This is a genomic window from Streptomyces sp. NRRL WC-3742 (assembly GCF_000720635.1).
GTDB lineage: Bacteria > Actinomycetota > Actinomycetes > Streptomycetales > Streptomycetaceae > Kitasatospora.
In genome coordinates this window covers 1-57671 of the sequence record NZ_JOCF01000073.1, presented here as the reverse complement: position 1 = coordinate 57671, position 57671 = coordinate 1, and the positions used below count along the sequence as shown (strand labels likewise).

Here is a 57671-nt window from a genome sequence, read left to right as displayed (position 1 = left end):
CGGGCTTCGGCCCGGAGCTGGGGCTCGCCCCCGAGCTGCTCGGCGGCGCCTGCGCCGACCCGGCCGTGCGCGAGCGCGGGCTGACCGCGCTCGCCGCGGTGCACCGTGACGGCGTCTTCGGGGTGCCGTACTTCATCGACGGCTTCGAGAAGTTCTGGGGCGTGGACCGCCTGCCCGGGTTCGTCTCGGCCGTCCGCGAGCGCACGGCCGCCAAGGCGGCGGCCGCCGCCCGCTGAACGACCAGTGTCACCGTCATCTGGAATTGACAGGAATTGAGGAGTCCGGCCATGGCCACCAACCCCTTCGAGGACGACAGCGCCTCCTACTTCGTCCTGGTCAACGAGGAGAACCAGCACTCCCTCTGGCCGGTATTCGCCGAGGTCCCGGCCGGCTGGACGGTCGTGCACGGCCAGGCGGGCCGCCAGGAGTGCCTGGACTACATCAACGAGAACTGGGTCGACATGCGCCCCCGCAGCCTGGTCGTGGCGATGGGGGAATGACCTCCGCAGTACCCGTGCCCGGTCCGCGCCTTTCGCGCGGGCCGGGCACCTTCGTGCACTCTTCCGGGCCCGGGTGGCAGCTTGATGCACCGAGGATTGTGACCCCGATCGACGGGTGCGAGAGTGTTCCGGAGCCGCCTCGAACAGACGTGTCAGCTTCCTGCGATCGCCATTGCAGGGCCGTTTCGGGGCTTGTTATGAATTTCCTCCTGGAATTCATTCTCCGGGATTCCGCGATTGCGGAAGAATCCCGCGCCAAACGACTGCTAGGGGTGGATCGAAAAGCATGTTCGGCGGAGACAGGACAGCGCTGACAGCCGCTCAGGCGGGAATTTGGTTCGCCCAGCAGCTGGACCCCGACAACCCGATCTTCAATGCCGCCGAATACCTGGAGATCCAGGGTGAGGTGGACGCCGGCGTCCTCGAGGAGGCGCTGCGCCGGGTGGTCGCCGAGGCCGAGACCCTGCGGGTGCGGATCGGCCAGGACGGCGACGAGCTGTGGCAGGCCGTCGGCCCCGTCCCCGAGCGGGTCCTCGAGGTCGTCGACCTCACCGGCGAGCCGGCCCCCGAGGCCGCCGCCCTCGACCGGATGCGGCGCACCATGGCGACGCCCGTCGACCCGGGCCGCGACCCGCTGTTCCGCTTCGAACTGCTGAAGGTCGCCCCCGCCCGGTACCTGTGGTTCTACTGCTACCACCACGTGGTCGTCGACGGCTTCACCGTCGCCCTGCTGGCCCGGCGGGCGGCCGAGGTCTACACCGCGCTGACCGAGGGCCTGGAGTGCCCGCCGAACCCCTTCGGCACGCTCGCCGACCTCGTCGCCGCCGACCAGGAGTACCGCGCCTCCGAGCGCTTCACCGAGGACCGCGACCACTGGGCCGCGCGGCTCGCCGACTGCCCCGAGCCCGTGGGCCTGTCCGCCCGCAAGCCCGTCCTCGCCCACGGCCTGGTGCGCCGCACCGCCTTCCTGCCCGCCGAGCACCTCGACGCGCTGCGCGACACCGCCCGCGAGGCCGGCGCCACCTGGCCCGCGATCGTCACCGCCGCCTCCGCGCTCTACCTCCAGCGCGCCACGGGCGCCGCCGAGGTCGTCCTGGGCCTGCCCGTGGCCACCCGGCTCGGCAAGGCGTCGCGCAGCCTGCCCGGCATGGTCTCCAACGTGGTGCCCGTGCGCGTCGCGCTGGACCCGGCCACCACGCTGGCCGAGGCCCTGCGCCAGGTCACCGTCGAACTGCGCGCGGCGCTCAAGCACCAGCGCTACCGCTACGAGGACCTGCGCCGCGACCGCCGGCTGCTCGCCGACGACCAGCGGCTCACCGGGCCCGAGATCAACATCATGATGTTCGACTACGACCTGCACTTCGGTGCCCACCGCGCCGTCGTGCACAACCTGTCGATCGGCCCCTCCGACGACCTGTCGGTCATCGTCTACGACCGCTCCGACGGCCGGGGCCTCCAGGTCGACTTCGACGCCAACCCCGAGCTGTACACCGAGGCCGAACTCGCCGCCCACCAGGACCGCTTCCTCGGCTTCCTCGCCAACCTGGCCGCCACCGGCCCCGAGGAGCCGGTCGGCCGGATCGACCTGCTCGGCGCCGCCGAACGCGAACTCGTCCTGGACACCCTCAACGCGACCGCCCGCGAGCTGCCCGCCGCCACCCTCACCGAGCTGCTGGAGGGCCGCGCCGCCGTCAGCGCCGAGGCCGAGGCGCTCAACTTCGAGGGCCGGAGCCTCAGTTACCGCGAACTGCACGAGCGCGCCGACCGGCTCGCCCACCTGCTCGTCGAGCGCGGCGCCGGCCCCGAGAGGCTCGTCGCCCTGGCCGTGCCCCGCTCCGTCGAACTGGTCGTCGCCCTGCTCGCCGTCCTCAAGTCCGGCGCCGCCTACCTGCCCGTCGACCCGGACTACCCCGCCGAGCGGATCTCCCTGCTGCTGGAGGACGCCCGCCCGGCCCTGCTGCTCACCACGCAGGCCGTCCAGGGCCGGCTGCCCGCCGAACCGGCCGTCCCGCACCTGCTGCTGGACGACCCGGGCCTGAGCGCGCAGCTCGCCGAGCGGCCCGCCACGCCCCCGGCCGTCCGGCTCACCCCGGACCACCCCGCCTACGTCATCTACACCTCCGGCTCCACCGGCCGCCCCAAGGGCGTCCTGGTGCCGCACCGGGGCATCGTCAACCGGCTGCTGTGGATGCAGGACGCGCTCGGGCTGCGCGCCGACGACCGGGTGCTCCAGAAGACACCGTCCGGATTCGACGTCTCCGTCTGGGAGTTCTTCTGGCCGCTCGTCCAGGGCGCCACCCTGGTGCTCGCCCGGCCCGAGGGCCACAAGGACCCGGCCTACCTGGCGGCGCTGATCCGCGAACAGCGCGTCACCACCGCCCACTTCGTGCCGTCCATGCTCCAGGTCTTCCTCCAGGAGGAAGCCGCCGCCGGGTGCTCGGGCCTGCGCCGGGTCGTCACCAGCGGCGAGGCCCTGCCCGAGGAGACCCAGGGCAAGCTGCTGCGGCTGCTGCCCGGCACCGAGCTGCACAACCTGTACGGGCCCACCGAGGCATCCGTGGACGTCACCGCCTGGCGCTGCGTCGACCAGCCGGGGCCCGTGCCGATCGGCCGGCCCGTCTGGAACACCCGCACCTACGTCCTGGACGCCGGGCTGCGGCCCGTCGCCCCCGGAGCGCCCGGCGAACTGTACCTGGCCGGCGTCCAGTTGGCCCGCGGCTACCTCGACCGCCGCGGCCTGACCGCCGAGCGCTTCGTCGCCGACCCGTACGGCCCGCCCGGCGCCCGGATGTACCGCACCGGGGACCTCGCCACCTGGGGAGCGGACGGCGCCCTGCGCTACCTCGGCCGCACCGACGACCAGGTGAAGATCCGCGGCTTCCGCATCGAGCTCGGCGAGATCGAGGCCGCCCTCGCCCAGCACCCGGGCCTGGCCGCCGTCGCCGTCCTCGCCCGCGAGGACCGCCCCGGCGACCGCCGCCTCGTCGCCTACCTGGTGCCCGCGCCCGGTACCACCCCCGACCACGCCGAGGTCCGCGCCCACCTCGCCGGGCGGCTGCCCGAGCACCAGGTGCCCGCCGCCTTCGTCACCCTGGACAAGCTGCCCGTCACCCCCAACGGCAAGCTCGACCGCAAAGCCCTGCCCGCCCCCGACCTCGGCGCCGCCGTCTCCGACCGGGCCCCGCGCACCCCGCGCGAGGAGATCATCTGCGAACTCTTCGCCGAGGTCCTGGGCCTGCCCCGGATCGGCGTCGACGACAACTTCTTCGAACTCGGCGGGCACTCGCTGCTCGCCACCCGCCTCGTCAACCGCGTCCGCGAGACCTTCGGCCTCCAACTCACCATCCGCAGCCTCTTCGAGGCGCCCACCCCGGCCCTGTACGGGGAGCGGCTCGACGACGACAGCCGCAGCGAGGACCCGCTGGACGTCCTGCTGCCGCTGCGCCCGTACGGCGAGCGCCCCGCGCTGTTCTGCGTGCACCCGGCCGGGGGCCTCAGCTGGTGCTACGCCGGGCTGATCAAACACCTCGGCGCCGACCACCCCGTCTACGGCCTCCAGGCCCGCGGGCTCGACGGCACCGGCGAACTGCCCGGCAGCTTCGAGGAGATGGCCGAGGACTACCTCGAGCAGATCCGCAAGGTCCAGCCCACCGGGCCCTACCACCTGCTCGGCTACTCCTCCGGCGGCATCGTCGCCCACGTGCTCGCCTCCCGCCTGGAGCGCGAGGGCGAACAGGTCGGCCTGCTCGCCATCCTGGACACCTACCCCGGCCAGACCCTGGCCGAGCTGGGCGAGCAGGAGATCCTCGCCGACCTGCTGCGCTGGGTCGGCTACGACCGGCGCCGCCTCGGCCGCAAGCCGCTGGACTTCGAGCAGGTCGTCACCCTGCTGCGCAAGCTGGGCAGTTCGCTCGCCAGCCTGGAGCGGCACCACATCGAGGCCATCGGCCGGGTCTACGCCAACAACCGCGAGCTGGTCCACGAGTTCGAGCCCGCCCGCTTCGGCGGGGACGCCGTGGTCATCGTCGCCTCGCTGGACAAGGTCGACATCTCGCCGACCCCGGCCACCTGGAGCCCCTACGTCGCCGGGCGGATCACCCCGCACTACCTGGAGCGCAACCACAACGACCTGATGAAGCCCGGGGCGCTCGCCGAGATCGGGCGCATCCTGGCCGACGAGCTGCGCGCGATCGACGCCGCCGCGGCCGAGAGTGCCGCGCCGGAGCGTCGCACCTCCTGACCGGGCCCCGGGCCCTGTCCGGGCGCCAGGCCGTCCTGACGCAACACCGAATCGTCCGAGGGTGGATAACCATGTCCGAAACCGGGAACGCCCGGATGCCGCTGCCGGCCGCCGACGTCACCGAACTGATCGCGGCCCGCGCGGCGAGCGGCCCGGACGTCGTCGCCGTGCTCAGCGGCGGGCGGCGGCTGACCCACGCCGAGCTCGATGCCCGGTCCAACCGCCTCGCCCGGCTGCTGCTGCGCCACGGCGCCGGCCCCGAGCGCTTCGTCGCCGTCGCCCTGCCCCGCTCGGTGGACCAGCTGACGGCCCTGCTCGCCGTCCTCAAGACCGGCGCCGCCTACGTGCCGCTCGACCCGGACTACCCCGCCGACCGGATCGGTTACATCCTGCACGACGCGGCGCCCGCACTGGTTTTGACGAGCTATCGGATCGATTTTCCCGCAGGTGGGACGCCCGTCCTGGACATCGAGGAGGCGCTCGACGCCTCGGCGGAGCTGTCCGGGGAGGCGCTGGCCGACTCCGAGCGCACCCGCCCGCTGCTGCCCGCCGCCCCCGCGTACGCCATCTACACCTCCGGCTCCACCGGCCGGCCCAAGGGCGTGGTGATCCCGCGCTCGGGCCTGCTCAACTTCCTGCTGGGGATGGCCGACCTCTTCCCGATGACGGCCGCCGACCGGCTGCTCGCCGTCACCACCATCGCCTTCGACATCGCCGGGCTGGAGCTGTACCTGCCGCTGCTCGCCGGAGCGGGCGTGGTCATCGCCGAGCGCGAGAGCGTCCTCGACCCGGCCCGCCTCGCCGCCCTGATCGCGGACAGCGGCGCCACCCACCTCCAGGCCACCCCCTCGCTCTGGCAGGCGCTCACCGCCGAACAGACCGAAGCCGTACGGGGGTTGCGGATGCTCGTCGGCGGGGAGGCGCTGCCGCCGGCCCTGGCGGAGACGATGGCGGGCCTCGGCGAGCAGGTCGTCAACCTGTACGGCCCGACCGAGACCACCATCTGGTCCACCGCCTCCGAGGTCACCGCCTCCGAGCTCGCGGCCGGTGCCCGGCCCACCATCGGACGGCCCGTGCGCAACACCTGGGTGCGGGTGCTGGACGCCGCGCTGCGGCCGGTGGCCGACGGGGAGACCGGCGAGCTGTACATCGCCGGAGACGGCCTGGCCCGCGGCTACCTCGGCCGGCCCGGCCTGAGCGCCGAGCGCTTCCTCGCCGACCCGTACGGCCCGGCCGGCACCCGGATGTACCGCACCGGGGACCTGGTGCGCGAACTGCCCACCGGGGAACTGGAGTACCTCGGCCGGGTCGACGACCAGGTGAAGATCCGCGGCTTCCGCATCGAGCTCGGCGAGATCGAGGCCGCGCTCGCACTCCGGGAGGACGTCGCCCAGGCGGCCGTCGTCGCCCGCGAGGACCACCTCGGCGGCAAGCAGCTCGTCGCCTACCTCATCGCCGCGCCCGGCGCAGAGCTGCCCGAAGCGGCCGAACTGCGCGCCCACGTGGGCGAGTCGCTGCCCGAGTACATGGTGCCCGCCGCCTTCGTCACGCTGGACGCCTTCCCGCTCACCCCCAACGGCAAGCTGGACCGCAAGGCGCTGCCCGCCCCCGACTTCACCACCGCAGGGACGGGCCGGCGGCCCCACACCCCGCACGAGGAACTGCTCTGCGCGCTGTACGCGGAACTGCTCGGGGTGCCCGGCATCGGCATCGACGACGACTTCTTCCACTTCGGCGGGCACTCGCTGCTCGCCACCCGGCTCGTCGGGCGGGTGCGGGCGGCGCTGGGCGTCGAACTGGCCGTCCGTACGGTCTTCGAGGCGCCGACGGTGGCCATGCTCGCCCTGCGGCTCGCCGACGCGGGCGAGGCCCGGCCCGCCGTGCTGCCGGCCGTACGGCCGGAGCGGGTGCCGCTGTCGTACGCGCAGCGGCGGCTCTGGTTCCTGCACCGGCTGGAGGGGCCGAGCGCCACCTACAACCTGCCGTACGCGCTGCGGCTGTCCGGCGCCCTGGACCGGGGTGCGCTGGCGGCGGCGCTGGCGGACGTGGTGGCGCGGCACGAGAGCCTGCGGACGGTCTTCCCCGAGGACGGGGGAGTGCCGTACCAGCGGGTGCTGGAGGGGGCGGCGCCGGAGCTGGTGGTCGAGGAGGTCTCTGCGGAGGCGCTGGAGGAGGCGCTGTCGCAGGCCGCTTCGGTCGGCTTCGCGCTGGAGACCGAGATCCCGCTGCGGGCGCGGCTGTTCGCACTCGGCGGCGAGGGCGGTGACATTGAGAAGCATGTCCTGCTGCTGACCGTGCACCACATCGCCTCGGACGGCTGGTCGCTGGTCCCGCTGGGCGCGGACCTCGCGGCGGCGTACGGCGCCCGGGCGCAGGGCGCCGCCCCGCAGTGGGCGCCGCTGCCCGTCCAGTACGCCGACTACACGCTCTGGCAGCGCGAGCTGCTCGGCGAGGAGAGCGACCCGCAGAGCGTCATCTCCCGGCAGCTGGAGTTCTGGAAGGCCGAACTGGCAGGTGCCCCCGACCAGTTGGAGCTGCCGACCGACCGGCCCCGCCCGGCGGTGGCCGGCTACCGGGGTGGCAGCCTGCCGTTCACCGTCCCCGCCGAGGTCCACCGGGGCCTGCTGTCGCTGGCGCGGGAGACCCGCTCGACCCTGTTCATGGTGGTGCAGGCGGGCCTGGCGGCCCTGCTGACCCGGCTGGGCGCGGGGGAGGACCTGCCGATCGGCGGCGCCGTCGCGGGCCGCTCGGACGAGGCGCTGGACGAGCTGGTCGGCTTCTTCGTCAATACGGTGGTGCTGCGCACGGACGCCTCGGGTGACCCGACCTTCCGCGAACTGCTGGGCCGGGTAAGGGAGTCGGACCTCGCGGCCTTCGCCCACCAGGACGTCCCGTTCGAGCGCCTGGTCGACGCGGTGAGCCCGGAGCGCTCGCTGGCCCGGCACCCGCTGTTCCAGGTGATGCTGGTCCTGCAGAACACCGAGGAGGCCCGCTTCGCCCTGCCCGGCCTCAGCGGCGAGGTGCGCCGGGTGGACGCCGGGGTCGCCAAGTTCGACCTGGCCTTCGAGCTCACCGAGCTGACGGGCGGCGGCATCGGGGGCCTGCTGGAGTACGCCTGCGACCTGTACGACCGGGAGACCGTCACCCGGATCGTCGAGCGGTTCGTCCGGGTGCTGGCCGCCGTGGCCGCCGAGCCGGACCGGCCGATCGGGCGGATCGAGGTGCTGGACGCCGAGGAGCGCCGGCAGGTCATCGGCGGCGGGTGGAACCGCGCCGAGCGGCCCGTCTCCGAGCTCACCGTCCCGCGGCTGTTCGCCGCTCGCGTCGCCGCGGCCCCGGACGTGCCCGCGCTCGTCACCGAGCACGGCACGCTGTCGGCCGCCGAACTGGACGCCCGTGCCAACCGGCTGGCCCGCCACCTGATGGAGCTGGGCGTCGGCCCGGAGACCTTCGTCGGGCTGGCCCTGCCCCGCTCGGAGGACCTGGTCGTGGCCGCCCTGGCGGTCTGGAAGGCGGGCGGCGCCTACCTGCCGCTCGACCCGGCCTACCCCGCCGACCGGATCGCCTACATGCTGGAGGACGCGCGCCCGCTGCTCGTCCTCACCCGCAGCGACGTGGCCGACCGGCTGCCCGAGGGCCACGCCGCCGTCGTCCTGGACGACCCGGCCGTGCGCGGAGCCGTCGCCGGGCACTCGCCCGTCGACCCCGCCCGGCCGGTGGTGCTCGCGAACCCCGCCTACCTGATCTACACCTCCTTCGACGCGGCGTTCTGGGAGCTGTGCATGGGCCTGCTCTCGGGCGCGGCCCTGGTGGTCGTCCCCGCCGAGCGGCTCGCCGCGGGCGAGGAACTCGCGCGTACGCTCAAGGAGTTCGGCGTCACCCACGCGACCCTGCCGCCCGTCGTCCTGGCCGCGATGGACGCGGAGGCCGACGGCGGGGTCCTGGCGGGCGGCACCCTGGTCTCGGCCGGTGAGGCCCTGTCCGGCGAGGTCATGGCCCGCTGGTCCCAGGGCCGCAGGCTGATGAACGCCTACGGCCCCACCGAGATCACCGTCTGCGCGACCATCAGCGGCCCGCTGGCCGGAGCCGGATCGCCGCCGATCGGCACGCCCGTGCTCAACTCCCGGCTGTACGTGCTGGATCCGTCCCTGCGCCCGGTCGCCCCCGGGGTGGTCGGCGAGCTGTACATCGCCGGCCCCGGCGTCGCCCGCGGCTACCTGAACCGGCCCGACCTGTCCGCCCAGCGCTTCCTGGCCGACCCGTACGGCGCGCCCGGAGCCCGGATGTACCGCAGCGGCGACCTCGTCCGCTGGACGGCCGACGGCCAACTGGCCTACCTCGGGCGGGCGGACGAGCAGGTCAAGCTGCGCGGCTTCCGCATCGAGCTGGGAGAGGTCGAGGCTTCGCTCGCCGCCCAGCGGGGCGTCGGCCAGGCCACCGTGCTCGTCCGCGAGGACCAGCCCGGCAAGAAGCAGCTCGTCGGATACGTCGTCCCCGCCGAGGGCGCCGAGCTGAACCCCGCCGAACTGCGCGCGGGCGTCGGTGAGTTGCTCCCCGACTACATGGTCCCGGCCGCCGTCGTCGTCCTCGGCGCCTTCCCGCAGACGCCCAACGGCAAGCTGGACCGCCGACAGCATCGTCTCCATCCAGCTCGTCAGCCGCGCCCGCAAGGCGGGGCTGGTGATCACCCCGCGCCAGGTCTTCGAGCACAAGACCGTCGCCGCCCTGGCCGCCGTCGCCGAGGAACTGGCGCCCGACGCGGCCCCGGCGGCCGCCGACGAGGGCCTCGGCCGCATCCCGGCCACCCCGGTGATGCGCTGGCTGCTGGAGCGCGGCGGCCCGATCGGCCGGTTCAACCAGTCGATGCTGGTCAACACCCCGGCTTCCCTGACCGAGGAGCACCTGACCGGGGCCGTCCAGGCCGTCCTGGACCACCACGCCGCCCTGCGCGCCCGGCTCGTCCACGACGAGGACGAGGACGCCCCGGCCCTGGACGCACCGGCGCCCGGATCCGCCCGCGCCGCCGACCTGGTCCGCCGGATCGAGCTCAGCGAGGGCGCCGACCTGCGGGAACTGGTGGCCCGGGAGAGCGAGGCGGCCGCCGGCCGGCTCGACCCGGAGCACGGGACCATGCTCCAGGCCGTCTGGTTCGACGCGGGCCCCGGCGCCCAGGGGCGGCTGCTGCTGGTCGTCCACCACCTGGTGGTCGACGGAGTCTCCTGGCGCATCCTGCTGCCCGATCTCGCGGCCGCCTGGGAGGCCCTCGCCGCCGGGCGCACGCCCGAGCCGGAGCCGGTCGCCACCTCCTTCCGCACCTGGTCGGAGGGCCTGGCCGAGGCCGCCGAGCGCCGGGGAGCCGAACTGCCCCTGTGGACCAGGCAGTTCGACGGCATCGACCCGCTGCTCGGCGAGCACCCCTTCGACCTGGCCCGGGACACCGCCGCCACCGAGCGCACCCTGACCCGCACCCTGGAGACCGGGCTCACCGCCGAGCTGCTCACCAGCGTCCCGGCCGCCTACCACGCGGGCGTCAACGACGTGCTGCTCACCGCCTTCGCCCTCGCCGTCGCCGACCACCGGCGCCGCACCGGGCGCGCCGGGGACGGCTCCGTCCTCGTCGACCTGGAGGGCCACGGCCGCGAGGACGTGCTGCCCGGCGCCGACGTCTCCCGGACGGTCGGCTGGTTCACCAGCCTCCACCCCGTCCGCCTCGACCCCGCCGTACGCGACTGGGCCGGGCTCTGGGCCGGCGGCGCCCCCGTCGGCCAGGCGCTCAAGCTCGTCAAGGAGCAGCTGCGCGCCCTGCCCGACCACGGCCTCGGCTTCGGCCTGCTGCGCCACCTCAACCCGGCCACCGGGCGCAGACTCGCCGGCCTCGGCGAACCGCAGCTGGGCTTCAACTACCTGGGCCGCTTCCCCACCGCCGGAGGCGAGCCCTGGACGGCCGCCGCCGAGGCGGAGGCCCTCGGCGGCTCGGTGGACCCGGCGATGCCGCTGACCCACACCCTGGAGCTCAACGTCCTCACCGAGGACCACCCCACCGGCCCGAGGCTGGTGGCCACCTGGTCCTGGCCCGACCGGGCCGTGTCCGAGGCGACCGTCGCCGACCTGGCCGACCTGTGGTTCCGGGCGCTGGCCGTCATGGCCGAGCACGCCCGCACCGCCGACACCGGCGGCCACACCCCCTCGGACCTCACTCTCGTGTCCTTGTCCCAGGCCGAGATCGACCTGCTGGAAGCTGACTGGAGGATCTCAAAGTGACGAAGCCCGGCCTGGCGGACGTACTCCCGCTCTCCCCGTTGCAGGACGGCCTGCTGTTCCACTCGCTCTACGACGAGCAGGCCGCCGACGTGTACACCGTGCAGCTGGTCTTTGACCTCGAGGGCCCGCTCGACGCGCCCGCGCTGCGCGCCGCCGCCGAGGGCCTGCTGCGCCGGCACCCCAACCTGCGTGCCGCGTTCCGGCACGAAGGGCTGGCCCGGCCCGTGCAGCTCATCCCGCACGAGGTCGAGCTGCCCTGGACGGAGACCGACCTCTCGCACCACACGGACCCGGCCGCGCAGGAGGCCGAGCTGACCGCCCTGCTCCGCGCCGACCGCGCCCGCCGCTTCGACCTGTCCCGCCCGCCGCTGCTGCGCTTCGCCCTGTACCGGCTCGCCGGGCAGCGCCACCGCCTGGTGCTGACCAAGCACCACATCCTGGTCGACGGCTGGTCCATGCCCGTCCTGGTCCGCGAGCTGTTCGAGCTGTACGGGCGAGGCGGCGACGAGACGACCCTGCCCGCCGTCACCCCGTACCGCAGCTACCTCGCCTGGCTGGGCGGCCAGGACGCCGACGCCGCCCGCGACGCCTGGCGCGAGGCGCTGGCCGGCCTCGACGAGCCGACCCTGCTGGCCGGGGCCGACGCCGAGCAGGCCCGCACCCCCGAGCAGGCACAGCGCACCCCGGAGCACCGGATCGTCGAGCTGTCCGAGGAGCTGACCGGCGCCTTGCGCACCCAGGCGCGGCGCCACGGGCTGACGCTCAACAGCGTGCTCCAGGGCGCCTGGGCGCTGCTGCTCTCCAAGCTGACCGGCCGCGAGGACGTGGTCTTCGGCGCGACCGTCTCCGGCCGCCCGCCGGAGATCCCGGGCGTGGAGACGATGGTCGGCCTGTTCATCAACACCCTGCCGGTGCGGGCCCAACTGCCCGCCGCCGAGCGGCTGGTGGACGCCCTGACCCGGATGCAGGACCAGCAGGCCGGGCTGATGGCCCACCAGCACCTCGGCCTGACCGAGGTGCAGCGCCTGGCCGGGCACAGCCGGCTCTTCGACACCATCGCCGTCTTCGAGAACTACCCGCTGGACCCGGAGGCCCTCCAGCCCGCCGACAGCACCCTGCGCCTCGCGGACCTCCAGGCGATCGACGCCACCCACTACCCGCTGGGCGTCATCGCCACCGTCGTCGAGGGCCGGCTGCAGCTGCGGCTCGACCACCGCCCGGAGCTGTTCGACGCCGAGGCCGTGACGCTGATCGGCGAGCGGCTGGTGCGCCTGTTCGAGGCCATCGCCGCCGACCCCACCCAGCCCGTGGGCCGCATCGACCTGCTCGGCCCCGAGGAACTGCACCGCGTCCTCGTCGAGTGGAACGGGGACGGTGCGGAGGTCGCCCCCGCGACCATCCCCGAGCTGTTCGCCGCCCAGACCGCGCGCACCCCGCAGGCCGTCGCCGTCCACGCCGAGGGCACCGAGCTGACGTACTGGCAGCTGGACGCCCGCGCCAACCGGCTCGCCCACCTGCTCGTCGAGCGCGGCGTCGGCCCCGAGGACTTCGTCGCCCTCGCCCTGCCCCGCTCCGCCGATCTGGTCGTCGCCGTCCTCGCCGTCCTCAAGGCGGGCGCCGCCTACGTGCCGCTCGACCCCGAGTACCCGGCCGACCGGCTCGCCTACACCCTCCAGGACGCGAAGCCCGCCCTGCTGCTCACCAGCGCCGCCACCGACCTGCCGGTGGGCGGCGACACCCCGAGGCTCGTCCTCGACGACCCGGCCACCGCCGCCGAGCTGGCCGCCCGCCCGGTCTCCGCGCCCGTGGTGGCGCTGCGCCCCGAGCACCCCGCGTACGTCATCTACACCTCCGGCTCCACCGGCCGCCCCAAGGGCGTGGTGATCCCCCACCAGAACGTGGTGCGGCTCTTCGGCGCCACCGAGCACCTCTTCCACTTCGGCGCCGAGGACGTCTGGACGCTCTTCCACTCCTACGCCTTCGACTTCTCCGTCTGGGAGCTGTGGGGCCCGCTGCTGCACGGCGGCCGCCTCGTCGTGGTGCCGTACGCCGTCAGCCGCGCGCCCGAGGAGTTCCTGCGGCTGCTCGCCGAGCAGAAGGTCACGGTGCTCAACCAGACGCCGTCCGCCTTCTACCAGCTGATGCAGGCCGACCGGGAGAACCCCGAGGTGGGGCGCGAACTCGCCCTGAGGTACGTAGTGTTCGGCGGCGAGGCGCTGGACCTGTGGCGCCTGGCCGACTGGTACGAGCGCCACGACGACGCGGCGCCCGTGCTGGTCAACATGTACGGCATCACCGAGACCACCGTGCACGTCAGCCACCTCGCGCTGGACGCCCCCAGCGCCGCCGCCGGGCCCGGCAGCATGATCGGCGGGGCCATCCCGGACCTGCGCGTCCACGTCCTGGACGGCGGCCTGCGGCCCGTCGCCCCCGGCGTCGCCGGGGAGATCTACGTCGGCGGCGCGGGCCTGGCCCGCGGCTACCTCGGCCGCCCCGACCTCACCGCCGGACGCTTCGTCGCGGACCCCTTCGGCCCGGCCGGCTCCCGGCTCTACCGCACCGGCGACGTCGCCCGCTGGACGGCGGACGGCGAGCTGGAGTTCGCCGGCCGCGCCGACGACCAGGTGAAGATCCGCGGCTTCCGCATCGAACTCGGCGAGATCGAGGCCGTCCTGGCCGCCCACCCGGCCGTCGCCCAGTCCGCCGTCCTGGTCCGCGAGGACCGGCCCGGGGACCTGCGCCTCGCCGCCTACCTGGTGCCCGCCGCCGGGGAGAGCCTCGACCTGGGCGCGCTGCGCGCCCACGCCGGGCGCGCCCTGCCCGAGTACATGGTCCCCGCCGCGTTCGTGACGCTCGACGCCTTCCCGCTCACCCCCAACGGCAAGCTGGACCGCAAGGCGCTGCCCGCCCCCGAGTTCGCCGCCGGCGGCGCCGGGCGCGGCCCGCGCACCCCGCAGGAGGAGATCCTCGCCGGGATCTTCGGGGAGGTGCTGGGCGCGCCGGTGGTCGGCGTGGACGACGACTTCTTCGCCCTCGGCGGGCACTCGCTGCTCGCCACCCGGCTCGTCGGCCGGGTGCGCACGGCGCTGGGCGTCGAGCTGCCGATCCGCACCCTCTTCGAGGCGCCCACCGTCGCGGGCCTGGCCCTGCGGCTGGCCGAGGAGAGCGGGCAGGCCCGCCCGGCGCTGCTGCCGGCGGTTCGGCCCGAGCGGGTGCCGCTGTCGTATGCGCAGCGGCGGCTCTGGTTCCTGCACCGGCTGGAGGGGCCGAGCGCCACCTACAACGTGCCGCTGGCGCTGCGCCTTTCGGGCGCGCTGGACCGCGAGGCCCTGGCGGCGGCGCTGGCGGACGTGGTGGCGCGGCACGAGAGCCTGCGGACGGTCTTCCCCGAGGACGGGGGAGTGCCCTACCAGCACGTGCTGGAGGGGGCGGCGCCGGAGCTGGGCTTCACGGAGATCGCCGAGGAGGAGCTGTCCGAGGCGCTGTCCGAGGCGGCTTCGGTCGGCTTCGCGCTGGAGACCGAGATCCCGCTGCGGGCGCGGCTGTTCGCACTCGGCGGCGAGGACCACGTGCTGCTGCTGACCGTGCACCACATCGCCTCGGACGGCTGGTCGCTCGTGCCTCTGGGCGCGGACCTCGCGGCGGCGTACGGCGCCCGGGCGCAGGGCGCCGCCCCGCAGTGGGCGCCGCTGCCCGTCCAGTACGCCGACTTCACCCTGTGGCAGCGCGAGCTGCTCGGCGAGGAGGCGGACGCCGACAGTGTCATCGCCCGCCAGCTGGAGTTCTGGAAGTCCGAACTCGTCGGCGCGCCTGACCAGTTGGAGCTGCCGACCGACCGGCCCCGCCCGGCCGTCGCCACCCACCGGGGCGGGCTGCACACCTTCGAGCTCGACGGTGCCCTCCACGAGGGGCTGCTCGCGCTGGCCCGCGAGTCCCGGTCCACCCTGTTCATGGTGGTCCAGGCCGGTCTGGCCACCCTGCTGACCCGCCTGGGCGCGGGGGAGGACCTGCCGATCGGCGGCGCCGTCGCGGGCCGCTCGGACGAGGCGCTGGACGAGCTGGTCGGCTTCTTCGTCAACACCCTGGTCCTGCGCACCGACACCTCGGGCGACCCGACCTTCCGCGAACTGCTGGGCCGTGTAAGGGAGTCGGACCTCGCCGCCTTCGCCCACCAGGACGTCCCGTTCGAGCGCCTGGTCGACGCGGTGAGCCCGGACCGCTCGCTGGCCCGGCACCCGCTGTTCCAGGTGATGCTGGTCCTGCAGAACACCGCCACCGCCGAGCTGGGCCTGCCGGGCCTGGCGGCGCGACAGGAGACGGTCGGCGTCGGCGCCGCCAAGTTCGACCTCTCCTTTGAGCTGGCCGAGCGTCCCGGCGGCGGCATCGAGGGCCTGGTCGAGTACGCGACCGACCTGTTCGACCACGGCACGGTCGAGCGGATCGTCGAGCGCTTCACGCGGGTGCTGGCGGCCGTGGTCGCCGAACCCGGGCTGCGGATCGGGCAGATCGAGGTGCTGGACGCCGCCGAGCGGGAGCAGGTCGTCGGCGGGGGCTGGAACCGCGAGGAGCGGCCCGTCCCCGAGCTCACCGTCCCGCAGCTGTTCGCCGCCCGCGTGGCCGCGGCCCCGGACGCGCCGGCGCTGCTCACCGAGAGCGGCGAGCTGTCGGCCGCCGAACTGGACGCCCGCGCCAACCGGCTGGCCCGCCATCTCGTCGAACTCGGCGTCGGGCCGGAGCAGTTCGTCGCCCTCGCCCTGCCGCGCTCCACGGAGCTGGTGGTGGCCGCCCTGGCGGTGTGGAAGGCGGGCGGCGCCTACCTGCCCGTCGACCCGGCCTACCCGGCCGAGCGGATCTCGTACATGCTGGAGGACGCCCAGCCGCTGCTGGTCCTGACCCGCAGCGATGTCGCCGACTCCGTCCCCGAGGGCGACCGCCCGGTGGTCGTCCTGGACGCGCCGGAGACCCTCGCCGTCACGGCCTCCCACTTCCCGGACGAGTTCTCCAGCCCGGCAAACCTGTTGAGCCCCGCCTACCTGATCTACACCTCGGGCTCCACCTTCGACGCGGCGTTCTGGGAGCTGTGCATGGGCCTGCTCTCGGGCGCGGCCCTGGTGGTCGTCCCCGCCGAGCGGCTCGCCGCGGGCGAGGAACTCGCCCGTACGCTCACCGAGTTCGGGGTCACCCACGCGACGATCCCGCCCGTGGTCCTCGCCGCGATGGAGCCCGAGGCGGGCCTGCTGCCCGGCGGCACGCTGGTCTCGGCCGGCGAGGCGCTCTCCGGGGAGGTCGTCGGCCGTTGGTCGCCCGGCCGCCGCCTGGTGAACGCCTACGGCCCGACCGAGTCCACCGTCTGCGCCTCGATGAGCGGCGCCCTCGGCGAAGCCGTCGCCCCGCCGATCGGCACCCCGGTGTTCAACACCCGCCTGTACGTGCTGGATCCGGCCCTGCGCCCGGTGGCGCCCGGCGTGGTCGGCGAGCTGTTCATCGCCGGGCCGAGCCTGGCGCGCGGCTACCTGAACCGGGCCGACCTGTCCGCCCAGCGCTTCGTCGCCGACCCGTACGGCCCGGCCGGAAGCCGGATGTACCGCACCGGCGACCTCGCCCGCTGGAACACGGACGGCCAACTCGTCTACGTCGGCAGGGCGGACGAGCAGGTCAAGCTGCGCGGCTTCCGCATCGAGCTGGGCGAGGTGGAGGCTTCGCTCGCCGCCCAGCAGGGCGTCGGCCAGGTGGCGGTGCTGGTCCGCGAGGACCAGCCGGGCAAGAAGCAGCTCGTCGGATACGTCGTCCCCACCGAGGGCGCCTCGCCGGACCCGGCCGAACTGCGGGCCGGTGTCGGCGAGTTGCTCCCCGACTACATGGTCCCGGCCGCCGTCGTCCTCCTGGACGCGCTGCCGCAGACGCCCAACGGCAAGCTGGACCGCAAAGCCTTGCCCGCCCCGGACCTGACCGCCGCCACCACCGGCGCGACAGCATCGTCTCCATCCAGCTCGTCAGCCGCGCCCGCAAGGCGGGGCTGGTGATCACCCCGCGCCAGGTCTTCGAGCACAAGACCGTCGCCGCCCTCGCGGCCGTCGCCGGCAGCCTCGACCAGGTCGTCAGCGAGGGCCCGGACGACGGCCTCGGCGAGGTGCCGCTCACCCCGACCGTCCACTGGCTGCGCGAACGCGGCGGCCCCATCGGCCGGTTCAACCAGTCCACCCTGGTGCACGCCCCGGCCGGGCTCACCGAGGAGCACCTCACCGCCGCCGTCCGGGCCGTCCTGGACCACCACGACGCCCTGCGGCTGCGGCTGACCCGCGACACCGGCCAGTGGCGCCTGACCGTCCCCGAGCGCGGCAGCGCCGACGCGGCCGCCGCCGTGCTGCGCGTCGACACCGCGGGCCTCGGCGCCGACGCCCTGCGCGCCCTCACCTCCGAGCAGAGCGAGGCCGCCTGGGCCCGGATCTCCCCGGACGAGGGCGCCATGCTCCAGGTCGTCTGGTTCGACGCGGGCCCCGGCGCCCAGGGCCGGCTGCTGATCGTCGCCCACCACCTGGTGGTCGACAACGTCTCCTGGCAGGTCCTCGTCCCCGACCTGGCCGCCGCCTGCGAGGCGCTGGCCGCCGGGCGCGAGATCGAGCTCCAGCCCACCGGCACCTCGCTGCGCCGCTGGGCCGAGCACCTGGTCGCGCTGGCCCACAAGCCCGAGCGGGCGGCCGAACTCGCCCTCTGGGAGGAGATGCTGGACATCCCGGACGCCCTGCTCGGCGACCGGCCGCTCGACCCGGGCCAGGACGTGCTGGGCACCATGCGCTTCCTCACCCGCACCGAGCCCGCCGAGCACGTCGCCCCGCTGCTCACCACCCTGCCCGCCGCCTACCACGCGGGCGTCAACGACGTGCTGCTCACCGCCCTCGCCCTGGCCGTCGCCGACTGGCGGGCCGCGCGCGGCGAGGAGGAGGAGACGGCCGTCCTGGTCGACCTGGAGGGCCACGGCCGCGAGGACGTCGTCGAGGGCGTCGACCTCTCCCGCACGGTCGGCTGGTTCACCAGCCTCCACCCCGTCCGGCTCGACGTGGAGGGCGTGGACCGCACCGAGGTCGAGGGCGGCGGCGCGGGCGTCGGCCAGGCGCTCAAGCTGGTCAAGGAGCAGCTGCGCGCCGCCCCCGACAACGGCCTCGGCTACGGGCTGCTGCGCCACCTCAACCACGACACCCGGGCGGTGCTGGCCGAACTCCCGGGCCCGCAGGTCAGCTTCAACTACCTCGGCCGCACCCAGGCCGGCGGCGCCGCCGCCGCCGAGCCGTGGACCCCGGTGGTCGACGACCACATGGTCGGCGGCGCCGACCTGGCCGGCGGGCGCCCCGAGCCCGAGACGCCGATGACCCACGCGCTGGCCGTCAACGCACTCACCGAGGACCACCCGGACGGGCCACGCCTGCTGCTCGTCTGGTCCTGGCCGCAGCGGCTCCTGCGCGAGCAGGACGTCGAAGCCCTGGCCGACTGCTTCAGCAGCGCCGTCCAGGCCCTGGCCGCACACGCCGAACGCCCCGACAGCGGTGGCTTCACCCCGTCCGACCTGAACCTGGTCACCCTGAGCCAGGACGAACTGGACGGTTTCGCAGCGGAGTTGGACGAGGAATTCGCCGACGAGCTGGACGAGGACGACTTCGAGGACGAATGGGAGACCGCAAAGTGAGCACCGAGTCCGGCGTGAAGAACCCCGGCACCGCCACCAGGAGCGCCGGGGCGAAGAAGTCCGCCGTCGAGGACATCCTCCCGCTCTCGCCCCTCCAGGAGGGCATGCTCTTCCAGGCCCTCTACGACCAGGACGGCCCCGACCTCTACGTCCACCAGCTGCTGCTGGACCTCGAGGGCCCGCTCGACACCCGCGCCCTGCGCCTGGCCGCCCGCACCCTGCTGGAGCGCCACGCCAACCTGCGCGTCGGCTTCCGCAGCGACAGGGTGAGCAAGCCCGTCCAGCTGGTGCACCGCAAGGTCAACGTGCCCTGGGAGCAGATCGACCTCAGCTCCCTGGACGCCGAGCGCCAGGAGGCCGAACTGGCCCGCCTCGCCGACGAGGACCAGGCCCGCCCCTTCGACCTCACCCGCCCGCCGCTGATGCGCTTCACCGTCTTCCGGCTCGCGCCCGAGCGCTTCCGGCTGATGCTGACCAAGCACCACATCCTGATGGACGGCTGGTCGGTGCCCGTCCTGATCCGCGAGCTGTTCGAGCTGTACGGCAGCCGCGGCGACGCCTCCGTGCTGCGCCCGGTCACCCCGTACCGCGACTACCTCACCTGGCTGGCCGGCCAGGACGCCGACGCCGCCGAGCAGGCGTGGCGCCAGGCGCTGGCCGGCATCGACGAGCCCACCCAGGTCGCCCCCGCCCACCGGGGCCGGGCCATGGTGCGCCCCGGCTGGCTGCGCCAGGAGGTGCCCACCGAGGTCACCGCGGCCCTGCAGTCCCTGGCCCGCAGCCACGGGCTCACCGTCAACACCGTCGTCCAGGGCGTCTGGGGCCTGCTGCTGAGCGCCCTCACCGGCCGCGAGGACGTGGTGTTCGGCGCGATCGTCTCCGGCCGCCCGCCGGAGATCCCCGAGGTCGACACCATGGTCGGCCTGTTCATCAACACCCTGCCCGTGCGGGTGCGGCTACGGGCCGGGGACTCCCTGCTGGGCGCGCTGACCCGGCTGCAGGCCGAGCAGAGCGAACTGCTGGCCCACCAGCACGTCAGCCTCACCGACGTGCAGCAACTCGCGGGCCACAACGAGCTGTTCGACACCACGCTGGTCTACCAGAACTACCCCGTCGACCCGACCACCGAGCACCTGGAGGTCAACGGCGTCCGCTTCTCCGGCGTCGACGGCCGCGACGGCGCGCACTACCCGCTCAACCTCGCCGCCGGCCTGATGGGCGAGGACCTGCACCTGCGGCTCTGCTACGCCCCCGACCTCTTCGACGAGGACGCGGCCCGGGCCGTCGTCGACCGACTGCTACGGCTGCTCACCGCCGTCGCCGCCGACCCGCACCAGCTCATCGCCCGCCTGGACGTGCTCTCCGCCGAGGAGCGCCGCAGCCTGCTCACCGACTGGAACGCCAGCGAGCGCGAGACGGCCCCGGCGACCCTGCCCGAGCTGTTCCAGGCCCGCGTCGCCGCCGACCCGCAGGCGCCCGCGCTGCTCTTCCAGGACGAGGTGGTCTCCTACGGCGAGCTCAACGAGCGCGCCAACCGGCTGGCCCACCACCTGATCGCCGCGGGCGTCGGCCCCGAGCAGTTCGTCGCCGTCTCGGTGCCCCGCTCGGTGGAGCTGATCGTCGCCCTGTGGGCCGTGGCCAAGGCGGGAGCCGCCTACCTGCCGCTGGACCCGCAGTACCCGGCCGACCGGCTCTCGTTCATGATCGCCGACGCCCGGCCGGTGCTGAGCCTGGCCACGGCCGCCACCGCCGGACTCCTGGACGCCGCGGGCGCGGACGTGCCCCGCGTCGTCCTGGACGACCCGGCCGTGCTCGCCGCCCTGGCCGAGCGCCCGGCGAGCGACCCGACCGACGCCGAGCGCACCGCCCCGCTGCACCTGGACAACCCGGTGTACATCATCTACACCTCCGGCTCCACCGGCCGCCCCAAGGGCGTCCTCGTGCCGCACCGGGGCCTGGCCAGCCTGGTCGCCACCCAGTCGGAGGCCGTCCAGGCCGGGCCCGGCAGCCGGGTGCTCCAGTTCGCCTCCGTCAGCTTCGACGCCGGGTTCTGGGACATCGCCATGGGCCTGTTCTCCGGCGCCGCCCTCGTCCTCGGCACCGCCGACGACGTGCTCCCGGGCGAGCCGCTGACCGAACTGGTCCGCCGCCACGGCGTCACCCACGCCACCCTGCCGCCCGTCGCCCTGGCCGCCATGCCCGCCGGGGACGAGGTCCTCGCCGGCGCCACCCTGGTCTCCACCGGCGACGCCTGCACCCCCGAACTGGTCGCCCGCTGGTCGCCCGGGCGCCGCCTGCTCAACGGCTACGGCCCCACCGAGACCACCGTCGGCGCCACCATGAGCGGCACCCTCGACAGCGACGTCCTGGAGGGCGGCACCACCCCGCCCATCGGCCGACCCTTCGCCAACTCCCGGGTGTACGTGCTGGACAAGGCGCTACGCCCGGTGCCGCCCGGCGTGGCCGGGGAGATGTACATCTCCGGCGAGGGCCTGGCCCGCGGATACCTCAAGCGCCCCGGCCTGACCGCCGAGCGCTTCGTCGCCAACCCGTACGGCGCGCCCGGCTCCCGGCTCTACCGCTCCGGCGACCTCGGCCGCTGGCGCGCCGACGGCCAGCTGGAGTTCGCCGGCCGCGCCGACGACCAGGTCAAGGTGCGCGGCTTCCGCATCGAGCTGGGCGAGATCGAGTCCGTCCTCGGCCTGCACCCGGGCGTCGGCCACGCCGCCGTGATCGTCCGCGAGGACGAGCCCGGCGACAAGCGCGTGGTCGCCTACCTGGTCGCCGCCAAGGAACGCACCCTCCCCGCCGACGAGCTGCGCGAGTACCTGGGCGCCAAGCTGCCCGAGTTCATGGTCCCCTCCGCCTTCGTGGTGCTCGACGCGTTCCCGCTGATGCCCAACGGCAAGCTGGACCGCAAGGCCCTGCCCGCCCCCGAGCAGTCCGGCGCGCCCGGCGGCCGCGAGCCGCAGGGCCCCGAAGAGGAGGCGCTGTGCGCGCTCTTCTCCGAGGTGCTCGGCCTGGAGTCGGTCGGCGTCGACAAGAGCTTCTTCGAGCTCGGCGGCCACTCGCTGCTCGCCACCCGGCTCGTCAGCCGCGTCCGCTCCGACCTCGGCGTCGAACTGCCCATCCGCGCGCTGTTCGAGGCGCCCACCGTCGAGCAGCTCGCCGAGCGCGTCGCCGCCGCCGGCGGCGCCCGGGCCGCCCTGCGCGCCGGCACCCGGCCCGAGACCGTCCCGCTGTCCTTCGCGCAGCGCCGCCTCTGGTTCCTCAACCGGATGCAGGGCGGCCAGGACGCCACCTACAACATCCCGATGGCCGTACGCCTGCACGGCGCCCTGGACCGGGCCGCCCTCGAGACGGCCCTGGCCGACCTCGTCGAGCGGCACGAGAGCCTGCGCACCGTCTTCCCCGACCGCGACGGCGAGCCGCGTCAGCACGTCCTCGCCGCCGCCGACGCCCGGCCCGCGCTGCCCGTCACCGAGGCCACCGAGGCGGGCCTGGAGGCGGCGATCGAGCGCTCCGCCACCCGCGGCTTCGACCTCGCCGTGGACCGGCCGCTGCGCGCCGAGCTGTTCGCCCTCGGCCCGGACGGCAGTGACACCGAACAGCACGTCCTCCTGCTGACCCTGCACCACATCGCCACCGACGGCTGGTCCATCGCGCCGCTCGCCCGCGACCTGTCCACCGCCTACGCGGCCCGCTGCCGCGGCGAGGCGCCCGCCTACCGGCCGCTGCCCGTCCAGTACGCCGACTACGCGCTCTGGCAGCGCCGCGCCCTCGGCAGCGAGGACGACCCGAGGAGCCAGGCGTCCCGGCAGCTGGACCACTGGCGCCAGGCCCTGGCCGGCCTGCCCGACCAGCTCTCCCTGCCCGCCGACCGGCCCCGCCCGGCCGTCTCCGCCCACCGCGGCGACGGCGTCGCCTTCACCCTCGACGCCCAGTTGCACGCCCGCCTCGCCGGGCTCGCCCGCGACGGCCGGGCCAGCATGTTCATGGTGCTCCAGGCCGGGCTGGCCGCCCTGCTCGGGGCCCTCGGCGCCGGGACGGACGTCCCGATCGGCACCCCGATCGCCGGCCGCACCGACGAGGCCCTGGACGACCTGATCGGCTTCTTCGTCAACACCCTCGTCCTGCGCACCGACGTCTCCGGCGAGCCGACCTTCCGGCAGCTCGTCGACCGCGTCCGCGAGACCGACCTCGCCGCCTACGCCCACCAGGACCTGCCCTTCGAGCGGCTCGTCGAGGTGCTCAACCCCCGGCGCTCGCTCTCCCGGCACCCGCTCTTCCAGGTGCTGCTGACCGTCCACAACAACGCCGAGGCGTCCATCGAACTGCCCGGCCTGACCGCCGAGCCGTACGCCCACACCGAGAAGGTCGCCAAGTTCGACCTCGCCGCCCACCTCGGCGAGCGGTTCTCCGCCGCCGGAGCCCCGGCCGGGATCGACGGCATCCTCCAGTACGACACCGAGCTGTTCGACCGCTCCACCGCCGAGAAGCTCACCGAGCGCCTGATCCGGCTGCTCACCGCCGCCGCCGAGGCCCCGGACCAGCCGCTGGGCCGGATCGACCTGCTGGAGGAGGCCGAGCGCCGGCAACTGCTCACCGAGTGGAGCGGCGAGCGCCGCGAGGTGCCCGTGGTGCCCGTCCCGGAGCTGTTCCAGGCCCAGGCGGCCCGCACCCCGGAGGCCACGGCCCTGGTCGCGGGCGCGGAGACGCTCAGCTACGCCGAGCTGAACGCCCGCGCCAACCGGCTCGCCCGGGTGCTCGTCGCCCGCGGCGCGGGCCCCGACACCCTGGTGGCGCTCGCCCTGCCCCGTACGGCCGAGCTGGTCGTCGCCCTGCTCGCGGTGCTCAAGTCCGGCGCCGCCTACCTGCCGCTCGACCCGGAGCACCCGGCCGAGCGCACCCGCCACGTGCTCGCCGACGCCGCCCCCGCGCTCCTGCTCACCGACGGCGCGCACCGCGAGGGCCTGGCCCTGCCCGAGGACACCGAGGCGTTCCTGCTGGACCGCCCCGGCATCGGCGAACTGCTGGCCCGCCAGCTGCCCACCGACCTCACCGACGCGGACCGCACCGCGCCGCTGACCGCCGGGCACGCCGCGTACGTCATCTACACCTCCGGCTCCACGGGCCGGCCCAAGGGCGTCGTCGTCGAGCACCGCTCGGTCGCCGACTACCTCGGCTGGACCACGGCCGCCTACCCGGCCGCGAGCGGCGCGGCCCTGCTGCACTCCCCGGTCACCTTCGACCTGACCGTCACCGCGCTCTACACCCCGCTCGTCTCCGGCGGCGCCGTCCACCTGGCCGCGCTCGCCGAGGACGCGGCCACCGAGGCGGCCCTCGCCGAGCGGCCGGTGACCTTCCTCAAGGCCACCCCCAGCCACCTGCCGCTGCTCGCCGAACTGCCCGACGCCTTCTCGCCCACCGGCGAACTGCTCATCGGCGGCGAGGCGCTCACCGGCGAGGCCGTCCGGGCCTGGCGCGAGCGCCACCCGCGGGCCACGGTCGTCAACGTCTACGGACCGACCGAGGCCACCGTCAACTGCACCGAGTACCGCGTTCCCGCCGGGCAGGCGCTGCCCTCCGGGCCCGTCCCGATCGGCCGGCCCTTCCCCAACACCCGCGCCTACGTGCTGGATTCGGCGCTGCGGCCCGTCCCGGCCGGACAGAGCGGCGAGCTGTACATCGCCGGCGCGAGCCTGGCCCGCGGGTACCTCAGGCGCCCCGGCCTGACCGCCGAGCGCTTCACCGCCGACCCGTACGGCCCGGCCGGAAGCCGGATGTACCGCACCGGCGACCTCGCCCGCTGGAACACGGACGGCCAACTCGTCTACCTCGGCCGCGCCGACGACCAGGTCAAGCTGCGCGGCCACCGCATCGAGCCCGGCGAGGTCGAGGCCGCGCTCACCGCCCACGGGAGCATCGCCCGGGCCGCCGTGGTCCTGCGCGAGGACGTCCCCGGCGACCAGCGGCTCGTCGCCTACGCGGTGCCCGCCCCCGGCGCGGAGCCGGACCCGGCCGCCCTGCGCGGCCACCTCGCGGGCCTGCTGCCCGAGTACATGGTCCCGGCGGCCGTCGTCCTCCTGGACACCCTGCCGCTCAGCGCCCACGGCAAGCTCGACCGCACCGCGCTGCCCGCACCGGAGTTCGGCCCCGCCGGGCCCGGCCGCGCACCCCGCAACCCGCGCGAGGAGCAACTGCTCGCCCTGTTCGCCGAGGTCCTCGGCATCACCGGCCCCGCCCTCACCGACCTCGGCATCGACGACGACTTCTTCGACCTCGGAGGCCACTCCCTGCTGATCACCCGCCTCGCCGGGCGCATCCGCGAGACCCTGGACGCCGACCTCACCATCCGCGCGCTCTTCGAGGCGCCCACCGTCGCCCGGCTCGCCGAACGCCTCGGCACCACCGGGAACGGCTTCGACGACTCCCTGGACGTGCTGCTCCCGCTGCGCGCCGAGGGCAGCCGCGCCCCGCTCTTCTGCGTCCACCCGGGCCTGGGCATCGGCTGGGTCTACTCGGGCCTCGCCCGCGCCCTCAAGGACCGCCCGCTGTACGCCCTCCAGGCCCGGGGCCTGCGCGGCGGCGGCGAGGGCGGCGAGGGTGAACTGCCGGGCAGCGTCGAGGAGATGGCGCGGGACTACGCCGCCCACCTGCGGGCCGTACAGCCCCAGGGGCCGTACCACCTGCTCGGCTGGTCCTTCGGCGGCGTCGTCGCCCAGGCCGTCGCCGCGCAGTTGGAGGCCGACGGCCAGCGGGTCGCGCTGCTCACCCTGCTGGACGCCTACCCGCACGGACGCGCCCACACCGAGCAGGACGGCGCCGCCCTCCGCCGCGAACTCGTCGCCCTGGCCGGTTCCCACGAGGCGGGGGAGCCGACACCCGAGGAGGCCGCCGCCGTACTCGGCGCGAACCTGCTGCCCGGCATCGAGGCCCGGCACGTGGAGGCCATCGAGAAGGTCGCCGCCAACAACGGCCGCCTGGCCGACCAGGTGCGCCCCGCCGTCACCCGCGCCGACGTCCTGTACTTCTTCGCCACCGAGGGCCGGGACGAGTCCGCGCCGCAGGTGGAGTCCTGGCGGCCGTACCTGGCCGGAGCCTTCGAGGTCGTCGAGGTCGCCTGCGCCCACGACGCGATGACGGCCCCCGCCCCGATCGCCGAGATCGGCCGGGCGCTGGCCGAGCGGCTCGACGCCGCCGCCAACTGACCGGCCACGCGCGGAACTTTCCGACCAACGACTGGAGTTGAGACTCATGGAGACAGCGATCAGGGCCGCGGGCCTGCGCAAGCGGTACGGCGACCACCAGGCGCTGAACGGGGTCGACCTGACCGTCCCCAAGGGCACCGTCCTCGGCGTGCTCGGCCCCAACGGGGCGGGCAAGACCACCACCGTCCGCATCCTCGCCACCCTCCTGGACGCCGACGAGGGCACCGCCGAGGTGGCCGGCTACGACGTGCGCACCCAGCGCCGCGACGTCCAGCGCAGCATCGGCCTCACCGGCCAGTACGCCGCCGTGGACGAGCAGTTGAGCGGCCGGGAGAACCTGCGCATGGTCGGCATGCTGCAGCGGCTCACCCGCCGCGCCGCCAACCGGCGGGCCACCGAACTGCTGGAGCGCTTCGAACTGGCCGAGGCCGGCGACCGGCGCTCCGGCACCTACTCCGGCGGCATGCGCCGCCGGCTCGACCTGGCCGCCAGCCTGGTCGCCGACCCGGCCGTGCTCTTCCTGGACGAGCCCACCACGGGCCTCGACCCGGCCAGCCGGCTCGCCCTGTGGGCGATGATCCGCGAGCAGGTCGCCGCCGGCGTCACCATCCTGCTCACCACCCAGTACCTCGAGGAGGCCGACCAACTCGCCGACCGCATCGTGGTGGTGGACTCCGGCCGGGTGATCGCCGAGGGCACCTCCGACGAGCTCAAGCGCAAGGTCGGCGGCGAACGCCTCGAGGTCCGCCCGGCCGACCCGGCGCAGCTGCCCGCCGCCATGGCGGTGCTGACCGCCCTGCACGGGGAGGATCCCGCGCTCTCCGAGGACGGGCGCTGCGCCTCCGTCCGGCTCTCCGCCGGGACGGCCGATCTGGCCGCCGCCGCAGCGGAGTTGGGACGGCGCGGGATCGAGGTCGTGGACTTCGCACTGCGCCGCCCGTCGCTGGACGAGGTGTTCCTCAACCTCACCGGCCAGAACCCCACCGGCCAGAACCCCACCGGCCAGGGCGCGGCCGCGAAGCCCGGGCCCGTCGCGGACGACACCCCCCAACCGCTCCTCGCCGCGCGCGAGGACCTCAAGGAACGGAGCCTGGCATGAGCGGCGCACTGGTCGACGGCACGGTCTGCGTCGAGCGGCACCTGCGGCACCTGGTCCGGATGCCCGGCAAGCTCGTCAGCGCGATCCTGCTGCCGATGGTCTTCGTGCTGCTGTTCGGCGTGCTGTTCGGCAGCGTGATCAACGTCCCCGGGGGCGGCTACCACGAGTTCATCATGGCCGGGATCTTCACCCAGGGTGTGATGACGGCGGTGCCCAACACGGCCGTCGGCGCCGTCGAGGACCTGCGCAACGGCCTGACCGACCGCTTCCGTTCGCTGCCGATGTCCGGCGGGGCCGTGCTCTTCGGCCGGACGGTGGGGGACACCGTGCTGCGCGGGCTCAGCTGCGCGGCGATGGCCGTGGTGGGCCTGCTGATCGGCTGGCGCACCCACACCGGGGTGCTGTCGGTGCTGGCCGGCTTCGGCCTGCTGCTGCTCTTCGGCTTCGTGATGGCCTGGATCGGCGCCCTGATCGGCCTGATGACCGGCAACGCCGAGACGGCCTCCTCGGTGCCCTCCGTGCTGCTGATGCCCGTGATGTTCCTGTCCAACGCCTACATCCCGCTGACGGGCCTGCCGCACTGGCTGGCCGTCGCGGCCGAGTGGAACCCGCTGAGCGCCGTGGTCGGCGCCTGCCGCGACCTGTGGGGCAACCCGCAGGCCGCCGCGAGCGACTCGTTCCCCGTCCAGCACCCGGTGGTGCTGAGCCTGGTCTGGATGGCCGCGCTGTTCGCCCTGGTGGCGCCGCTGGCCGTCCGCAGGTACCGCACCGCCGTCGCCCGTTGATCGACAACCCGAGAACTTCGAGGGGATGACCGATGACCGAACTGATGACCGAGATGATGACCGAGCCGATGCCCGACCTGGCGAGCGGCGCCACGGCCGGATCGGAGACCCCGCTCAACTACGGCAGCTACCTGGAGGTCCCGGCCCTGCTGGAGCTCCAGCACCCGCGCAGCGATGCGCACGACGAACTGCTCTTCATCGTCACGCACCAGGCGTTCGAGCTCTGGTTCGCCTGCGCGCTGCACGAGTTGGAGCAGGTGCGGGCCCTGATGGACGAGGGCCGCACGGGCCAGGCCCGATGGTGCCTGCGCCGGGTGCGCGAGATGGTCCGCCTCTGGGTCGCCCAGATGGACGTGCTGGGCACCATGACCCCCGAGGGCTTCAACGAGTTCCGCGGCGCGCTGGGGGAGTCCAGCGGCTTCCAGTCGGTGCAGTTCCGCGAGCTGGAGATGATCTCCGGCCTGCGCGAGCGCCGCTACCTGCTGCTGCCGGGCTCCACCACCGAGGAGCGCGAGCGCCTCGCCCGCCGCTTCGAGGAGCCCTCGCTGCGGGACGCCTTCACCGCACTGCTGGCCCGCAACGGGCTCAGCGCCGAGGAGCTGTTCGTCCCCGGCCTGGCCCCCGACGAGCTGCGCATGCTGGCCGAGGACCTGCTGGAGTACGACGCCGCCTTCCACCAGTGGCGCTACCGGCACTGGCTGCTGGTGGTGCGCGCGCTCAGCTCCCGCCCGGGCACCGGCGGCAGCGAGGGCGCGGACTTCCTGCGCAGGACGCTGGAGAAGTGGTTCTTCCCGGAGCTGCACGAGGCCCGCACCGGGGTGCACGACGTCCTGGTCGACAGCGCCGCCCCGGCCGGCACCTGCCCGCTCGGCTACGGCGCGGCCGCCTCCTAGCCGTTCGCAACGACAGAACAGGAGCGGGACCGTGGAGTTGGACCGACTGCTGCCGGTATGGGACCAGCGTGAGCGTCACCGGGTGGCCGTCGGCGAGGCGCCGGCGCCGGAGGTGATCGCGGCCGTCGAGGCCGTCCGCTGGCGCGACGTCCCGGTGTTCCACACGATCATGCTGTTCGGCACGCTGGGCGCCAAACGGGCCGAGTCCGGGCGCCCGTTCCTGGAGGCCATGGTCTCCGGCGGCTTCAGCGTGCTGCACCGCTCCCCGGACGAGCTGGTCATCGGCGCCGCCGCCCGCTCCTCCGGCGGCAGCGGAGTCGCCGAGCTCGGCGCCGAACCGGGCGCCGCCTTCCGGGACTTCGACGGGAGCGGCCACTACAAGGTGGCCTTCAACTTCCACTATGCGGACGGCGAACTCTCCACCGAGACCAGGGTGCTGAGCACCGACGCGGCCACCCGGCGCCGCTTCCAGCGGTACTGGCTGATGATCCGGGTCCCCAGCGGCCTGATCCGCCAGGAGTGGCTGCGCGCCGCCCGCCGCCGACTGGAGCGCGAGCGCGCGCAGCACCCGGACAGCCCCTCACTTCGGAAAGACGTGACATGACAGTCCTCAGCAGTACCGACCTCGCCCCCGACCCCACCTCCGTCGACCTGACGTCCGTCGACCTGTCCTCCGTCGACCTGACCGACCCGCGGACCTTCGTCGGCACCGACCTGTTCGCCCTCTGGCAGCGCTTCCGCACCGAGAGCCCCGTCCACCACCACGCCGCCACCGCGCAGCTGCCCGCCTTCTGGGCACTGACCAGGTACCGGGACGTGATGGCCGTCTACAAGGACAACCAGCGCTTCACCTCCGAGCGCGGCAACGTGCTCTCCACCCTCCTCCAGGGCGGCGACTCGGCCGGCGGCAAGATGCTCGCCGTCACCGACGGCGCCCGCCACCGGGCCATCCGCAACCTGATGCTGCGCTCCTTCTCGCCGCGCGCCCTCAAGCACGTGGTCGAGCAGGTCCGGCTGCGCACCACCGACCTGCTGACCCGGGCGATCGCCAAGGGCACCTTCGACTACGCCGCCGAGGTCGCCGAGCACATCCCGATGGGGACGATCTGCGACCTGATGGCCGTGCCCCCGCAGGACCGCCAGCGGCTGCTGGACTGGAACAAGCAGGTCCTCAGCGCCGACAGCGCGGACGGCACCGCCGAGGAGGCGTGGCTGGCCCGCAACGAGATCCTGCTCTACTTCTCCGACCTCGCCCGCGCCCGCCGCCGCAACCCCGGCGACGACGTGATCAGTGCCCTCGCCACCGGGGACGTCGACGGCGTCCCGCTGAGCGAGGAGGAGATCATCTTCAACTGCTACAGCCTCATCCTGGGCGGCGACGAGTCCAGCCGGATGGCCTCCATCGGCGCGGTCCTCGCCTTCGTCCAGCACCCGGACCAGTGGCGGGCGTTCAAGGAGGGCCGGGTCGGCCTGGAGACCACCGCGGAGGAGATCCTGCGCTGGACGACCCCGGCCATGCACTTCGGCCGGCGCGCCCTGGTGGACCAGGAGATCGACGGCCGGCGCATCGCCGCGGGGGACATCGTCACCCTCTGGAACACCTCCGCCAACTTCGACGGGACGGTCTTCGAGAACCCGCAGGTCTTCGACCTCGCCCGCACCCCCAACAAGCACGTCACCTTCGGCTACGGCCCGCACTTCTGCCTGGGCGCCTTCCTCGGCCGCGAGGAGCTGAAGGCCGTCCTGGACGGGCTGCGCGAGCAGGTCGCCTCGATCGAGCAGGCCGGCCCCGCCGAGCGCGTCTACTCCAACTTCCTCTTCGGCTACAGCACCGCGCCGGTGACCTTCCACCCGCAGGGCTGAGCCGCACGCAGGACCGAACCACCCGCACGCAACGGCGGCCGGGCCCTCGGGGAGAGGGCACCGGCCGCCGTCCACACACACGTCAACGAGCAGGAACACCAAACGGGGAGGACCACCGAGATGAGCGCCGCCGAGATGAACTCCACAGCCGAGGAGCAGGAGTTCTCCGAGGAGGACCAGCAGGCCATCATGGCCGCCTGGCAGCGGACCATCACCGGCCTGATCGAGCTCGCCTCCGCCGACGCGGCCCCGGACGACCCGCGCACGATCGCGGTGTTCGCCGACCACTACGCCTGGATGGCGACGTACTGGCCGGTCAGCCACGACGACTACGTCGAACTGGGCCGCTTCTACGCCGCCTACCCGGACTCGCGGGCCCGCTTCGAGGCCCACCGCCCGGGCCTGGCGGCGTTCGTCACCGAGGCCGTGGAGTGCTACGCCCGCGCGCGCAGCCCCCGGTAGTACTGGAAGAGCATCAGCGCGAAGAGCACGCCGCCGAGCAGGAAGAACCCCTCGACGATGCGGATCGACCAGACCGTGTAGTCCGAGGGGTTCGCCACGCCGTACACCTTCTCGTTGGTCTGCCCGGTGACGCTCGGCGGCAGGGTGCCGAGCACCCCGCGCACGAGCAGCAGCACGGCGCCGATCCAGGCGCTGACCGTCAGGGTCCACAGCGGCGCGGCCTCCCTCCAGCCCGGCACCACCCGCACGGCCGCGCCGACGCGGCCGACCGTGACGAGGGTGCGCTCGCGCCACACCGGGCGGACCAACGCCAGGGAGACGACCGCGCCCCAGGCGCACATCCCGACCACCACCAGGTCGTAGACCAGGAACCCGACGTTGTTGAACGACAGGTCGATGTTGTCGCCGTCGCCGAGGCCGACGTGCCCGCCCAGCGCCCAGTAGAGGTGGAAGACGCCGAACACGAGGGCCCACAGGGCGGTGGCGTGGGCGGCCCAGGTGGACGGGCGGCCGGCTTCGGCGGTCTGGTCGACTGTGGTCATCGGTACTCCAGGAATCAGACGGGGAAGGGGGGTTGTAGTAACTGACGGTCCGTCAGCGCTGGGCCCGGAAGATGGCGAACACCACCCGGAGCACCATCACGCTGCTGACCAGCAGCAGGTTGTAGCCGAGCACCTGGAACAGCTGGAGCGACTGCCCCAGCATCGGCCCGCCCGAGGTGCGCAGCAGCAGCACCCCGATCAGGCCGAGCGTCCCGCCGAGGAAGGTGAGCAGCACCTCGTGCACGAGGGTGCGGATGAAGCGGCGGTCGCGCTCGTCGGCCAGGAACCGCACCTGGACGCCGAGCCGGCCGTGTTCCAGCGAGTTGGTGATCCGCTCCAGCCGCCGCGGCATCCGGCGCAGCATCGGCGCCAGGGCGAGGGCCTCCTCGACGACGGTCTCGCCGAGGGACTTCGGGGTGAGCTTGCGCTGGAGCTGGGTCTTGGCGAAGCCCTTGGCCTGGGTGATGATGTCGAACCCGGGCACCAGGAGCTCCATCGAGCCCTCGAGGGTGGCCAGGGCGCGGAAGGCGGCGGCGATCTCGGGCGGGCAGCTGAGGCCGTGCCGGGCGACCAGGAGGAAGAGGTCGGCGAACATCTCGCGGTCGGGCTTGACGCCGGGGGTGAGGTGGCGGGCCATGAACCGGCCGAGGGCCCGTTCCAGTTTGGCCTCGTCGATCTCCTCGGCGCGGTCGACGAGTTCGAGCAGCGCGTCGCACAGGGCGACCGGGTCGCTGCGGTGGATGGCGAGCAGCAGGTTGCGCAGCGAGGCGCGAAGCATCCGGTCGACGCGGCCGACCGAGCCGAAGTCGAGCAGGCCCAGCGAGCCGTCGTCGAGCAGCATGATGTTGCCGGGGTGCGGGTCGGCGTGGAACACCCCGCCGAGCATGATCTGTTCGAGCATGCACTCCAGCAACTGCTGGGCCAGCGCGTCCCGTTCGGTGGCGTCGCTGGGCAGGGCGCTCCCGGCGGAGCCGAGGGTGACCCCGTCCATCCAGGCGAGGACCAGCACCCGCTGGGAGGAGTACTCCTCGTGCACCTCGGACAGCCGCACGTGGGCGGTGGCGGTCGAACTCTCGGCCCCGGCGCGGACGGCGGCCGTGTTGCGGGCCTCGACGCGGAAGTCCAGCTCCTCGTGCAGGGAGCGGGCGAAGCCCTCGGCGAGTTCCATGGCGCCGACGGTGCGGCCCCACTCGGTGTGCTCGTCGAGTTTGCGGCAGATCCGGAAGAGGATGTCGAGGTCGCGCTCGACGGTGGCCTTGGCGCCCGGCCGCTGCACCTTGACCACCACCCGTTCGCCGGAGTGGAGTTCGGCGCCGTGCACCTGGGCGATGGAGCCGGCGGCCAGGGGTTCCCGGTCGAAGGCGGCGAACACCTCGGAGGGCGCGCGGCCCAGTTCATCGGTGAGCACCTGCTCGATCTCGGCCCAGGGCTCGGGGGCGACCTGGTGCTGCAGCCGGGTCAGTTCCTCGACGAACTCGGGCGGCAGCAGGTCGTAGCGGGTGGAGAGCAGCTGGCCCATCTTGACGAAGGTCGCCCCGGCCTCCTCCAGCGCCAGGCGCAGCGAGAGCGCCAACTGCGCCCGCTCGGCCGAAGCCTGGGGCCCGGCGGCCCGGCTGCGCCCGCGCAGCCAGCGGCCGAGCCCGTGGCGCACCGCGATGCGGCTGAGCTCGGTGTAGCGGTGGGTGCGGGCGAGGCGGCGGCGGATGGCCTGCGGCCAGCGCACCACGCCGGAGATCTTGCCGCTGGGCAGCACGACCTCGGCGAGGGCGAGGAAGGCCATGGAGACGAACACGGCGCAGCTGATCTGGACGGTGAACAGGGCGCTCTTGCGGGCGTCGCCCATGGCCTGGCCGATCAGCGCCGCCGCGCCGAGTCCGGCCAGTCCGGCCAGCAGCGCGCGGGTGCGGCCTATCCGGAGGCCGAGCAGGCGGCGGGCGCCGGCGGAGAGGACGGCGATGGTGGCGAGGAGGATGACGAAGGACACGACCAGGAACAGGGCGAGTTGCATGAGTGGCGGGCGGCCCGCTCCCGGTGTGGTGGCGGGTGGGGGCCGCGCCTCCTTTCGTGCGTCGGGCGGGCTCTGGGCAGGGGAGTGGACACCCCACGTGGTGCCGCCCCCGATGCCCCATCATTCACCGGACGGGCCATCGGGGGTCGGTCTTCGGACCGTCAGCCGACGGTCTCGTACCGGGGTTGCGCCACGGGCGGCTGCTCCGGGGTGGCGCCGCGCCCGGGCCACCAGGCGCGGCGGCCGAGCAGGGCGGTGACGGCGGGCACCAGGAACAGGGCCATCACGAAGGCGGTCAGCAGGATGCCGAAGGCGACGGCGAAGCCCATCTGCTGGAGCATGGAGTTCCCGGCGAGCATCAGCACGCCGAAGGTCCCGGCGAGGATGACGGCGGCGGAGGCCATGGTCGGCGCGGACTGGGCGACGGCCAGGCGGACGGCCTCACGGGGGTCGCGGCCGTGGCCGACCTCCTCGCGCAGCCGGGCGACCATCAGGATGTTGTAGTCGGTGCCGATCGCCACCACGAACAGGTAGACGATGACCGGCAGGGTGAACAGCAGGCCGTGTTCGCCCTTGACGCTCTGGAACAGCCAGACGGTGGCGCCGAGGGTGGCGGTGAAGCCGAGGCCCACGGAGAGCATCAGGTACCAGGGGGCGACGGCGCTGCGCAGCAGCAGCCCGAGGATGAGCATGATGGCGATGCCGGCCACGGGGAAGACCACCGTGTAGTCGTGGTCGACGGCGTCGCGCACATCGGCCAGGACGGCGGTGGTGCCGCCGACCAGCGCCTGGGTGCCCTGCGGGGCCCCGCGGTGGGCGGTGTCGCGCAGTGTGCCGTCGACGAGGTCGATGGCCTGCTCGGTGACGGGGTTGTACTTGAGGATCACGCTGAACTGGGCGACGGTGCCGTCCGGGTTGGGCACGGCGGTGGAGACCTGGTCGACGCCCTCGACGCCGGTGAGCGTGCGGCGGAAGCCGTCCAGGGCGCCCGGGTCGAGCTTGCCGCCGGTGGTGCTGCGCAGGTAGACGGTGCTGGGATCCGTCTGCCCGGCGGAGAAGCCGTTCTGGAGGTCCTTCATGGCCTGGACGGACTCGAGGTTCTTGGGCAGCGAACTGCCGGTGTCGAACTCGGCCTTGAAGCCGAGCGCGCCGAGCGCCAGTACCACCAGCAGCCCGCCGGAGACGCCGGCCACCAGGGCGGGGCGGCGGGCGGTGAGCGCGCCGACCTTGCCCGCCAGCGCGTTCTTCGGCTCACGGCGCCACGCCTTGGACGGCCAGAAGGCGGCCCGGCCGAGCAGCGCGAACACGGCGGGCACCAGGGTGAGCGCGGCGAGCAGGCTGACACCGACGGAGATCGCCAGCGCCGGGCCCATGGCGCGCAGCATGCCCATGGTGGAGAGGGTGAGCGCGAGGAAGGCGACGATGACGGCGCCCGCGGCGGAGGTGATGGTCTCGCCGACGCGTGCGACGGCCTGGGCCATCGCCTCGCGCGGCTCCTGCCCGGCCCGCAGGAACTCCCGGTAGCGGAACAGCAGGAAGAGCAGGTAGTCGGTGCCGACGCCGAACAGCACCACGATCATGATGGTGGAGACGGAGTTGTCGGCCTGGAGCCCGGCCACCTCGGCGAGGGTGGAGATCAGTCCGGAGGCGACCATGAAGACCACCATGATCATCACGACCGGCAGCACGGCGATCAGCGGGCTGCGGAAGATGGCGCCGAGCAGGACGACGATCAGCAGCAGCGTGGCCATCATGATCATCGCGTCGGTGTCGCCCGAGGACTCCTTGGAGTCCAGGGCGGAGGCCGCCTGGCCCGTCACCCCGAACTTCAGCGACGTCCCGGCGACCAGCGACTTCGCGTCCGCGCGCAGCGACTTGACGTTCTCGCTCAGCTTCTCGTCGTACGCGTCCTTGGTGGTGGCGACGATGTCGGCCAGTGCGATCCGGCCGTCCGGCGAGACGGCCTCGGGGGAAGCCTCCACCTTCCTGACCTTCTCGTAGCCCTTGCCCTGCAGGGCGGCCGCGACCTTCGCCACGTCCTCCTTGTCGCCCGCGCCCAGTGGGGCGCCGTCGGTGCGCTGGAAGACGATGACGGCGGCCGGCTGCTCGTGCTGGGGGAACGACTGCTGCTCGATCTTCGAGACCTGGACCGACTCGTAGTGCGAGGGCAGGAACTCCGCCTGGTCACTGGTCGACTTGAGGGCCGGGGCCGCCACCGCCAGGGCTATCGCGGCGATCAGCCACACGGCGATCACGAGCCAGGGGCGACCAACGGCTAACCGTCCGATCCGCGCGAACAATTGACACTCCATCCTTTTCGGTCGGCGATCCGTCGATCGCCGAGAACCGTCATTCGCCGCCGTTTCGAGCGCGTTGTTCGAGGGGGTCGGACGAACTGTTGAACGCGGGACGACAATTGGCAGGCGAACTCCGTCCGGGTCTGCCAGCATCGCACCTCGCAGGGGGTGCGGACGGTGACGGCCGGGCGACGGAGCGAATGCTGTCCGGTAGCTGACACGGCAAAGATCGGGGGCGGCCGGGCCCCCTCGCGCCATTGTCGGCGTGGCACCATCGGGACACACCCGCAGCGGATTCCTCGCGGTGGCGGCCGACACGTTCCTAGAGTCGGCCGCTGAGCCCCCGCCGGGGGCGCCAAGCCGGAGGGAGTGATTCCCGTGCCGATCCCAGCGTCCACCATGCAGGACCGGATCACCGAGCTGCGGAGCCTCAAGGACGACGTCCTCAGCGGCCAGGAGCGGGCCACCGCAGCACAGCACAGCAAGGGCAAGCTGACCGTCCGCGAGCGGCTCGACCTGCTCTTCGACGAGGGCAGCTTCACCGAGATCGAGGGCCTGCGCCGCCACCGCGCCACCGGCTTCGGCCTCGAGGCCAGGAAGCCGCACACCGACGGTGTCGTGACGGGCTGGGGCACCGTGCACGGGCGTCGGGTCTTCGCCTACGCCCACGACTTCCGGATCTTCGGCGGCGCACTCGGCGAGGCCCACGCCCAGAAGATCCACAAGCTGATGGACCTGGCCATCGCGGCCGGAGCACCCCTGGTCAGCCTCAACGACGGTGCGGGCGCCCGCATCCAGGAGGGCGTCTCGGCGCTCGCCGGCTACGGCGGCATCTTCCAGCGCAACACCCGCGCCTCCGGTGTCATCCCGCAGATCTCCGTGATGCTCGGCCCCTGCGCCGGCGGCGCGGCCTACTCCCCGGCGCTGACGGACTTCGTCTTCATGGTCCGCGAGACCTCCCAGATGTTCATCACCGGCCCCGACGTCGTCCAGGCCGTGACCGGGGAGAAGGTCACCCAGAACGGCCTCGGCGGAGCCGACGTGCACGCCGAGCTCTCCGGCGTCGCCCACTTCGCCTACGACGACGAGCGCACCTGCCTGGAGGAGGTCCGCTACCTGCTCTCCCTGCTGCCCGCCAACAACCGCGAGGCACCCCCCGCCGCCCCCGGCGGCGACCCGGCCGACCGCCGCTGCGAAGCCCTGCTCGACCTGGTGCCCGTCGACGGCAACCGCCCGTACGACATGCGCAAGGTCATCGAGGAGATCGCCGACAACGGCGAGTACCTGGAGGTCCACGAGCGCTGGGCGACCAGCGTGATCTGCGCCCTCACCCGGCTCGACGGACGGCTCGCGGGCGTCGTCGCCAACCAGCCGCAGTCCTTCGCCGGAGTCCTGGACATCCACTCCTCCGAGAAGGCCGCGCGCTTCGTCCAGATGTGCGACGCCTTCAACATCCCGATCGTCACCCTCGTCGACGTGCCCGGCTTCCTGCCCGGCGTCGACCAGGAGCACCACGGCATCATCCGCCACGGCGCCAAACTGCTCTACGCCTACTGCAACGCCACCGTCCCCCGCGTCCAGGTCATCCTGCGCAAGGCGTACGGCGGCGCCTACATCGTCATGGACTCCCGCTCCATCGGCGCCGACCTCTCCTACGCCTGGCCCACCAACGAGATCGCCGTCATGGGCGCCGAGGGCGCCGCCAACGTCGTCTTCCGCCGCGAGATCGCCGCCTCCGACACCCCCGAGGCCACCCGCGCGCAGCTCGTCAAGGAGTACACCGCCGAACTGATGCACCCCTACTACGCCGCCGAACGCGGCCTCGTGGACGACGTCATCGACCCGGCCGACACCCGCCGCGTGCTGATCGACGCCCTCGACATGCTCGCCGCCAAACACGCCCTGCTGCCCGCCCGCAAGCACGGCAACCCGCCGCTGTGAGCGCCGACCCCGTGAGCGCGGCCCCTGTGAGCGCCGACCCTCTGAGCGCCGACCCCGTGGGTGCCGACCCGGCCGCGCCCGGTGCCCTGCTGCGGGTGCTGCGCGGAGCCCCCTCGCCCGAGGAACTCGCCGCGCTCACCGCCGTCCTGACGGCCCTGGCCGCCCGGGCGGGGCAGGCCGGGAGCCCGGCCCGCGACCGTACGGCCGGCTGGCAGCGGGTGCGCCCCGGCGACATCCGCCCGGGGTCGTGGATGTCCCCTAGCTGACCCGCCGCCATCAGGCAAGGCGAAGCGGCCGATTGACGTGGCAGGTTCCTGAAGCGTCGCTTGTGAGCCGCGACAGGATTCTGTTACCAACGACCATATCGACGGCCGGAAGGAGGCAGCTGGTGCTTCAGGTGGTGTTCCGGATCCTGGGGCCCCTGGACGTCCAGGCGGACGGCAGCCCCGTACCCGTGGCGGGCGCCCGCCAGCGGACCATCCTCTCCATGCTGCTCCTCTCCGCCAACCGCGTCGTCTCCGTCGACGCGCTGGCCGACGCGGTCTGGCACGGCAACCCGCCCAACACCTTCGTCAACCAGGTCGCCATCTGCGTCTCGGGCCTGCGCAAGACCTTCAAGACCGCCGTCGGCGTCGACGACCTCATCGTCACCATGCACCCCGGCTACATGCTCTTCGTCGGCGAACATCGCATCGACGCCGTCGAGTTCGAGGAGGTCACCGCCCAGGCCCGGGAGGCCGCCCGCGGCGGCAACACCCCCGAGGCCGTCGAACTCCTCGACGAGGCCCTCGCGATGTGGCGCGGCCCCGCCCTCGAGGGCATCGCCGGAGAACGCGTCGAGGCCGAGGCCGCACGGCTCACCGAGATGCGCCTCGACGTGTACGAGGAGTTCACCGCACTGCGCCTCGACCTCGGCATGCACCGCGAACTCGTCGGCGAACTCTCGTCGTTCATCCGCGAGAACGGCCTGCGCGAACAGGCCCGCGGCCACCTGATGCTCGCCCAGTACCGCTCCGGGCGGCGCGCCGAGGCGCTGGAGACCTTCCGCGAGGGCCGCCGCCTGCTCATCGACGAACTCGGCATCGAACCCGGCCCGGCCCTCAAGGAACTGCACGACGCCGTCCTCGCCGACTCCCCCCGGCTCACCCTGCCAGCCGAGGCCGTCGCCGCCGCGCCCATCGTCGCCGCCAACCCCGCCCAACTGCCCTCCGACGTCGCCTCCTTCACCGGACGCGACGAGGAACTCTCCTTCCTCGACCGGCTCCTGGACGGGCGCGGCGAGACCGGAGCCCTGCCCGTCGGCTCGATCACCGGCATCGGCGGCGTCGGCAAGACGGCGCTGGCCGTGCACTGGGCCCACCAGGTCGCCGCCCGCTTCCCCGACGGCCAGCTCTTCGCCGACCTGCGCGGCTACGACGAGCACGACGAACCCACCACCCCCAGCGCCGTCCTGGACCGCTTCCTGCGCGCCCTCGGCGTGCCCGCCGAGCGGATACCCGTCGAACTCGTCGAACGCACCGCCCTGTTCCGCAGCGTCCTCGACAGCCGCCGGGTCCTCATCGTCCTCGACAACGCCCGCTCCTTCACCCAGATCCGCCCCCTGCTGCCCGGCAGCGGCCGCTGCTGCGTCCTGGTCACCAGCCGCGACCCCATGCAGAACCTCGCCGGGGACTACGGCTTCGTCCACCTCTCCCTCAACACCCTCGAACAGGACGAGGCCACCGAACTGCTCGCCCGCGTCGTCGGCGACGACCGCCTCGCCGCCGACCCCGCCGGCACCGCCCGCCTCAGCGCCCTGTGCGACCGGCTCCCGCTCGCCCTGCGCATCGCCGCCGCCCGCCTCGCCGCCAAACCCCACTGGTCGGTGCGCACCCTCGTCTCCCGCCTCGAGGACCAGCACCGCCGCCTCGACGAACTCAGCCAGGGCGAACGCGGCGTCCGCGCCGGCTTCCGCCTCAGCTACCGCGACCTCAACGAGCGCGCCGCCCGGATGTACCGCCTCCTCGGCCTGCTCAACGTCCCCGACTTCTCCGCCTGGGTCGGCGCCGCGCTGCTCGACATCTCCCCCTACGACGCCGAGGACCTCATCGAGGAACTCGTCGACGCCCAACTCCTCGAAGTCCTCTCCGACGCCGCCACCGGCCGCGTCCGCTACCGCTTCCAGGACCTGCTGCGCCTGTTCGCCTACGAGTGCGCCAAGGAACAGGAGGGCGAACCCGAACGCCACTCGGCCCTCCAACGCGCCCACGGCGGCTGGCTGTTCCTCGCCCAGGAGGCCCACCGGCGCATCTACGGCGGCGACTACACCGTCATCCACGGCCCCGGCCACCGCCACGAACTGCCCGAACACCTGGTCGCCGAACTGCTCGACGAGCCCATGGCCTGGTTCGAGGTCGAGCGCGCCGCGATCGTCGGCGTCGTCGACCAGGCGTCCCAGGCGGACCAGTCCGCCGTCGCCTGGGACCTCACCATGACCAGCGCCACCCTCTTCCAGAACCGCAACTACCCCGAGGAGTGGCGGCTCTGCGGCGAACGCGCCCTCGCCGCCGCCCGCCGCACCGGCGACGACATCGGCGAAGCCGCCATGCTGCACAGCCTCGGCACCCTGGAGATCGTCCAGTGGCGCTACGAGGAGGCGGCGGAGCGCCTCGACCACGCCCTGAGACTGTTCGACCAGCACGGCGAACAGCGCGGGCGCGCCCTCGTCCTGCGCAACCTCGCCCTCTACCAGCGCTACAACGGCGACCTCGACGCCTCCCGCGCCAGCGCCCACCTCGCCCTCGAGGGCTTCCGCACCGCCGGCGACCACTACGCCGAAGCCCACCTGCTCGGCATGCTCGCCCAGATCGAACTCGAGCGCGGCGAACCCCAGGCCAGCCTGCTGCTCTCCACCGAGGCCATCGCCCGCAGCCGCGAGGTCGGCTCCGCCCGCGGCGAGGCCCAGAGCACCGTCCGCCTCGCGGAGGCCCTGATCCGCGAGGGCGATGGCGCCCGCGCCGAGGAAGCCTGCCGCCGCGCCCTGGACCTGGTCCGCGGCACCGGCGACCGCCGCGGCGAGGCCCACGCCCTCCACGGCCTCGGCGAGGCCCAGTGGCGCCAGGCCCGCCTGAGCGAGGCCGTCGAAACCCTCGGCGAAGCCCTGGAGATCACCCGCAAGCTCCCCGACCGCTTCCTGGAAGCCCGCGCGGGCCTGGTCCTCGCCTGCGTCACCGCCATCGGCGGCGACCGCGTCGCCGCCGCCGGCTGCCTCACCGAAGCCGGCCGCCTCTTCGACGAGGTCGGCGCCCCGGTCTGGTCGGCGCGCGTACGGCGCCTGGACGAGCTGCTCCGCGGCGCGGGTGCGGTGAGCACCGAGATCCTGTGGGAGCTGCTCGAGTCCTGAGCCGGAGGAGAGAACCGGTAGCGCGGAGTCGTCACGCGTGACGGCCGGTCCTCATCGACGTTCGTGTTGTCTGTGCTGACTGCGGTGACCGGTCACCGGGGGCGGGTTCCATCGCGCCGGGGCCCGTTCGGCGGGCGCACCGGCCCACTCGGGCGCTGGGCCGGACGGCCCGTCACCACGCCGGGCGGCCGGGGGTCTCGGGGCGGGGGTGGCCCATTTCGGTGCCGAGCACCGCCGCCCGGACCAGGGACCACACCTCGCGCACCAGCTGCTCGCGCGGCGGCGGGACCGGGCGGCTGAGGGCGTGGGCGGTGACGGCGCGCATGGCGGCGACGGCGCCGATGGCCCGGGTGGTGGGGTCGGTGCCGCGCCAGCCGAGGGCGGCGGGGCGGTGTTCGGCGATCCGGTCGGCCATGGCGGTGGTTTCGCGCAGCTGTGCCTCCCGTTCCTCGGCGCGGACGGTCGGGTCGGTGGCGGTGCCCTGGAGCAGCAGCGGGGCGAGCGGCTCGCCGTGCACGTGGCGCACCCACGCGGAGACGATCTGCCGCTCGCGGCCCTCCCAGCCGCCGGAGGCCAGGCCCGGGTCGGCGAGCGCGGTGGCGGCGCTGAGGCGCCGGTGGAAGTCCTCGGCCTCGGCGAGGCCCGGCCCGAGCGCGGCGTAGGAGCGGACGGCCGTCAGCGTTTCGGTGCTCATCGTGTCTCCCTGGATCGAGTGGTTGGGGGGTGGGGCGGGTCACGCCTTCGCGGAGGTCCACGGGTCGTCGGCCGGCGCGTTGGCCTTGGTGGTGGGGACCGGCGCGATGATCGTCCACGGGTCGTCGGCGACGACGGCGGTCGCGGCGGGCGCCACCGCGCCGGCGACGACGACTGCGGCTCCGGCGCCGAGGACGGCCGCGGCGGCGAGGCGGGCGAAGCGGTTGCGGGCGTTGGTCAGGATGGCGTTCACGGTGTCCTCCACAGGGTGGGTCCGGCTCTTCGCCGGTCGGCCGGGGCTTCGTTCCTCGACCTGGGAAGGACACTACGGAGAGGTCGTTTTGGGCCTCTTTCAAATCCATTTCACCGCCGGGCCCCCGGGACCCCGCACGACGAAATCCGCCCGACATCCCCGAAAAAGACCTGGTCAGTAGCGTCGCCACCGTTATCGGGGCACACGGACCAGGTGCCGCGGACACCCTTCGGGGGCCGCGCACGGGGGATGGGGCGGGGCGATATGGAGTTCCGGATTCTGGGCCCGGTGGACGTCGTGGACGACGGCCGGGAGGTACCGCTGGACGGTGCCAAGCAGCGCACGGTGCTCGCTGCCCTGCTGCTCGCCGGCGGCCGCCTGATGCCCGACGACCGCCTCAGCTCCCTCCTGTGGGGCTGGGAGCCGCCGGCCACCTGGAACGCCCAGCTGTACACCTACGTGTCCCGGCTGCGGGGGCGCCTCGGCCCGCAGGTCACCCTGACGCGCAAGGCCCCCGGCTACCGGCTGGACCTCGGCGCGAACACCCCCGGCGCGAACACCCGCGGCGCGGACACCCCCGGCGCGAACACCGCCGACCTGCACGCCCTCGACCTGCACGCCTTCGAGCGCGCCGCCGAACAGGGCCGCGCCGAGCTGACGGCGGGCCGCCACGAGTCCGCCGCCGCCCTGCTGCGCGGCGCCCTCGCCCACTGGCGCGGCGCCCCGCTGACCGGCACCACCGAGCACCTGACGGACCGGGAGCGCCCCCGCCTGGAGGAACTGCGCCTGGCCGCCCTGGAGCACCGCCTCGACGCCGACCTCGAACTCGGCCGCCACGACGAGCTGGTGGCCGAGCTGACCAGCCTGGTCGCCGAGCACCCGGTGCGCGAGCGCCTGCGCGGCCAGCTGATGACGGCCCTGCACCGCTGCGGCCGCCAGGCCGACGCCCTCGGCGTCTACGAGCACGGGCGGCAGCTGCTCGCCGAGGAGCTGGGCGTCGACCCGGGCCCGGGCCTGCAGGGCCTGCACGGCGCGATCCTGCGCGAGGACCTGCCCGGCCCGGCCGCCACCCTCACCGCGACCGTGCACGCCCCGGCGACCCTCTGGACGGCGCTGCGCCCGGCGATGCTGCCCGCCGACACCCCGGACTTCACCGGCCGTACCGGCCAACTAGCTTTCCTGGCAGCCCGGTTGGGCCCCTCACCGGAGGCCCCGGTCACCGTGGTCACCGGCCCGGCCGGCAGCGGCAAGTCCGCCCTCGCCGTCCGCGCCGCCCAGCTCGCCCGGGAGGACTTCCCCGACGGCCAGCTCCACGCCGACCTGCACGGCCGCGAGGCCCGCCCCAAGAGCCCCGCCGAGGTGCTGGGCTGGTTCCTGCACGCCCTCGGCGCCGGGCCCCGGGAGATCCCCGACGGCCTGGACGAGCGCGCGCAGCTGTTCCGCAGCCGGCTCGCCGGGCGCCGGATGCTGCTGCTGCTGGACGACGCGGCCGACGACCGCCAGGTCCGCCCACTGCTGCCCGGCACCGGGCACTGCCGCACCCTCGTCACCAGTCGCGACCAGCTCGCCGCCCTCGAGGCCGCCCGCCCGCTGCTGCTCGGCCCGCTGGACTTCCCCGACGCCTACCAGCTGCTCTCCGCCGTCGCCGGCCCCGACCGGGTGGCCGCCGACCCGGCCTCGGCCGCCCGGATCGTCGAACTGTGCGACCGGCTGCCGCTGGCCCTGCGCATCGCCGCCGCCCGTCTGGCCGCCCACCCGCACTGGTCGCCCGCCGCCCTCGCCGACCGGCTCACCCCGGAGGAGCGAAGGCTGGACGAACTGCGCCTCGGCGCCCTGGACGTCCGCCGGAGCCTGCACCCCAGCCACCACGCGCTGGACCCGGCGGCCCGGGAGGCCCTGCACCGCCTCGCCCTGGCCGGCCCCACCGCGTTCACGGCCCGGGAGGCGTCCGAGGTGCTGCTGGTCGGGGTGCGGGAAGCCGAAGCGGTGCTGGAATCCCTGGCCGAAGCGCGGCTCATGACGGTGGGGGAGGAGCCTTTTCCGAGGTTCCGCCTGTCCCCGCTCGTCCGTCTCTTCGTCAACGAATCGACTGGCGTTCTCGAGGCTTCTTCGATCTGATTCTTTCTTCGTTCAATCCCCCCCTGAGGGGACCGGCCCACCGCCGGTCCCCTCGGGGGCTTTTCGTCATCCGCAGCCGCCGGCGTGCCCGAGGTCCAGGCTGCGCACCGCCGCCGTCTCGTCGATCCCGTGCTGCTCCAGCCACTCCTGGAACTCCTGCTCCAGGCTGTCGAGGATGGTGTTCTGGTCCATTGCGGCCTCCCGGCTCCGATTCGCGGCGGCTTCTCCGTCGCACATTCAGATTCGGGTCGGCGGCTATGAATTCCTTATATTCCGGAGGGCGTTCCGGAGGCCCCTCTGTATAGGTCCTCTATAGATCCCGCTCGCACGCTGGAGCCGACGAGGAATCGACGGTGGAAGGGGAGCGGAGATGGATGCCCGAATCACGAGCGTGGTGGTGCTGGGGGGCGGCCCGGCCGGCTGGATGAGCGCCGCCTACCTGCGCAAGGCGCTCCAGGGAACCGTCGAGGTGACGGTCCTGGAGGAGCCGGAGACCGCCGCCGACGCCGGGATCGAGGCCGCCCTGCCGACCCTCCAGCGCTCCTTCTTCGCCGCCCTCGGGATCTCCGAGGACGCCTGGATGCGCGAGTCCGGCGCGACCTTCGGCACGGCCCTGCGCTTCGTCAACTGGCGTACGGGCGGCGCGGGCGAGACCCGGCCCCGCGAGCTGCCGCAGGGCGGGCCCGACGCCTCCTACCACGCGTTCGGCCTGCTGCCCGAGTACGAGCAGGTCCCGCTCTCCCACTACTGGCACCACCGCCGCCACCACGGCGGCACGGTGGAGCCCTTCGACTACGCCTGCTTCCGCGAGCCCCCGCTGCTGGACGCCCGGCGCTCCCCGCGCTGGATGGACGGCCGCCCGGCCACCCGCTACGGCTGGCACCTGGACCGGGCCCGCTTCACCGACTTCCTGCGCCGCCACGCCACCGGCCGCCTCGGCGTGCGCCGGGTGCCCGGCACCCTGGCCCGCGTCGAGCTGGACGCCAACGGCTACATCGAGGCGCTGCACACCACCGCCGGAGAGGCGCTCGACGGGGACCTGTTCATCGACTGCTCCGGCCCCCGCGCCCGCCTGCTGCGCCAGGTGATGGCCGAGCCGTACCTCGACCTCGGCGACCAGCTGCTCTGCGACCGCGCGGTGACGGTACGCCTGCCGCACGACGACTTCGCGCACGGCCTGGAGCCGTACCGCACGGCCGTCGCGATGCCGGCCGGCTGGGCCGGGAAGACCCCGCTGCTCGGGGAGTTCGAGTCCAGCTACGTCTACGCGAGCGCCTTCGCCGACGCCGGCACGGCCACCGAGGACCTGTGCCGCCTCTGGGGCCTGGACCCGGAGAAGGCCGAGGTCGCCGAGACGGCCTTCCGGGCCGGGCGCACCCGCAGCGCCTGGGTGCGCAACTGCGTCGGCATCGGCTCCAGCGCGGGCCTGCTGGAGCCGCTGGAGCCCACCGCGCTGCACTTCGTCACCAGCGCGCTCCAGCAGCTGGTGCGCCACTTCCCGGCGGACGCCTTCACCCCGGCCCTGCTGGACGGCTTCAACCGCGAGGTCGCCACCGAGTTCGACGAGTCCCGGGACTTCGTCCAGGCGCACTTCGCCTGCACCCGCCGCACCGACACGCCGTTCTGGCGCGCCCACGGCCGGATCGCCCTGCCGGAGAGCCTGCGGGCCAAGACCCTCGCCTACTTCGCGGGCCTGCCGCTGGGCGCCCCCGCGACGGAGGAGCGGGCCTACTACGGCGGCGCCACCCCCGAGCCGGGCCGGATCTGGTCGAACGCGAGCTACTACGCCGTCCTCGCCGGGCTCGGCGTGGAGCCGGACGCCCCGCTGCCCGCCCTCGCCCACCGCCCGGAGTCGGTGCGCGGCGCCGAGCCGCTGTTCGAGCGGATCAAGCGCCAGCAGCGCAACCTGGTCGACACCCTCCCCGACGCCCACGACTACCTGCGCCACCTGCACGGCCGGTCGGTCGCCGACCGCTCCGGGGTGCGCCCCGGCTCCTGAGGGCCCCGGTCACTCCTCCCGCAGCTCCTCCCGCAGCTCCAGGACGGTGATCAGCCCGGCGTCGCCCACCCGCCCGGTCAGCCGGGCGGCGAGCAGCCGCGGCACGTCGGACTCCTGCGCGTACCCGGGCAGCAGCTCCACCCGGGCGTGCCGCACCCCGGCCTCGCCGCGCACCGCGTACGTCACCAGGTACGTGGTGCGCTCCGGCGGCGGAGCGGTGGGCGGTGGTACGGGCATCGGCGGATCGGTCTCCTTCGCGGTCGCTACGCGGTCGCTACGCGCTCCCCTTCGCGGCCTCCTCCTCGAAGTGTGGCCGAACCGGGCACATCGGGGCACAGTGGGAGCCATGCAGACCACCTGGAAGGGGACGATCAGCTTCGGGCTGGTCAGCATCCCCGTCCACCTGTACTCCGCGACCCAGGAGCACGACGTCCCGCTGCACCAGGTGCACGCCAAGGACGGCGGCCGGGTGCGGATGAAGCGGTACTGCGAACAGGAGGAGAAGGAGGTCCCGTACGCGGAGATCGCCAAGGGCTACGAGTCGCCGGACGGGCGCACCGTCACCCTCACCGACGAGGACCTCGCGGACCTGCCGCTGCCCAGCAAGAAGATCATCGACGTGCTGGCCTTCGTGGACGCGGGCGACATCGACCCGCTGATGTTCTCCAAGGCGTACTACGTCGGCGTCGCCGACCAGGCCGCCGCCAAGCCGTACGCCCTGCTGCGCGACGCCCTGCTGGAGTCCGGGCAGATCGCCGTCACCAAGATCGCCCTGCGCACCCGGGAGTCGCCCGCGGTGCTGCGGGTGCACGAGGGCACGCTCGTGCTGCAGACCTGCATCTGGCCCGACGAGGTCCGCCCGGCGGCGGGCATCGCCCCCGAGGGCGACGTCACCGTGCGGCCGCAGGAGCTCAAGATGGCGCGCTCGCTGATGGACACCCTCTCCGAGGACTTCGACCTCTCCCAGCTGCACGACGACTACCAGCAGGCGCTCCAGCAGGTCATCACCGCGCGGCTGGAGGGCGTCGAGCTGCCGCACGAGGAGGAGACCGGCGAGGCGCCGGACAACGTGATCGACCTGATGGAGGCGCTGCGCAGCAGCCTGCGCCAGGCCAAGGGCGGGCACCAGGCCGAGGCGCCCGCCGACGAGCGCGCCCCCGCCAAGAAGACGGCGGCGAAGAAGACCACCGCTGCCGCCGCCACGAAGAGCGCCGCCACGAAGACCGGTGCCACGAAGTCCGCCGCCAAGAAGACCGCGGTGAAGAAGACCACCACCCGGAAGTCGGCCCCACGCCGGGCCTCCTGACCCCACCCGACCTCCCCACCCCCGGAGGCGATCCCCATGGACCTGCTGACCTACAAGGAACTGGACACCGGCCCCCAGGCCGAACAGAACCCCGGCCTCGGCCACCGCCTCCGCAGCTGGCTGCTCACCCTCAGCCCGACCGTGGTGACCTTCATGGTCGCCCTCTCGGTGGGCCTGGGCATGGTCGCCACCCAGGTGAGCCTGACCCCGATGCTCGTGCTGATGGCGATCTTCTGGGGCCTGACGGTGATCGCCATGATCGGCGTCCTCGCCCGCTGGATGACGCCCGGCCGGGGCAGGCACCGCATGGCGTCCTGACAGCTGTCCCGAGGCATGTCCTGACACCTCTCGCGAAGCCCGCACCGGCCCCGGCCGGGGCCGGTGCGGGCGCTCAGCCGATCCACACCGTGGTGACGTTGCAGAACTCCCTGATGCCGTGCCCGGACAGCTCCCGCCCGAACCCGGAGCGCTTGACGCCGCCGAAGGGCAGCGCCGGGTGGGAGGCCGTCATCCCGTTGAAGAACACCCCGCCGGCCTGGACGTCGCGTACGAAGCGCTCCTGCTCGCCCTCGTCCCGGGTCCAGACGTTGGAGCTCAGCCCGAACGGCGTGTCGTCGGCGAGCGCCACCGCCTCGTCCAGGTCGGCGACCCGGTAGACGGTCGCGACCGGCCCGAAGGTCTCCTCCCGGTGGATGCGCATCGCCGGGGTGACGCCGGTCAGCACGGTCGGCTCGTAGAACCAGCCGGTGTCCCAGCCCATCGGCCGCCCGCCGCCGCACTCGATCCGGGCTCCGTGCGCCCGCGCGTCCTCGACCAGCTCCTCCAGGTCGTCGCGCCCCTGGCGGCTGGCCAGCGGGCCGACGTCCGTCGCCTCGTCCGTCGGGTCACCGACCTTCAGCGCTCCCATCGCCTCCGTGAACCCGGCCAGGAAGCGGTCGTAGACGTCGGTGTGCACGATGAACCGCTTGGCCGCGATGCAGGACTGGCCGTTGTTCTGCACCCGGGCCCGGACGGCGGTGCGCACCGCCGCCTCGAGGTCGGCGCTCGGCAGGACGACGTACGGGTCGCTGCCGCCCAGCTCCAGCACCGCCTTCTTGACCTCGTCCGCCGCCGTGGCCGCGACCGCCCGCCCGGCCGGCTCGCTGCCGGTGAGGGTGACGGCGGCGACCCGTACGTCCCGGATCACGCCCTCGACGGCGCCCGAGCCGACCAGCAGCGTCTGGAAGCAGCCCTCGGGGAAGCCCGCCCGGCGGAACAGGTCCTCGATCGCCAGCGCGGTGCGCGGCACGTTGGAGGCGTGCTTGAGCAGGCCCACGTTGCCCGCCATCAGCGCGGGCGCGGCGAATCGGATCACCTGCCAGAAGGGGAAGTTCCACGGCATCACGGCCAGCACCGCCCCGAGCGGCCGGTAGCGGACGTACGCGCGCGAGGCCCCGGCGTCGGCCACGTCGGCCGGGTCCGGGTGCTCGTTGGCGAGCAGCGCCTCTGCGTGGTCGGCGTACCAGCGCATCGCCTTCGCGCACTTGGCGGCCTCCGCGCGGGCCTGGACCAGCGGCTTGCCCATCTCCTCGGTCATGGTGCGGGAGAGGGCCTCCTGGTCCTGGTCGAGCAGGTCGGCGGCGCGGTGCATCAGGTCGGCGCGGGCGGCGAAGGGCGTGGAGCGCCAGCCGTGGAAGGCGGCCTCGGCGCGGGCCAGGCGCTGCTCGATGCCGGAGGCGTCGAGGGCGTCGAAGGTCTGGAGGGTCTCGCCGGTCGCGGGGTTGACGCTGGCGATGGGCATGCGGGGCTCCTGCGGGCTGGGGGCTGGGGGCTGGGGGCTGGGGTGCTGGTGCCGGGGTGCGGGCTGTTCTCACCCTCCCCGACACCCGGCCCCTGGGCACGCGCATGCGGCCCGGCGTGTCCCTGTGCCCCGCCGGATGTGCCCCGCCGGATGGTGCCCCGCCGGACCGCCACCGGGCGGCGTCACTCCGGCAGCGACTCGGCGCGCGCCGCCGCCTCCCGCGCCCTGGCCCCGGCCCGGGTGCGTCCGGCCGTCACCAGGCGGTTGGGGAAGCGGTGCAGGTACTCGGCCTCCAGCTGTCCCATGCGCAGGGTGTGCCGCTTGAGCGCCTCCTCGGAGCCGTACAGGAAGGTCTCGTGGCGGGTGCGGTGCATCTGCTCCAGTTCGTGCAGCAGGGTGTCGTTGCCCAGCGCGTGCGGGGAGACGCCCTCGGGCCGGGTGTGCGGGTCGTCGACGTGCCGCATGTCTCGCTACCTCCTCGGCGGAAGCCCCCTCCTCCAGGGTGCGCGCCCCGGCTCCGCCCGTACAGCCGGGCGGGGTTCCACAAGAGACGTTGTAAAAGAACTGTCGTACAAGAGTTCTTGTATATATCCTCCCGACATGGACGAGACCACACGCCGGCCGCAGGACACCCGGGCGATCTCCGACGCCCGGGTCCTCGCCGCCCTCACCCACCCGCTGCGCCGCCGCCTGATGGACCTGCTCAAGGTGGACGGCCCCGGCACCGTCGGGCAGCTCGCCGAGCGCACCGGCCAGGCGGTGGGCAACGTCAGCCACCACCTCAAGGTGCTCGCCGAGAGCGGGCTGATCGAGGAGGCCCCCGAGCTCGCCCGCGACCGCCGCGAGCGGTGGTGGCGCCTGGCGGACCGGCAACTCACCTGGGCCCGGGCCGACTTCGACGGCGACCCGGTCTCCGAGGCCGTCGCCGACGCGGCCGGCTCGATCATGGCGGAGCGCCAGATCGAGCTGGTCCGCGAGTGGGCGCTGCGCCGCAGCGGCTACCCGGCCGACTGGCAGGACGGCTGCGCGATCGCCACCCAGGGCTGGCTGCGGCTCACCCCCGAGGAGGCCCGGGAGCTGGCCGCCGACCTGCACGAGGTGATCCAGAAGTGGGTGAACCGGCCCGTGCCCGAGGACGGCCGCGAGCGCGAGACCGTCCTGGCCTTCGCCCACAGCGTCCCGGCGCGACCGTGAGCGCCACCCTGGAGGCGCCCGAACTCGCCTCCCGCTGGGGCCTGTTCACCCACCGGGACTTCCGGCTGCTGTGGGCGGGCCAGACGGTCAGCAGGCTCGGCAGCAGCATCACCTCGATCGCCCTGCCCCTGGTCGCCGTGCTGGCCCTGGACGCCGGGCCGCAGGCCGTCGGTCTGCTGACCGCCGCGGCCTGGCTGCCCTGGCTCTTCTTCGGCCTGCCCGCCGGGGTGTGGGTCGGCCGGGTGCCCCGGCGCAGCGTGATGATCGTCTGCAACCTGGGCTCGGCGGCGCTGTTCGCGAGCGTCCCGCTGGCCTCCGGGCTCGGCGTGCTCACCCTCACCCAACTGCTGGCCGTCGCCTTCCTCACCGGCACGGCGGCGGTCTTCTTCGACGCCGCCTTCCACGCCTACCTGCCCGAGCTGGTGCCCGCCGAGGACCTGATCGAGGCGAACGCCAAGCTGGAGGGCAGCGCCTCGGCCGCCAATGTCGCCGGGCGGGGCCTGGCGGGCCTGACCGTCCAACTCCTCGGCGCGGCGGCCGGGTTGCTCGCCGACGCCGTCAGCTTCCTGATAGCCGCCGCCACCCTGCGGGCGATCCGGGCCCGGCCCGCAGCAACGCCTGCAGCGGCGCTCGGAACAGCGGCCGGAGCAGCGCCCGTCGCAGCGCTCGAAGCCCCCGCCCGGGAGGGCCTGCTGCGCGAGGTCCGCGAGGGGCTCGCCTTCCTGTGGCGGGACCCGTACCTGCGCGCCTTCACCCTCTACGGCGCGGCCGCGAACTTCGCCCTCGCCGGCGGCTACCAGTCCGTCGCGGCGCTCTTCCTGGTCCGGGACGCGGGGATCGCGCCGGGCTGGGTCGGCGCCCTCGCCTCGGCGGGCGCGGTCGGCGGCATCCTCGGCGCGCTGGTGGCCCGGCCGCTGTGCCGGCGGCTGGGCACCGCGCGCGGGCTGCGGATCGTGCTGCTCACCGTTTCGCCGGTGGGCCTGCTGATGCCGCTGGCCGGCCCGGGCGCCCGGGCGGCGTTCTACGTGGTCGGGCTCTTCGGGGTGGTCGCCGCCGTCACCCTGGTCAACGTGGTGCTCTCCAGCTTCCGGCAGTCCTACACCCCGCCCGCCCTGCTCACCCGGGTCACGGCCGGCGCGATGGTCGCGGGCTACACCCTCATCCCGCTGGGCGCCCTGGCGGCCGGCGCGCTGGGCGACGCCGTCGGGACGCGTGCCACGATGTGGGTGATGACCACGCTGCTGGCCCTGTGCGGGGCGCTGCCCCTGGCGTCCCCGCTGCGGACCCTGCGCGACCTGCCCGGGCGGCCGGGCCCGACCGGCAGCAGCAGCTCCTAGGATGAATCCATCTAAACCTTAAGAATCCGCCCCCGACAGCACGGATCGATCGCATATGCCGCTTCCCAAGGCCGAACTCCACCTGCACATCGAAGGCACCCTGGAGCCCGAGCTCGCCTTCGCGCTCGCCGACCGCAACGGCGTCCGGCTGCCCTACGCCGACACCGAGGCCCTGCGCGAGGCGTACTCCTTCAGCGACCTGCAGTCCTTCCTGGACCTCTACTACGCGCTGATGGCCGTGCTGCGCACCGAGCAGGACTTCGCCGACCTCGCCGACGCCTACCTCGCCCGGGCCGCCGAGCAGGGCGTGCGGCACGCGGAGATCTTCTTCGACCCGCAGGCCCACACCGCCCGCGGGGTGCCGCTGGAGACCGTCGTCAACGGCCTCACCGCCGCCCTGGAGAAGAGCGAGGAGCGCCACGGCATCAGCACCCGGCTGATCATGTGCTTCCTGCGCGACGAGTCCGCCGAGTCCGCGCTGGAGACCTTCGAGGCCGCCCGCCCGTACTTCGACCGGATCACCGGCATCGGCCTGGACTCCGCCGAGGTCGGCCACCCGCCGGTCAAGTTCCGCGAGGTCTACCGCCGCGCCGCCGAGGCCGGGCTGCGCCGCGTCGCCCACGCCGGGGAGGAGGGCCCCGCCTCGTACATCACCGAGGCGCTGGACGTCCTCGGCGTCGAGCGGATCGACCACGGACTGCGCTGCCTGGAGGACGGCGAACTCGTCGCCCGCCTGGTCCGCGAGCAGATCCCGCTGACCCTGTGCCCGCTCTCCAACGTGCGCCTGCGCTGCATCGACACCCTCGCCGACCACCCGCTTCGCGAGATGCTGGACGCGGGCCTGCTGGTCACCGTCAACTCCGACGATCCGGCCTACTTCGGCGGCTACGTCGAGGACAACTTCCGCGCCGTTCGCGAAGCCCTGGCGCTGGAGCAGGAGACCCTGCGCCGCCTGGCCGCCAACTCCTTCCGCGCCTCCTTCATCGACGAAGACCGCCGGGCCGAACTCCTCGCCGAGGTCGAGGCGTTCGTCTTCGAGCCGTCCGAGCTCTGACCCCGGGAACGCGAGCGGCCGTCCCCCTTCCGTGAGCGGGAGGGGGACGGCCGGGCGGGGCCTCAGGCCGTGTCTTTCGGCTCAGAGCAGGGTCGACCAGTAGTACCAGAACCGGTTCAGCACCAGCAGCGCCACGACGGCGTACCAGAGCGCCGGAACCGCCCAGTGGTAGCGGGCCAACTCCCGCACCACCGGCCGAAGTCGGCGGCCGACCGGAATGACGCCGCTGCGCAGGTTGTGCAGCGTGGTGTACCAGAACAGCGGGATCATCGCCGCCCACACCACCATGCAGTACGGGCACAGCGCGTTGATCCGGTAGAGCGCCTGGTACATCAGCCAGCTCACGAAGCCGATCCCGAAGACCGTCCCGGCCTGCAGGCCCAGCCAGAACCAGCGCCGGTACGAGGCGCCCGCCAGGAGCCCGGCGCCGATGGCGATCACCACCGCGAAACCGGCCAGGCCCAGCAGCGAGTTGGGGAAGCCGAACGCCTCGGCCTGGTCGCTGCGCATGATCGAGCCGCAGCTGATGATCGGGTTGATGTTGCAGCTGGGGACGTAGGACGGGTCCTTGAGCAGCCGCAGCTTGTCCAGGGTGAGGACGGCCGAGGCGAACAGCCCGAGCGCGCCCCCGACCAGCAGCAGCCAGGCGAACGGGCGGCTCGCGCCGTACGTCCGGGCCGACGGCCGGCCCGGCAGCTGGGCCGGGGCGGCGGGGGCCGTCATCCGCCCACCTGCTGCTTGACCATCGCGGTGAACTGCTCGGGCGAGACGGCGTTGCCGCCGGTGAGGACGTCCAGCTTCTTGCCGTCCAGCTTGACGGTCGGCGTGCCGGTGACGTCGCTCTTGTTGAACTCCTCGTTCACCTTGGCCGCCCACGGCTTGTAGGTGCCGTCCTGGACGGCCTTCACGAAGGCGTCCGTCTTCAGGCCCGGCACCTGGCCGGCGAGGTCGAGGATGTGGTTGACGTCGCCGAAGGCGTCGCTGCTCTCCTGCGGCTGGTTGGCGTACAGCACGTCGTGGAACGCCTTGAACTTGTCCACGCCCTCGTTGAGCGCCGCCCCGGCCGCCGCCAGCGCGGTGCGCGAGCCGCTGCCGCCGAGGTTGTCGTCCAGGAACGTCGCCAGGTGGTACTCGATCTTGTACGTGCCGGCGTCCGCGCCCTGCTGGAGCGCCTTGCCGGTGGTGGTCTCGAGCTTCTCGCAGAACGGGCAGCGGAAGTCCTCGTACACCGACAGGGTGTGCGGGGCGTCGGCCTTGCCGTAGGTGACCACGGTGCCGTTGGTGCCGGTGGCGTTGGCGGGGACCACCAGCGGGCCGTTGGCGGAGGCGCCCGAGCCGGAGCCGGAGGAGCCGCCGACGGCGAAGGCCACCCCGGCCGCGAGGGCCAGCACGGCGGCGGAGGAGACGCCGACCACGACCCGGCGGCGGATGCGCTCGGAGCGCTCGGCCTGCTCGCGGGCGACGCGCATGCGCTCGGTGGCGGAGGTCTTCTTCTCGGTCTTACGGGAGTTGCTCATGGGGTGTCGTCCAGTGCTCTCGGGCGTGCAAGGGGTTGCGAGAGGACCGACCGCCGGGAGAGTGCTCTCAGGCGGCCGGGACGAACACCGGGGGACCGCGCCGCACGGCCGGGCGCACGAACGCGTCCTCGGCGGGAACGGCGGGGCGGCTGGCCTCGGGCAGCGGCACCCGCACCACCGGACGGGCCGGGACCGGCGCGGCGAGCAGCCGCAGCAGCCGGGCGAGGGCCGGCACGTGCCGGTGCGCGAACTCGCCGACCATGCGCACCGTCCGGGCCAGGCAGGTCATCGCGGCGTCCGCCCGGCGCAGCCCGTACGCGCCGATCAGCGCGATCGCCGTGTGCAGCAGCAGGAGCAGCAGCACACCGGCCTGCTGGGAGACGCCGTGGCCGAGCAGGAACCCGCCCAGCGAGCCGCCGCCGCACAGCAGCGGCTGGAAGCCGTGCGCGGCCTCGGGCGGCAGCGAGGGACAGGTGGACTGGGCGACGTCGAACAGTGCCCCGGCGCCCAGCTCCAGCGGCAGGAACACCGCCGCGACCGCCGCGTAGCCGCGCTCACGCCCGGCCAGGGCGAAGGCCGTCGCGAAGACGGCCAGGCCAGCCAGGCCCATCGTGGCGAGCGGCAGCGCCCGGCCGGTGACCAGCACCTGGCCGAGCCCGGCGAGCAGCACGACGAGCGCGGCGAAGACCGCCGCGCGCAGCGTCCTGGTGACCGGGCCGATGTCCATGGCATCCGAGTCTGCCACAGGTTGAAACCGGAACGGTCGGCGCCGAGGGCTGCTGTGAAGAGCCTCACCACCCGCGCTGAGCTGGGCTTATCCCCTCCTTACGGCGTGCGGGCGCCGCCCGGTGGGGGCAGACTGGGCCGCATGCCGGAGCTGCCCGAGGTCGAGGCGCTGAGCGCCTTCCTCTCCGAACACCTGACCGGGCGCGTGATCGCTAAGGTCCAGCCGGTGGCGATCAGCGCCCTCAAGACCTACGACCCCCCGGTGACGGCCCTGGAGGGGGCGAGCGTCACCTCCGTCACCCGGCGCGGCAAGTTCCTGGACATCGAGGCCGGGGGCCTGCACCTGGTCGTCCACCTCGCCCGGGCCGGCTGGCTGCGCTGGAAGGAGACCCTGCCCGCCGAGCCGCCCCACCCGAGCCCGAGGAACCCGCTGGCGCTGCGGCTGCGCCTGGAGGGCGGGGCGGGCTTCGACCTCACGGAGGCGGGGACGAAGAAGGGCCTCGCCGTGTACGTGGTGCGCGACCCCGCCGAGGTGCCAGGCGTCGCCCGGCTCGGCCCGGACCCGCTGGAGGTCACCGAGGAGGCGTTCGCCGCGCTGCTGCGCGGGGAGCGGCGCCGGATCAAGGGCGTGCTGCGCGACCAGAGCGTGCTGGCGGGCGTGGGCAACGCCTACTCGGACGAGGTGCTGCACGCGGCGCGGATGTCCCCGTACAAGCTGGCGGCCGACCTGGACGAGGAGGAGACGGCCCGGCTGTACGAGGCGCTGGGCAGCACCCTGCGCGAGGCGGTGGAGCGCTCGCGGGGTCTGGCGGCGGGGGAGCTCAAGGCGGAGAAGAAGATGGGCCTGCGGGTGCACGGCCGCACCGGGCTGCCCTGCCCGGTCTGCGGGGACACGGTGCGCGAGGTGTCCTTCGCGGACTCCTCGCTCCAGTACTGCCCGACCTGCCAGACGGGCGGCAAGCCGCTGGCGGACCGGCGGCTTTCCCGGCTGTTGAAGTAGCCGCGGGCCGAGGTGTGCGGCCCGGGGCCCCGTCCGGCGGACGAACTACGGCCGTAGTGCCACTGCTCCAGTAGTGCCACTACGGCCGTAGTGCCACTACTGGAGTAGTGGGACGCCCGGACGGGCCTCAGCGCTTCACCGCCACGCCGCCCCAGTAGTACGCGGCCTTCGGGTCCGCCGGCGGCTCGCCGTCCGGGCGCCAGGCGAGGACGGGGGCCAGGCCCGGCTCGACGAGGTCCCAGCCGTCGAAGAAGCGGAGCACGTCGTCGTGGGAGCGCGGCACCAGGGTCATCCCGCCGGCGCGGGCGGACTCGGCGACCTTGCCGACGGCCACCGGGTCGAAGTCCTGGGTCGGGGTGGTGAGCGCCAGGCAGCTGCCGGAGGGCAGGGCGTCGCGCAGGGCGGCGACGCGGCCCCACGGGTCGTCCTCGTCGGCGATCAGCATCAGCACGGCGATCATCAGCAGGCCGACGGGCTGGGTGAGGTCCAGCGTCGAGGTGAGCGCCGGGTCGGCGAACAGCTCCTCGGGCTTGCGCAGGTCGGCGTGGATGTAGGTGGTCCGGCTGGCCGGGCTGGAGACCATCAGCGCGCGGGCGTGGGCGAGGACGATCGGGTCGTTGTCCACGTACACCACGCGGGTGCCGTCGCTGACGGACGCGGCGATCTCGTGGGTGTTGGGCGAGGTGGGGATGCCGGTGCCGAGGTCGAGGAACTGGCGGATGCCGTGCTCCTGGGCGAGGTGGCGCACGGCGCGGCCCTGGAAGGCGCGGTTGGCCTTGGCCATCTGCTTGATGCTGGGCACGGCCTCCTCGATGGCCTGGCCCATGGCGCGGTCCGGCGGGAAGTTGGTCTTGCCGCCCAGCCAGTAGTCGTAGACGCGGGCCGAGTGCGGGGTGGCGGTGTCGACGCCGAAGCGTTCCCACTCGCTGAGCTCGACCTTGTCCGCGTCCTGCGCGCCCGGCTGGGGGAAGTCCTGACTTGTCGTCATGGCCACGTCCTCTGATGGCAGATCATCACACTGGGAGAGCACAGCGTAGCGACCCTCACGGGAACCCGGGCGTCCGGCCGGGGAAGCGCGGGGGAAGTCCAGGGAACACCGGGTGCGCCGGGTGCGCGGGGTGTCGGCCCGGGCCTGTTCTAGCCCGTCGGAGTGGTGATCGGGGGCGCCCGGGGTCAGTGGCCGTGACCGGCGGGGGAAGTATCAGAAATGCTGTCTGATCGTCAGATTACTTCGCGAAGATTGCTGCTGGTCGCGGCCGGCATGTCCCTGCTCGGAGCCGCCGCCGGCTGCCGTGGCCCGTTCGCCGGCGAGCCCTCCGCCGCCGCCCCGCCGAGCCCGGAGGCCGCCGAGGCCGGGCCGCTCGGGGCGGCGCCGGCGGGCTCGCCCTCGCAGTGGCCCCCGGCCTCCGGGCCCGCCACGCCCCCACCCTCGCCCGCCCCGCCCTCATCCGCCCCGCCCTCGTCCCCCCCCCCTTCTTCCCCCGCACCGCCGTCCCCGTCCGTGCCCGCCCCCGGCGCGGCCACCGGGG

The 57671-nt window shown here is 73.8% G+C and carries 37 protein-coding genes and 2 pseudogenes (1 of these 39 running past the window's edge); 25 read left to right on the top strand and 14 right to left on the bottom strand.

The window, feature by feature from the left end:
• From IH61_RS0132250 to IH61_RS0132195, 14 genes and pseudogenes are all read left to right on the top strand, one after another.
• Window positions 1-236, top strand: the 3' portion of a protein-coding gene (locus tag IH61_RS0132250) for a 2-hydroxychromene-2-carboxylate isomerase (protein WP_037973651.1). Its footprint begins 409 nt before the window's first position; 236 of the gene's 645 nt are visible here — the last part of the coding sequence; its start codon lies off the left edge, out of view; its stop codon occupies window positions 234-236.
• A 51-nt stretch (window positions 237-287) separates the two neighbouring features.
• The gene (locus tag IH61_RS0132245) at window positions 288-500 is read left to right on the top strand and encodes an MbtH family protein (RefSeq protein WP_031076396.1); all 213 of its coding nucleotides are present in this window, start codon (window positions 288-290) and stop codon (window positions 498-500) included.
• A 286-nt stretch (window positions 501-786) separates the two neighbouring features.
• Complete coding sequence (locus tag IH61_RS0132240; RefSeq protein ID WP_078911565.1) at window positions 787-4740, top strand: non-ribosomal peptide synthetase; 3954 nt, start codon at window positions 787-789, stop codon at window positions 4738-4740.
• A 71-nt stretch (window positions 4741-4811) separates the two neighbouring features.
• Window positions 4812-9299 (top strand): annotated as a pseudogene (locus tag IH61_RS47380) (amino acid adenylation domain-containing protein); the annotation flags it as partial.
• Window positions 9283-11001 (top strand): condensation domain-containing protein, encoded by a 1719-nt coding sequence (locus tag IH61_RS50435; protein ID WP_107057292.1) that lies wholly within the window; start codon window positions 9283-9285, stop codon window positions 10999-11001. The pseudogene IH61_RS47380 and the gene IH61_RS50435, both read left to right, overlap by 17 nt.
• Window positions 10998-17024 (top strand): non-ribosomal peptide synthetase, encoded by a 6027-nt coding sequence (locus IH61_RS41860; RefSeq protein ID WP_107057291.1) that lies wholly within the window; start codon window positions 10998-11000, stop codon window positions 17022-17024. Before IH61_RS50435 ends, IH61_RS41860 begins: the two co-directional genes overlap by 4 nt.
• Window positions 16976-18682 carry a condensation domain-containing protein gene (locus IH61_RS47375; RefSeq protein ID WP_234327424.1) on the top strand — a complete coding sequence of 569 codons (1707 nt, stop codon included), beginning with the start codon at window positions 16976-16978 and terminating at the stop codon, window positions 18680-18682. The genes IH61_RS41860 and IH61_RS47375 overlap by 49 nt, the downstream gene beginning before the upstream one ends.
• Window positions 18679-25893, top strand: coding sequence for an amino acid adenylation domain-containing protein (locus IH61_RS0132225; RefSeq protein ID WP_051838452.1), 7215 nt, complete (start codon window positions 18679-18681; stop codon window positions 25891-25893). The genes IH61_RS47375 and IH61_RS0132225 overlap by 4 nt, the downstream gene beginning before the upstream one ends.
• 46 nt (window positions 25894-25939) lie before the next feature.
• Window positions 25940-26992 carry a daunorubicin resistance protein DrrA family ABC transporter ATP-binding protein gene (locus IH61_RS0132220; RefSeq protein ID WP_031076389.1) on the top strand — a complete coding sequence of 351 codons (1053 nt, stop codon included), beginning with the start codon at window positions 25940-25942 and terminating at the stop codon, window positions 26990-26992.
• On the top strand, window positions 26989-27777 hold the full coding sequence (locus tag IH61_RS0132215; protein WP_031076387.1) for an ABC transporter permease: 789 nt from the start codon (window positions 26989-26991) through the stop codon (window positions 27775-27777). Before IH61_RS0132220 ends, IH61_RS0132215 begins: the two co-directional genes overlap by 4 nt.
• A 32-nt stretch (window positions 27778-27809) precedes the next feature.
• Complete coding sequence (locus IH61_RS0132210) at window positions 27810-28670, top strand: tryptophan 2,3-dioxygenase (protein WP_051838451.1); 861 nt, start codon at window positions 27810-27812, stop codon at window positions 28668-28670.
• Window positions 28671-28701: 31 nt separating this feature from the next.
• Window positions 28702-29274: a hypothetical protein gene (locus IH61_RS0132205; protein ID WP_051838450.1), complete on the top strand. Its 573-nt coding sequence runs from the start codon at window positions 28702-28704 to the stop codon at window positions 29272-29274.
• A complete protein-coding gene (locus IH61_RS0132200) occupies window positions 29271-30533 on the top strand; it encodes a cytochrome P450 (protein ID WP_078911563.1) in 1263 nt (420 codons plus the stop codon). The genes IH61_RS0132205 and IH61_RS0132200 overlap by 4 nt, the downstream gene beginning before the upstream one ends.
• 120 nt (window positions 30534-30653) lie before the next feature.
• On the top strand, window positions 30654-30995 hold the full coding sequence (locus IH61_RS0132195) for a TipAS antibiotic-recognition domain-containing protein (RefSeq protein WP_031076379.1): 342 nt from the start codon (window positions 30654-30656) through the stop codon (window positions 30993-30995).
• On the opposite strand, the gene IH61_RS43440 is transcribed toward IH61_RS0132195, so the two are convergent.
• The 3 genes from IH61_RS43440 to IH61_RS0132180 form a co-directional block, all read right to left on the bottom strand.
• Window positions 30968-31537: a DUF3995 domain-containing protein gene (locus IH61_RS43440; protein WP_031076377.1), complete on the bottom strand. Its 570-nt coding sequence runs from the start codon at window positions 31535-31537 to the stop codon at window positions 30968-30970. The genes IH61_RS0132195 and IH61_RS43440 overlap by 28 nt on opposite strands.
• 52 nt (window positions 31538-31589) lie before the next feature.
• Window positions 31590-33545 carry an ABC1 kinase family protein gene (locus tag IH61_RS0132185; protein WP_031076375.1) on the bottom strand — a complete coding sequence of 652 codons (1956 nt, stop codon included), beginning with the start codon at window positions 33543-33545 and terminating at the stop codon, window positions 31590-31592.
• 161 nt (window positions 33546-33706) lie between these two features.
• A complete protein-coding gene (locus IH61_RS0132180; RefSeq protein WP_078911562.1) occupies window positions 33707-35845 on the bottom strand; it encodes an MMPL family transporter in 2139 nt (712 codons plus the stop codon).
• A 396-nt stretch (window positions 35846-36241) separates the two neighbouring features.
• Here IH61_RS0132180 and IH61_RS0132175 point away from each other — a divergent pair, with 396 nt between their 5' ends.
• The 3 genes from IH61_RS0132175 to IH61_RS49785 all read left to right on the top strand — a co-directional run bounded on the left by IH61_RS0132175 (window position 36242) and on the right by IH61_RS49785 (window position 41165).
• Window positions 36242-37783, top strand: a complete 1542-nt coding sequence (locus IH61_RS0132175) for an acyl-CoA carboxylase subunit beta (protein WP_051838448.1) — start codon at window positions 36242-36244, stop codon at window positions 37781-37783.
• Window positions 37784-37809: 26 nt separating this feature from the next.
• Entirely contained in the window at window positions 37810-38049 is a 240-nt protein-coding gene (locus tag IH61_RS0132170) for an acyl-CoA carboxylase subunit epsilon (protein WP_158845522.1), read from the top strand.
• A gap of 122 nt (window positions 38050-38171) precedes the next feature.
• On the top strand, window positions 38172-41165 hold the full coding sequence (locus IH61_RS49785) for an AfsR/SARP family transcriptional regulator (RefSeq protein ID WP_078911560.1): 2994 nt from the start codon (window positions 38172-38174) through the stop codon (window positions 41163-41165).
• 172 nt (window positions 41166-41337) lie between these two features.
• Here the strand turns inward: IH61_RS49785 and IH61_RS46430 are convergent, their stop codons facing one another.
• Both IH61_RS46430 and IH61_RS0132155 read right to left on the bottom strand, forming a co-directional pair.
• Window positions 41338-41859 (bottom strand): hypothetical protein, encoded by a 522-nt coding sequence (locus IH61_RS46430; protein WP_051838447.1) that lies wholly within the window; start codon window positions 41857-41859, stop codon window positions 41338-41340.
• Between the two features lie 39 nt (window positions 41860-41898).
• Entirely contained in the window at window positions 41899-42111 is a 213-nt protein-coding gene (locus tag IH61_RS0132155; protein ID WP_158845519.1) for a hypothetical protein, read from the bottom strand.
• 264 nt (window positions 42112-42375) lie between these two features.
• Between IH61_RS0132155 and IH61_RS0132150 the strand changes: the two genes are divergently transcribed.
• Window positions 42376-44229 (top strand): AfsR/SARP family transcriptional regulator, encoded by a 1854-nt coding sequence (locus IH61_RS0132150; RefSeq protein WP_031076362.1) that lies wholly within the window; start codon window positions 42376-42378, stop codon window positions 44227-44229.
• Window positions 44230-44295: 66 nt separating this feature from the next.
• On the opposite strand, the gene IH61_RS49780 is transcribed toward IH61_RS0132150, so the two are convergent.
• Entirely contained in the window at window positions 44296-44421 is a 126-nt protein-coding gene (locus IH61_RS49780) for a hypothetical protein (protein WP_267884084.1), read from the bottom strand.
• A gap of 178 nt (window positions 44422-44599) precedes the next feature.
• Here IH61_RS49780 and IH61_RS0132140 point away from each other — a divergent pair, with 178 nt between their 5' ends.
• Window positions 44600-46228, top strand: coding sequence for a tryptophan halogenase family protein (locus tag IH61_RS0132140; RefSeq protein ID WP_031076360.1), 1629 nt, complete (start codon window positions 44600-44602; stop codon window positions 46226-46228).
• Between the two features lie 9 nt (window positions 46229-46237).
• Here IH61_RS0132140 and IH61_RS0132130 read toward each other — a convergent pair whose 3' ends face one another.
• Window positions 46238-46465, bottom strand: a complete 228-nt coding sequence (locus IH61_RS0132130) for a hypothetical protein (protein ID WP_031076358.1) — start codon at window positions 46463-46465, stop codon at window positions 46238-46240.
• A gap of 109 nt (window positions 46466-46574) precedes the next feature.
• Here IH61_RS0132130 and IH61_RS0132125 point away from each other — a divergent pair, with 109 nt between their 5' ends.
• Both IH61_RS0132125 and IH61_RS0132120 read left to right on the top strand, forming a co-directional pair.
• Entirely contained in the window at window positions 46575-47534 is a 960-nt protein-coding gene (locus IH61_RS0132125) for a Ku protein (RefSeq protein ID WP_031076357.1), read from the top strand.
• Window positions 47535-47570: 36 nt separating this feature from the next.
• Window positions 47571-47852: a hypothetical protein gene (locus IH61_RS0132120; RefSeq protein WP_031076355.1), complete on the top strand. Its 282-nt coding sequence runs from the start codon at window positions 47571-47573 to the stop codon at window positions 47850-47852.
• Window positions 47853-47925: 73 nt separating this feature from the next.
• Here IH61_RS0132120 and IH61_RS0132115 read toward each other — a convergent pair whose 3' ends face one another.
• Window positions 47926-49314, bottom strand: a complete 1389-nt coding sequence (locus IH61_RS0132115; RefSeq protein ID WP_031076353.1) for an NADP-dependent succinic semialdehyde dehydrogenase — start codon at window positions 49312-49314, stop codon at window positions 47926-47928.
• A gap of 182 nt (window positions 49315-49496) precedes the next feature.
• The gene (locus IH61_RS0132110; RefSeq protein WP_031076352.1) at window positions 49497-49778 is read right to left on the bottom strand and encodes a DUF6158 family protein; all 282 of its coding nucleotides are present in this window, start codon (window positions 49776-49778) and stop codon (window positions 49497-49499) included.
• A gap of 136 nt (window positions 49779-49914) precedes the next feature.
• Between IH61_RS0132110 and IH61_RS0132105 the strand changes: the two genes are divergently transcribed.
• From IH61_RS0132105 to IH61_RS0132095, 3 genes are read left to right on the top strand one after another with little or no spacing between them, the layout of a single operon-like run.
• Entirely contained in the window at window positions 49915-50508 is a 594-nt protein-coding gene (locus IH61_RS0132105; protein WP_031076350.1) for an ArsR/SmtB family transcription factor, read from the top strand.
• On the top strand, window positions 50505-51845 hold the full coding sequence (locus IH61_RS0132100; RefSeq protein WP_051838446.1) for an MFS transporter: 1341 nt from the start codon (window positions 50505-50507) through the stop codon (window positions 51843-51845). The genes IH61_RS0132105 and IH61_RS0132100 overlap by 4 nt, the downstream gene beginning before the upstream one ends.
• 55 nt (window positions 51846-51900) lie before the next feature.
• Window positions 51901-52899 (top strand): adenosine deaminase, encoded by a 999-nt coding sequence (locus IH61_RS0132095; RefSeq protein WP_031076345.1) that lies wholly within the window; start codon window positions 51901-51903, stop codon window positions 52897-52899.
• Between the two features lie 81 nt (window positions 52900-52980).
• Here IH61_RS0132095 and IH61_RS0132090 read toward each other — a convergent pair whose 3' ends face one another.
• From IH61_RS0132090 to IH61_RS0132080, 3 genes are all read right to left on the bottom strand, one after another.
• Window positions 52981-53622: a vitamin K epoxide reductase family protein gene (locus IH61_RS0132090; RefSeq protein ID WP_031076343.1), complete on the bottom strand. Its 642-nt coding sequence runs from the start codon at window positions 53620-53622 to the stop codon at window positions 52981-52983.
• A complete protein-coding gene (locus IH61_RS49775; RefSeq protein ID WP_031076341.1) occupies window positions 53619-54416 on the bottom strand; it encodes a DsbA family protein in 798 nt (265 codons plus the stop codon). Before IH61_RS49775 ends, IH61_RS0132090 begins: the two co-directional genes overlap by 4 nt.
• 67 nt (window positions 54417-54483) lie before the next feature.
• Window positions 54484-55143, bottom strand: a complete 660-nt coding sequence (locus IH61_RS0132080; protein WP_051838445.1) for a hypothetical protein — start codon at window positions 55141-55143, stop codon at window positions 54484-54486.
• 141 nt (window positions 55144-55284) lie between these two features.
• Here IH61_RS0132080 and IH61_RS0132075 point away from each other — a divergent pair, with 141 nt between their 5' ends.
• Window positions 55285-56142: an Fpg/Nei family DNA glycosylase gene (locus IH61_RS0132075; protein ID WP_031076337.1), complete on the top strand. Its 858-nt coding sequence runs from the start codon at window positions 55285-55287 to the stop codon at window positions 56140-56142.
• A 127-nt stretch (window positions 56143-56269) separates the two neighbouring features.
• Here the strand turns inward: IH61_RS0132075 and IH61_RS0132070 are convergent, their stop codons facing one another.
• Both IH61_RS0132070 and IH61_RS49135 read right to left on the bottom strand, forming a co-directional pair.
• Window positions 56270-57130 (bottom strand): SAM-dependent methyltransferase, encoded by an 861-nt coding sequence (locus IH61_RS0132070; RefSeq protein ID WP_037973649.1) that lies wholly within the window; start codon window positions 57128-57130, stop codon window positions 56270-56272.
• A gap of 233 nt (window positions 57131-57363) precedes the next feature.
• Window positions 57364-57671, bottom strand: a pseudogene (locus IH61_RS49135) (hypothetical protein); the annotation flags it as partial.

Excerpts from the sequence above, each read along its gene's own strand:
- IH61_RS0132245 (WP_031076396.1), top strand. The coding sequence starts at position 288 with ATGGCCACCAACCCCTTCGAGGACGACAGCGCCTCCTACTTCGTCCTG.
- IH61_RS0132240 (WP_078911565.1), top strand. The coding sequence starts at position 787 with ATGTTCGGCGGAGACAGGACAGCGCTGACAGCCGCTCAGGCGGGAATT.
- IH61_RS0132220 (WP_031076389.1), top strand. The coding sequence starts at position 25,940 with ATGGAGACAGCGATCAGGGCCGCGGGCCTGCGCAAGCGGTACGGCGAC.
- IH61_RS0132215 (WP_031076387.1), top strand. The coding sequence starts at position 26,989 with ATGAGCGGCGCACTGGTCGACGGCACGGTCTGCGTCGAGCGGCACCTG.
- IH61_RS0132210 (WP_051838451.1), top strand. The coding sequence starts at position 27,810 with ATGACCGAACTGATGACCGAGATGATGACCGAGCCGATGCCCGACCTG.
- IH61_RS0132200 (WP_078911563.1), top strand. The coding sequence starts at position 29,271 with ATGACAGTCCTCAGCAGTACCGACCTCGCCCCCGACCCCACCTCCGTC.
- IH61_RS0132195 (WP_031076379.1), top strand. The coding sequence starts at position 30,654 with ATGAGCGCCGCCGAGATGAACTCCACAGCCGAGGAGCAGGAGTTCTCC.
- IH61_RS43440 (WP_031076377.1), bottom strand. The coding sequence starts at position 31,537 with ATGACCACAGTCGACCAGACCGCCGAAGCCGGCCGCCCGTCCACCTGG.
- IH61_RS0132185 (WP_031076375.1), bottom strand. The coding sequence starts at position 33,545 with ATGCAACTCGCCCTGTTCCTGGTCGTGTCCTTCGTCATCCTCCTCGCC.
- IH61_RS0132175 (WP_051838448.1), top strand. The coding sequence starts at position 36,242 with ATGCAGGACCGGATCACCGAGCTGCGGAGCCTCAAGGACGACGTCCTC.
- IH61_RS46430 (WP_051838447.1), bottom strand. The coding sequence starts at position 41,859 with ATGAGCACCGAAACGCTGACGGCCGTCCGCTCCTACGCCGCGCTCGGG.
- IH61_RS0132150 (WP_031076362.1), top strand. The coding sequence starts at position 42,376 with ATGGAGTTCCGGATTCTGGGCCCGGTGGACGTCGTGGACGACGGCCGG.
- IH61_RS49780 (WP_267884084.1), bottom strand. The coding sequence starts at position 44,421 with ATGGACCAGAACACCATCCTCGACAGCCTGGAGCAGGAGTTCCAGGAG.
- IH61_RS0132140 (WP_031076360.1), top strand. The coding sequence starts at position 44,600 with ATGGATGCCCGAATCACGAGCGTGGTGGTGCTGGGGGGCGGCCCGGCC.
- IH61_RS0132130 (WP_031076358.1), bottom strand. The coding sequence starts at position 46,465 with ATGCCCGTACCACCGCCCACCGCTCCGCCGCCGGAGCGCACCACGTAC.
- IH61_RS0132125 (WP_031076357.1), top strand. The coding sequence starts at position 46,575 with ATGCAGACCACCTGGAAGGGGACGATCAGCTTCGGGCTGGTCAGCATC.
- IH61_RS0132120 (WP_031076355.1), top strand. The coding sequence starts at position 47,571 with ATGGACCTGCTGACCTACAAGGAACTGGACACCGGCCCCCAGGCCGAA.
- IH61_RS0132115 (WP_031076353.1), bottom strand. The coding sequence starts at position 49,314 with ATGCCCATCGCCAGCGTCAACCCCGCGACCGGCGAGACCCTCCAGACC.
- IH61_RS0132110 (WP_031076352.1), bottom strand. The coding sequence starts at position 49,778 with ATGCGGCACGTCGACGACCCGCACACCCGGCCCGAGGGCGTCTCCCCG.
- IH61_RS0132105 (WP_031076350.1), top strand. The coding sequence starts at position 49,915 with ATGGACGAGACCACACGCCGGCCGCAGGACACCCGGGCGATCTCCGAC.
- IH61_RS0132095 (WP_031076345.1), top strand. The coding sequence starts at position 51,901 with ATGCCGCTTCCCAAGGCCGAACTCCACCTGCACATCGAAGGCACCCTG.
- IH61_RS0132090 (WP_031076343.1), bottom strand. The coding sequence starts at position 53,622 with ATGACGGCCCCCGCCGCCCCGGCCCAGCTGCCGGGCCGGCCGTCGGCC.
- IH61_RS49775 (WP_031076341.1), bottom strand. The coding sequence starts at position 54,416 with ATGAGCAACTCCCGTAAGACCGAGAAGAAGACCTCCGCCACCGAGCGC.
- IH61_RS0132080 (WP_051838445.1), bottom strand. The coding sequence starts at position 55,143 with ATGGACATCGGCCCGGTCACCAGGACGCTGCGCGCGGCGGTCTTCGCC.
- IH61_RS0132075 (WP_031076337.1), top strand. The coding sequence starts at position 55,285 with ATGCCGGAGCTGCCCGAGGTCGAGGCGCTGAGCGCCTTCCTCTCCGAA.
- IH61_RS0132070 (WP_037973649.1), bottom strand. The coding sequence starts at position 57,130 with ATGACGACAAGTCAGGACTTCCCCCAGCCGGGCGCGCAGGACGCGGAC.